The following is a 56,649-nucleotide window of genomic DNA, read 5'->3' as shown; positions in this document are numbered from 1 at the left end:
ATCACCGGCTCCCCGCGCATCGGCCCGCGCCGCGAACTCAAGCGCGCCACCGAAGGCTACTGGGCCGGACGTACCAGCCGATCCGAGCTGGAGGCCGTCGCCGCCACGTTACGCCGCGACACCTGGTCGGCCCTGGCCGCGGCCGGTCTGGACTCGGTGCCGGTGAACACCTTCTCCTACTACGACCAAATGCTCGATACCGCGGTGCTGCTCGGCGCGCTGCCGCCCCGAGTGAGCCCGGTTTCCGACGGGCTGGACCGCTATTTCGCCGCGGCGCGGGGCACCGACCAGATCGCGCCGCTGGAGATGACGAAGTGGTTCGACACCAACTACCACTACCTGGTACCCGAGATCGGGCCGTCGACCACGTTCACGCTGCACCCCGGCAAGGTGCTCGCCGAACTCAAAGAGGCGTTAGGGCAAGGCATTCCCGCACGTCCGGTGATCATCGGGCCGATCACCTTCCTGCTGCTGAGCAAGGCCGTCGACGGCGCGGGGGCGCCGATCGAACGCCTCGAAGAGTTGGTTCCGGTCTATTCGGAGCTGCTGTCGCTGCTTGCCGACGGCGGCGCCCAGTGGGTGCAGTTCGACGAGCCGGCGCTGGTGACCGACCTCTCCCCCGACGCGCCCGCCCTGGCTGAAGCGGTGTACACCGCGCTGTGCTCGGTGAGCAACCGGCCTGCGATCTATGTCGCCACCTACTTCGGGGACCCGGGCGCGGCCCTACCGGCGCTGGCTCGCACCCCGGTCGAAGCCATCGGCGTCGACCTGGTGGCCGGTGCCGACACCTCGGTGGCCGGGGTACCCGAGCTGGCCGGCAAGACGCTGGTGGCCGGGGTCGTCGACGGGCGCAACGTCTGGCGCACCGACCTGGAGGCGGCGTTGGGCACGTTGGCGACCCTGCTGGGTTCGGCGGCTACCGTGGCCGTCTCGACGTCGTGCTCGACACTGCACGTGCCGTACTCGCTGGAACCGGAAACCGACCTGGATGACGCGTTGCGGAGCTGGCTGGCGTTCGGTGCCGAAAAGGTGCGCGAAGTCGTCGTTCTCGCGCGTGCCCTGCGCGACGGACACGACGCGGTCGCCGACGAGATCGCGTCGTCCCGCGCCGCCATCGCGTCCCGCAAGCGCGACCCGCGGTTACACAATGGGCAAATCCGGGCGCGCATCGAGGCGATCGTCGCGTCCGGAGCCCACCGCGGCAATGCCGCCCAGCGCCGCGCCAGCCAAGACGCGCGACTGCACCTGCCGCCGCTGCCGACCACGACGATCGGCTCCTACCCGCAGACCTCGGCGATCCGCGTTGCGCGTGCGGCGCTGCGGGCCGGTGAGATCGACGAGGCCGAGTACGTGCGCCGGATGCGGCAAGAGATCACCGAGGTGATCGCGCTACAGGAGCGGCTCGGGCTCGACGTGCTGGTGCACGGCGAACCGGAGCGCAACGACATGGTGCAGTACTTCGCCGAGCAATTGGCGGGTTTCTTCGCTACCCAGAACGGCTGGGTGCAGTCCTACGGCAGCCGCTGTGTGCGTCCGCCGATCCTGTACGGCGACGTGTCCCGGCCGCGGGCGATGACGGTCGAGTGGATCACCTACGCGCAGTCGCTGACCGACAAACCGGTGAAGGGCATGTTGACCGGGCCGGTGACGATTCTGGCGTGGTCGTTCGTGCGTGACGACCAGCCGTTGGCCGATACCGCCAACCAGGTGGCGCTGGCGATTCGCGACGAGACCGTGGATTTGCAGTCCGCCGGCATCGCGGTCATCCAGGTCGACGAGCCTGCGCTGCGTGAACTGCTGCCGCTGCGTCGCGCCGACCAGGCCGAGTACTTGCGTTGGGCGGTAGGGGCTTTCCGGTTGGCCACCTCCGGCGTCTCGGACGCCACCCAGATCCACACGCATCTGTGCTACTCGGAGTTCGGCGAGGTGATCGGCGCGATCGCCGATCTGGACGCGGACGTCACGTCCATCGAGGCGGCCCGGTCACACATGGAGGTGCTCGACGACCTGAACGCGATCGGCTTCGCCAACGGTGTGGGCCCGGGCGTCTATGACATTCACTCGCCACGGGTGCCCTCCGCTGAGGAGATGGCCGACTCGTTGCGGGCCGCGTTGCGCGCGGTGCCGGCCGAGCGGCTGTGGGTCAACCCCGACTGCGGACTGAAGACCCGCAATGTCGACGAGGTGACCGCGTCGCTGCACAACATGGTCGCCGCCGCCCGGGAGGTGCGCGCGGGCTAGCTGACGAGCAGCTAGCCCGGCAGCACGTGGACCGGCACGTCGTCGTCCCAGGGCTGCCGGTTCACCATGTCGGCCACCCGGACATAGCCGCGCTCGAACTCCCCGGTCGCCGCGTCTACCAACCGGTACTCCTGGGTTTGCCGATGGATGGGCTGCGCGTCGAGCAGCACCACCCGCACCTCACCGGGTTGGAAGCCGCACCGCTGTTGCATCGCCGCGATCAGTTGCTCGTTGTGCAGGTGGCCGTCGCCGAAGTTCCAGCCGACGGCAGTGCTGCAGACCCGTTCGCCGTCGGTGATGACGTAGTCGTCTTCGTCATGGCCGGCCATCGCCCGATGCGCCAGCGTAAATAGCGCCCTGCCATGGGAGTTCATCGCACGAAACGCGTATCCCAGATACATCGGGATCTGGGCTCGGTCCTTGCCGTAGAAGCGCTCCAGCTGAGCGGCCGGCATGCTGGCGATCGCGACGATGCCCCGGTTGATCTTGTCCTCCGCGGAGGGCTTGATGCACCACAGCGTGGTATCCCAGTTGCCGGCGTAATAGCGCATGGCGGCTAGAAACGAGATCTTGCGGGGAAACACGTTGCCCGCAATGACGATTCCCGCGACAACGGCGATCAGGATCGCCAGCGGCACCGGGTTTTTCACGTCCGCTAACCCGAGGCAGGCGTGGCCGACGAACAGCGACAGGACGCCGAAGATCATGAACACGTTCCACTCCAGCGGCACCCCCATCGGGATGGCCGTCAGAATCCCCAGGTGAAAGCAGACCATGATCGTCGCGGCCACCACCGTCGGCCAGCCGCCGTGCGCAACGAACAACACCACGGGCACACACATCTCGATAACAGTGCTGACGTGGGCGACAATCCGCGACAACAGCCCGGGCCGCAGGTCGCCGGGGAACTTCTTGAAAAACATCCGCTTGATGAACCGCGGCCGAAACAGCGGGTTGTTGGACATCATCGTGGAGATCACAAAAGGGAAGTGCCGGTTGAGTTTCGATGTCGCCGCACCGATCCAGATCACCAGGAACACCAGTTTGGCGGCCACGATCATGTCTATACCGTTCAAGCGGCCGAACAAAAACGTCACCGTCAGCGTCGCGTAGACCTCGCCGCGGGCGGCCAGGAAGATCACCTTGTCGCGCAGGCCCAGCACACCGAGAAGCAGCAGGATCAGCACGATCTGCCAGGCGGGCAGCAGCCCGACCGTGGTGCCCAGCTCCGGTATGGGGCCGGCGCCATCGGTGAACAGCGCCGACAGCAACATCATCACCAGCAGTGCGTAGAGGGCAACGTCCACCGGCTTGCGCTTGGTGCCGCGGGTCCACGGCACTCGATCCGGCCACGGCGGCAGCCGGATGGTGCCGAACCTCATCCAGTACAGGATCGAGCCCATCGGCGGGAAGAATCGGTTGTTCAGCGGCCCAAAGCCGCAGCCCAGCCCTATCACCTCGAACAGCATGGTGTAGAGCACGACCTTCTCGAACACGATCGGCTCGGCGTACCACGCTGCCGCATCGGTGAATCCATCAATCCCCTTGGTGGTCAACACGATCAGCCAGCCGACAAGGACGTACAACAGGATCTTGGCGACGTAAAACAGGTGCAGCAGCACCGGAGTGCCAAAACCCACCTCGGCCCAATGCTGGGCCATCGGCCGGATCTTCTGGCTGCGGGAGCCCTGGCTCCATTCGGCCAGGTCGATGTCGGGAAGTCGGGGCTGGAGAAATCCCATGGCCCATAAGACTAGAAGGTGCCCGGTAACACCCGCTGCTCGTGCCCGCAATATGCGCTCAGCGGCCGGATCAGCGCGTTGGCCGTGGCCTGTTCCATGATGTGTGCGGTCCAGCCGGTGATCCTACTCATCACGAAGATCGGGGTGAAGCTGGCGATGTCGAATCCCATCAGGTAGTACGCGGGCCCGGTCGGAAAATCGAGGTTGGGCAAGATCCCGGTGGCCGACGCCATCTCGGCCGCTAACACCTGGTAGATGTCCAGCCATCGCTGGCCGTCGCGAACGGTCCCCACGCGCTCCAGCGCCCGTTTCATGGTCGGCACCCGGGAGTCGCCGTGCCGGTACACCCGATGCCCGAAGCCCATGATCTTTTCCTTGCGGGCGAGCTTGGCGCGCAACCACTCCCGCGCGTTGGCCGGATCGCCGATCTCGATCATGTCGTGCATGACGGCTTCGTTGGCGCCGCCGTGTAGCCGCCCCTTGAGGGCGCCGATCGCGCCGGTCACCGCGCTGTAGATGTCGGATTGGGTCGAGGTCACCACCCGGGCGGCGAACGTCGACGCGTTGAATCCGTGCTCGGCGTAGAGGATCATCGACTGCTCGAACGCCGACACGACGGCGGTTTCGGGTACCTCCCCGAAGCACATGTGCAGGAAGTTCTGCGCATAACCGAGCCCGCTGTGCGGTGCGATCGGGGGCAACCCGCGTCGGCGCCGCATGTCGATCGCCACGATCGTCGGCAACACCGCCATCATGCGCATCGCCTTGGCCCGGTTGGCCGCGGCGTCGTCCTCGTCCGGGTCCTCGGCACCGAGATAGCTGATCGCGGTGCGCACCACGTCCATCGGGTGGCAGTTGTCCGGCAGCTTGGCCAGCAATGACAGCATCGAGCGGTCCACCCGACGGCTGGCTCGTTCGCGCTGGCTGAACAACGCCAGCTCGGCATCGGTGGGCAACTCACCACGCCACAGCAGGAAGGCGACCTGCTCGAAACTGCAGCGGGCTGCCAGATCCTGGACCGGATATCCCCGGTAGGTCAACGAATTGGTCTGCGGCACCACCTTGGAGATGGCGGTGGTGTCCACCACCACGCCGGCGAGGCCCTTTTTGATGTCGGGCCGCTCATCAACGGTGGGCGCGGTCATCGATTTCGTGGCAGCGACGGACCTGGCCGCCGCGAGCGGCCCGGTCATCGAAAGATTCCTGGTGGAATCACCGGCGCTTTGTCCAGCACCCGCGGATCGACCAACACGTTCAGCCCACCCACGGCACCGCTCTCGAGATCGGCGAGACTCTCTACTACGGCCAGGAACCGTTGCTGTTCAACGGGTTCCACTACACCATCGGCGAGCTCGGTGAACTTCTCTACGTACTGCTTGCGCTCGAACGGCCGGGTGCCCAGCGGATGGGCGTCGGCCACCGCCAGTTCGTCCACGATCACTTCACCGCTGTGCAGCGTCACCTCCGCGCGCGCCCCGAACGCCTTTTTGGCCGGATCGGCGCAGTGATAGCGGCGGGTCCACTCGGGATCCTCGACGGTGGAAATCTTGTGCCACAGTGCCACCGTGTCGGAACGGCGCGCCCGCTCGGGCGCGTAGGAGCGCTCGTGGTGCCAGCAGCCGTCCTGCAGTGCCACGGCGAAGATGTAGGGCAGCGAGTGGTCGAGGGTTTCGCGTGACGCGTCCGGGTCGAACTTCTGCGGATCGCCGGATCCCGTTCCGATCACTACATGGGTGTGGTGGCTGGTGTGCAGCACGATCGACGCGATCTGGTCGAGATCGCCGATACGCTCACGTAGCCGGCAGGCCAGGTCGATCGGCGCCTGGCTCTGGTACTCCGCGGAGTGTTGCTTGGTGTAGCTGTCCAGAATGGCGCGCTTGGGTTCACCAGGTGCGGGCAACGGCACCCGGTAGGTGTGCTCGGGTCCGGCCAGCAGCCAGGCGATCACCCCGTCCTCGCCCTCCCAGATCGGAGCCGGTGAGCCCTCGCCGCGCATCGCCCGATCGACCGCCTCGATGCCGACCTTGCCGGCATGCGCCGGCGCGAACGCCTTCCAGCTGGAGATGGCGCCCTTGCGGGATTGACGGGTGCTGGTGGTCAGATGCAGGGCCTGGCCGATCGCGTGGTAGATGGTCTCTTGGTCGAGCCGCAGCATGGTCCCGATGCCGGCGGCCACCGCCGGGCCCAGGTGGGCGACATGGTCGATCTTGTGCTCGTGCAAGCAGATTCCGCGGGTTAGGTCGATGTGGATCTCATAGGCGGTTACCAGACCGCGGATCAGCTCCGCGCCGCACACGCCGAGCTGCTGGGCGACCGCCACCAGTGGGGGTATGTTGTCCGCCGGGTGCGAATAGTCGGCGGCCAGAAACGTGTCGTGAAAGTCAAGTTCACGCGCGGCGACGCCGTTGGCCCAGGCCGCCCAGTCCGCCGAGTAGCTGCCCTCGACGCCAAATACCTTCGCCCCGTGTCGCACCGGATGCGCCAGTGCCTGGTGGCGGGCCACGGTGACCGGTCTGCGCACCATTGATGCGGCGCTCACCGCAGCGTTGTCGATGATGCGGTTGCACACCATGTCCGCTACCTCCGGGTCGACGTCAACCGGATCGGCAGCCACCTGGGCGATCTTGTAGGCCATGTGCTCGGTGCACGGGAAATCGTCGGCGCTGCGCCACGCCCGGACCGCATGCATCAACATAATCCGCACCATACGCAGCACAGGACACCAACAAAAGACCCTGAAAAAGCGTACTTTTGTGTCCTGACCCGGCACATTTTGCAAATTTTGCGAACATGACGCGGAGTAATGTCTTACCGGTGGCTAGGACGTATTCGAGGACGTTTTCCGGTGCCCGCCTGCGGCGGTTACGTCAAGAGCGCGGGCTCACCCAGGTGGCGCTGGCCAAGGCCCTGGACTTATCCACAAGCTATGTCAACCAGTTGGAGAATGACCAGCGGCCCATCACCGTGCCCGTGCTGCTTCTGCTTACCGAGCGGTTTGACCTGTCGGCGCAGTATTTCTCCTCGGATTCCGACGCACGGTTGGTGGCCGACCTGTCCGACGTCTTCACCGACATCGGCGTCGAGCACGCGGTCAGCGGCGCCCAGATCGAAGAATTCGTCGCCCGGATGCCCGAGGTCGGCCACAGCCTGGTTGCCGTGCACCGCCGGTTGCGCGCCGCCACCGAGGAACTAGAGGGCTACCGATCTCGTGCGACCGCCGAAACCGAGCTACCGCCCGCGCGGCCGATGCCGTTCGAGGAGGTCCGCGACTTCTTCTACGACCGCAACAACTACATCCACGACCTGGACATGGCGGCGGAGCGGATGTTTACCGAAAGCGGGATGCGGACCGGCGGATTGGACATCCAGCTGGCCGAGCTGATGCGGGACCGGTTCGGCATCTCGGTGGTGATCGATGACAATCTGCCCGACACCGCCAAGCGCCGCTACCACCCCGACACCAAGGTCCTTCGGGTCGCCCACTGGCTGATGCCCGGACAGCGCGCCTTCCAGATCGCCACCCAACTGGCGCTGGTGGGCCAGTCAGACCTGATCTCGTCGATCGTGGCCACCGATGACCAGCTCAGCACCGAAGCCCGCGGCGTCGCGCGCATCGGACTGGCCAACTACTTCGCCGGCGCCTTCCTGCTCCCCTACCGCGAATTCCACCGTGCCGCAGAGCAGTTACGCTATGACATCGACCTGCTGGGCCGCCGGTTCGGAGTGGGCTTCGAAACCGTCTGCCACCGGCTCTCCACACTGCAGCGCCCGCGGCAGCGAGGGATACCGTTCATCTTCGTCCGCACCGACAAGGCCGGAAACATCTCAAAGCGACAGTCCGCGACGGCGTTTCACTTCAGCCGGGTCGGCGGCAGCTGCCCGCTGTGGGTGGTCCACGACGCGTTCGCCCAGCCAGAGAGGATCGTCCGCCAGGTGGCGCAAATGCCCGACGGCAGGTCGTACTTCTGGGTGGCCAAGACCACCGCTGCCGACGGGCTCGGGTATCTGGGCCCGCACAAGAACTTCGCGGTCGGGCTGGGCTGCGACCTCGCGCACGCCCATAAACTCGTCTACTCCACCGGTGTCGTCCTGGACGACCCGAGCACGGAGGTCCCGATCGGGGCGGGCTGCAAGATCTGCAACCGAACGTCGTGCGCCCAACGTGCGTTCCCCTATCTCGGTGGTCGCGTCGCGGTCGACGAGAACGCGGGCAGCAGCTTGCCTTATTCGTCGACCGAGCAATCGGTTTGACCGCCCGACGCCACAGCAGACAACGAAACCCCTTATATTACTGTGGTTTCAGCAGGCTCTGGGCAAGCATTGTTGTCGGTGCCTGCACATAGCATTCAGTCATGTGTTCCACTCGGGAGGAGATCACGGAGGCCTTCGCGTCATTGGCTACCGCGCTGTCCCGCGTGCTGGGGCTGACCTTTGACGCATTGACCACCCCGGAGCGCCTGGCGCTGCTGGAGCACTGCGAGACCGCGCGACGCCAGCTGCCCAGCGTCGAACACACGTTGATCAATCAGATCGGCGAACAATCCACCGAGGAGGAGCTGGGCGGCAAGCTGGGATTGACGCTGGCCGACCGGTTGCGCATCACCCGCAGCGAGGCCAAGCGGCGAGTGGCCGAGGCCGCCGACCTTGGCCAGCGCCGTGCGCTGACCGGCGAGCCGCTGCCACCGCTACTCACCGCCACCGCAAAGGCACAGCGCCACGGGTTAATTGGTGACGGCCATGTTGAAGTAATCCGTGCTTTCGTGCACCGCCTACCATCCTGGGTAGACCTCAAGACCCTGGAGAAGGCCGAACGGGACTTGGCTAAGCAGGCCACCCAGTACCGTCCCGACCAGCTGGCCAAATTGGCCGCGCGGATCATGGACTGCCTCAACCCCGATGGCGACTACACCGACGAGGACCGCGCCCGCCGCCGCGGCTTGACGTTAGGAAAGCAAGATGTCGATGGGATGTCGCGGCTCAGCGGATATGTGACCCCCGAGCTGCGCGCCACTATCGAGGCGGTGTGGGCCAAGCTGGCCGCCCCGGGTATGTGCAACCCCGAGCAGAAGGCACCGTGTGTGAACGGCGCGCCCTCGAAGGAGCAGGCGCGGCGAGACACCCGCAGCTGCCCACAGCGGAACCACGACGCGCTCAACGCCGGATTACGTAGTTTGTTGACAAGTGGCAATCTGGGCCAGCACAACGGATTACCGGCCAGCATCATCGTGACCACCACGCTGAAGGACTTGGAGGCCGCGGCCGGCGCGGGCCTCACCGGCGGGGGTACGATCTTGCCCATATCGGATGTGATCCGGCTGGCCCGCCACGCAAACCACTACCTCGCGATATTCGATCGAGGCAAGGCCCTGGCGCTCTACCACACCAAGCGCCTGGCCTCCCCGGCGCAGCGAATTATGTTGTACGCCAAGGACAGTGGCTGCAGCGCACCTGGTTGCGACGTGCCCGGCTATTACTGTGAAGTCCATCATGTCACGCCGTACGCCCAGTGCCGCAACACCGACGTCAATGACCTGACACTCGGCTGCGGTGGCCATCATCCGTTAGCCGAACGTGGCTGGACGACCCGCAAGAACGCCCACGGCGACACCGAGTGGCTACCGCCGCCACATCTCGACCACGGCCAACCTCGAGTCAATACGTTCCATCACCCGGAAAAGCTCCTGGCAGACGACGAAGGCGACCCGTAGCGTTAGGCGGGGGAGCCGGTCGAACCAAGCCGTTGGGCCGGTGCGCTGTCCACGCCGCCAGCCACCATCACCGGCAGCCGGCGTTGTCTCGCAGCATGGGTAAGGCCCAACACCAGACACAAGCTGAGTAGTCCGACCGCTGACCAAGGCGCCCCCTGTGGGCCCACAGTGGGCGGTCTGGCGTTGCCCATAAGTAGCATCAAGGGGTGCCCATGACTCGTATCACCCGAGCCAATGGTTGCCCCGACGGAACTCTCGAAAACGCCGTTGTGGCGCTGGACGGCGGCGCGAACTACCCACGCGAGATCCTGGGCAACAAAGGCCACGGCATCGACATGATGCGCCGGCACCATCTGCCGGTGCCGCCTGCATTCTGCATTACCACCGAGGTGGGCGTGCGCTATCTCGCCGCGCCCGAATCCACGATCGCCGCGATCTGGGATGACGTGCTGGATCGGATGAGCTGGCTGGAAACAGAAACCTCGTGCACGTTCGGCCGTGGCCCGAATCCGCTGCTGGTCAGCGTGCGCTCGGGAGCCACCCAGTCGATGCCCGGCATGATGGACACGATTCTGGACGTGGGCATGACCGACGCGGTCGAACGAGTACTTGCCAGGCCGGGTGCCGCCGACTTCGCCCACGACACCAGACGGCGATTCACCAGCATGTATCGGCGCATCGTCGGCAGCGCCGGTCCCATTACCGACGACCCGTATGCCCAGTTGCGCGCGAGCATCGAGGCGGTATTCGCCTCCTGGAACTCACCTCGCGCCGTTGCCTATCGCGACCATCACGGCCTCGACGACCAAGGCGGTACGGCGGTGGTGGTGCAGGCGATGGTATTCGGCAACCTCACCGCGAACTCGGGCGCCGGGGTGCTGTCCTCACGCAACCCGATCACCGGAGCCAACGAACCGTTCGGCGAATGGCTACCCGGCGGCCAAGGCGACGACGTGGTGTCCGGATTGGTCGCCGTCGCACCGATCACCGCCCTGCGCGACCAGCAGCCGGCCGTCTACGACCAACTGATGGCGGCCGCCCGCAGTTTGGAGCGCATGGCAGGCGACGTCCAGGAGATCGAATTCACCGTGGAGGACAGCCAGCTGTGGCTGCTGCAGACCCGCGGGGCGGAACGCTCGGCGCAGGCCGCCGTGCGACTGGCGCTGCAACTGCATCACGAGGGACTCATCGACGACACCGAGACACTGCGCCGGGTGACTCCGACGCACATCGAGACTTTGCTACGGCCGTCGCTGCAGCCGGAAACACGGTTGGCCGCACCGCTTTTGGCCAAGGGCCTGCCCGCTTGCCCGGGCGTGGTATCCGGGACCGCCTACACCGAGGTGGACGAGGCGCTGGACGCTGCGGACCGGGGCGAGCCGGTCATCTTGGTGCGAGATCACACCAGACCGGAGGACGTCATGGGCATGCTTGCCGCGCAAGGCATTGTCACCGAGGTGGGGGGTGCCGCCAGTCATGCGGCGGTGGTTAGCCGCGAGCTCGGTCGAGTGGCCGTGGTGGGTTGCGGTCCCGGGGTCGCGGCGGCACTGGCCGGCAAGGAGATCACCGTCGACGGCTATGAAGGCGAAGTGCGCCAAGGCGTTCTGGCATTGTCTGCCTGGTCGGAAAGTGACACGCCGGAGTTGCGCGAGCTGGCCGACATCGCGCAACGGATCAGTTCATGAGCGAGTTGACGGTACTGCAGGCCGTGCGGCTCAAGGGCCGGGTGATCACCACCGACCTGGCGCAGACCTTGGGTGAAGACCTTGCCGACGTCGCCGCGACCGTCGACAGGCTGACCGCGGCCGGCCTCCTGGTCGACGCCACGCCGTTGCGGATCAGTCCCAGCGGCCGGATGAGGCTCGACGACTTGCTTGCCGAGGAGCGCAACCGGGCCGATTCGACCGTGCTGGCTGCCGCTTACCGCGATTTCCGTTCCGTCAACGCCGATTTCAAGAGGCTGGTCACCGACTGGCAGCTCAAGGGCGAAAAGCCTAACACACACGACGACGCCGAATACGACGCCGCGGTGCTGTCCCGCCTCGATGGCGTACACCGGCGGGTGGGCCCGATCATCGGTACGGTGGCCATGCAGCTGCCGCGGTTGAGCAGGTACCCGGTGAAATTGCGTGCGGCGCTGGACAAGGTCAAAGCGGGCGACATCGCCTGGCTGACGCGCCCACTCATCGACTCCTACCACACCGTGTGGTTCGAACTACACGAGGAGCTGATCCAGGCCGTCGGGCTGACACGAGACGAAGCGGCTAAATCCGGTGATGCCCAGTAGTTTTCACTGCAGAGCCGCGTCCAGCAGCCGCATGTAGGCGTCGATGTCAGACACCGCAGACTCGGCCGCGTGCACACTGATCGCGACGGTATCACCGATGCCGTGCACGCCATGGGTTAGACCCATCGCCGGCGACAGCGCCGGATACCCGGCCGTCAGCACCACCGGAGCGTCCCCGAAGCTCAGATCGGCAGCCCCGCGATAAACACTGGACACCACGGTATTGCCGGCCACCCGCACCGGCCGCACCTCAGCGTCGAACTGCGATACGCCCCAACGCAGCAGCGCCGCCGGTACCGCCGCAAAGGCCCGGTCAGCGGAGAGCATCGCCGGATGTTCAAAGCGACGGCGGGCGTTGGCCAAATCGGTTGCGATCCGCCGCACCCGCTCATCGGGCTCCAGCCGCGGGTACAGCCCAACGACAACGTTGCCGAAGTGGTTATATGACCGTGGCACACCCGGTTTGGCCATGGGTACTTCGGCGCCTAGCGTGTCCACATCCCCGCCAAGCAGACCCAACAGCCCGGTGGACACCGCGGCGAGCACCGTGACGGTCACCGTGGGACCGGCTAGTTGCGAGCGCCGCCGCAGCAGGGTGCGCACCGCGCGGACACCTTCGGGGCGGGCATTCGTGGACAGCGGCGGCCGGGATCCGACACCTGGCGCTACCAGCCCGGCATTGGTATCACGAACCAGTCGGAGATGAGCGCGGGCCGCATGGGCGGCCCGCCACGGCAGGAAACCCGCACGCGACCTGGCTATTTCGGGAACCGCGGCCGGCCGGCCGAACAGCCACGCGGCCATCGCCGAAGCCCGCGCGCCGTCGCCCAGCGCATGCGCGAACTGCATGACGGCGACGGTGCCGAGGCCGCTGACGCCCGGAACGTCGTGCACCGGGGTGAACACGTGCAGCCGCCAGGGCATCCGGCGCATATCCAGCTGCTTGCCGGCGAGGCCGACAACGGCCGCCAGACAACCTTGCCAGCTGCGATCGGCCAGGTCGTGGCAGACCAGTTGGTCACGTTGCACGGGTGTGGGCACCCACTGCGGGTAGGCCAGAGCACCACGGTCCTGAACTCGCATCCCTAAGCCCGGACACCCACGGGCTCGACGGTAGACCTGCGCGACGGCACGTTCCAGATCGGTGGGTTCACCATCGAACGCATACAGCAGGAACTGGTCGTTGGGGACTTTGGCCGACATCCAGTAGAACTGCGCGTCGACGGCCGCCATCCGGTGCCCGGCCACGACTTCAGCCGGGTGAGCCAATGAACGCCACGATCAACTCTGCAATCTTGTCCGGCTGCTCGAGCTGCAAGAAGTGCCCGGCGTGTTCCACTACGGCCACCTCACTGCCGGCGGGCAACACCCTTGCCGTCCAATGAGTGAATGCCGATGTGGCACAGCCATCGTCGTGGCCATGCAGGTACAGAACCGGCAGCTTCGGCGCCTCGGTCCACAGCCGATTCAAGTCGGCATAGTCCGCCGGGGCCCGGGTGTTGCGCATGGTGGCGCGATACGGTCCCAAGGCCGCCCGCCGGCCCTCCGGCGTCCCGATCGCGGCGTCGACATGCCGCAGGTCTTCCTCGGCGTGATAGCCCGGCGACCAACGCCGCCACAGCAGCGGCACCACCCAGGAGGCGGATCGCTCCGGCAGCCAGGGCAACTGGAAGTACAGGATGTACCAGCTGCGCAGCAGCTGATGCGGCAACTCACGCAGCAACCGGCCACGCTCGGGCACCCGGCCCAGCGGGCGAAATGCCGCCGACGGCGGCACCGACATGATCACCGCCTTGGCAAACGGGCTGTCGGGCATGGCGGCCAGGCCGGTAGCGGCGATCGCGCCCCAGTCGTGGCCGATGATCACATCGCGCTCGGTGCCACCGGCAGCCGAGCGCACCCGCAGGGCGTCGTGCATCAACGCACCGACGTGATAGCTGCCGTCGGCCGGAATCGAAGACGGCGCATAACCACGCATGAACGGCGCCACGACGTGCCAGCCGGACTCGGCCAGCCGGGGTGCGACCTTGCGCCACCCGTAGGCGGTATCCGGAAAGCCGTGCAAGCACAACGCAACTGGCGCGCCGGCCGGCCCCCAGGTCAAGGCTTTCAGGTCGCCGTTGGGACCCTTCACGTCAATCCAGTGTGGTTCAGCCATTGTCGTCCGCCATGTTGACTCCCGTTCGCCGCGTCCAGCCCGCATGGTCCAACGTAACCGGCGGAACCCAAGAGGCCAGTAGCTAGGGCACCTTGATCACCGCATCCTCCAGGTCGGCGATGACGATTTGGCGCGTGCCCAGCAAGGTAACGTCAGGACCCGTGAGCGCCGTGAGCAGCAGTCCCCAAGCGGTCGCGTTTTCCGGTGCTCGTGGGATTACCCTGGTCGCCGACGAGTGGAATCGGGGCGCCGCAGCGGCCGATCGGCCGACGATCCTGATGTTGCACGGTGGCGGCCAAAACCGGTTTTCCTGGAAAAACACCGGCCAGATCCTGGCCGACGAGGGGCACCACGTCGTTGCGCTGGACACCCGCGGACCCGGTGACAGCGACCGCGCTCCCGGCGCCGACTATGCCGTGGAGACCCCGACCACCGATGTGCTACACGTCGTCGAGGCGATCGGCCGCCGTGTGGTGGTGGTCGAGGCCAGCATGGGCGGACTGACTGGCATCCTGGTCGCCGAGCGCGCCGGTCCGCAGACGGTGAACGGACTGGTATTGGTCGACGTGGTGCCGCGTTACGAGAAGGAGGGCAACGCCCGTATCCGGGACTTCATGCTGGGCAACATCGACGGCTTCGGTTCGCTCGAGGAAGCCGCCGACGCAGTCGCCGAGTATCTGCCGCACCGCGACAAGCCGCGCAGTCCCGAGGGCCTGAAGAGGAATCTGCGCCTGCGAGACGGACGCTGGCACTGGCACTGGGATCCGGCCATGATGACCGCGCCGGGGCACGACCCGCAGCTGCGCACCGAGAACTTCGAACGGGCTGCCATGGGCCTGACGATCCCGGTCCTGTTGATTCGCGGAAAGCTGTCCGACGTGGTCAGTTCCGACGGTGCCCGGGACTTCCTGGCCAAGGTGCCCAACGCGGAGTTCGTCGAATTGTCCAACGCGGGGCGCACCGCCGCCGGCGACGACAACGACGCGTTCACCGACGTCGTGGTGGACTTCGTCAGGCGACTTAGTTAGCCGGTTTCTCGGCGTGTCCGCCGAACTGCTTGCGCATCGCCGACAGCGCCTTGTTGGCGAAGTCGTCGAGGTCACGCGAGGCGAAGCGGGACTGCAGCGCGGTGGTCAGCACCGGCGCGGGCACGCCCTCGTCGATCGCCGCGATGGCGGTCCACCGGCCCTCGCCAGAGTCGGAGACCCGTCCGGAGAATTCCGCTAGGTCAGGTGATTCGCGCAGCGCGATCGCGGTCAAATCCAGCAGCCAGGAGCCGATCACGCTGCCCCGCCGCCATACCTCGGCGACCTCCGGGATGTCGAAGTCGTACTGGTAGCACTCGGGATTCGGCAGCGGCGCGGTTTCGGCGTCACCGTGTTGCACGCGGGTGCCGACGTCGGCATTGCGCAGGATGTTCAATCCCTCCGCCAAGGAGGCCATCATCCCGTATTCGATGCCGTTGTGGACCATCTTCACGAAGTGACCCGAACCGCAAGGCCCACAATGCAAATAGCCTTGTTCCGATGGCGCGACCTCACCGTCTCGGCCCGGGGTGCGCGGGGCGGCCGCCACCCCCGGCGCGACGGTGGCGAAGATCGGCTCCGCGCGCGCGAACGCGTCGCCATCCCCGCCGATCATCAGGCAGTAGCCACGTTCCCGACCCCACACACCGCCGCTGGTGCCACAGTCGAGTAGGTGAATTCCCTTCTTGAACAACAGCTTTTCGTGCCGCAGATCGTCGCGATAATAGGTGTTGCCACCGTCGATCACAATGTCGCCGGCCTCGAGCGTGTTGGCCAGCTCTTCGATCACCGCGGTGGTGATGTTCCCCGCGGGCACCATCACCCAGACAACTCGCGGGGCGGAGAGCCGCTGAGACAACTCACGCAACGAGGCCACCCCGGTGGTCCGGTCCTCCCCGGCCATCGCCTTGACCGCGTCGGGGTCGTGGTCGTAGACCACGCAGTCGTGTCCACCTTTGGCCAAGCGGCGGACGATATTCGCACCCATCCGGCCCAGACCGATCATTCCTAGTTGCATCGCCTTTTCGTCTCCTTGAACTCATGCGTCCGTGCCGCGGGGCAGCCACGGCGACTGCCAACCGCGGTGACCGCGCAGCAACGACTGCGCGGCTTCCGGACCCCAGGAACCGCGATCGTACCGATGGATTTCACCCGGGTTGTCGAGCAGCGGCTGCACGATCCGCCACGTCTGCTCGATGCTGTCCTCGCGGGCGAACAACTGGTGATCGCCGACCAATCCGGCATACAGCAGCCGCTCATAGGGTCGTATCGGTTCACCGAGGTCCACCGCGAACGAGGAGTCCAGGTGGATATCTCGCCACGAGTCGTCGGTGTGGGCCGAAATCTGCAGTCGCATACCCGGATCGGGGTCGATACGCAGCACAATCTGGTTGGGCTCGGCCGGTCGGCGGTTGGGCAGAAAGGCCAATGCCGGAACTCGGCGTAGAAATAGCCGTACTTCGGTGACCTTCGCGGGCAGCTCTTTTCCGGCCCGCACGAAGATCGGCACCCCGGCCCAGCGCCAGTTGTCGATCTCGGTTCGCAGCGCGACATACGTTTCGGTCGCCGAATCGCTTGCTACGCCCGCAACTTCGGTGTAGCCGAGGTACTGCCCACGCACGCACCGATCGGGATCCAGCGGCGCCATCGCCCGGAAGACCTCGGCCTTCTTGTCGTTGAGGTCATCGGCGCTGGAACCGACCGGCGGTTCCATCGTCACCAGCGCCAGCACCTGCAGCAGATGGTTTTGCACGACGTCACGCAGGGCACCGACGGCGTCGTAAAACTTGCCGCGGTCCTCCACCCCGAAGTCCTCGGCCATGGTGATGTGGATCTCGGAGATGCTGTTGCGATCCCAGAGCTCGGCTAACGCCTGATTGGCGAACCTCAGGTACTCCAGCTCGACGACGGGCTGCTTGCCCAGAAAGTGGTCCACACGCAGGATTTGGTCTTCGCCCAACACCGCTCGCAGCCGGGCGTTGAGTTCGAGCGCGGAGGCCAGGTCGTGGCCGAACGGCTTTTCCACGGCAACGCGTGCGCGCTCCAACAGCCGCACGTTCGCGAGATTTTCGACAATCGGCGCGAACAGCGCCGGCGGCATTTCCAGGTAATACAGCGGCCGACAGGCCGAGCCAATCAGTTCGGCCAGCGAATCGTAGAGCTGGCTGTCGGTGACGTCACCGTGCAGGTAGGACAACCGGCCCGCCAACCGGTCGAACACCGCATCGTCGATCTTTTCGGTACGACCGATGGACTCGCGAGCCCACTTGACCAACTGCCCGACGGACATGTCGTCACTGGCCACACCCAGGATGGGGCAGTCCAGCAACTGGTGGCGCTCGAGCCGATACAACGCGCGGAAGGTCATCTTGCGGGCCAGGTCACCGGTAATTCCGAAGATCACCAACAGATCTGACGCGCCACCTCCGCCGTCAACCAAACCCGCACCTCCAGACTTGCTTTCCCGCGGCGGCCGAACTCAACCCTAGCCCATTGGCCCGACAACCCGACGCTGCAGATCGCGGTCTACATCCTGGCCGGGATCGCCACGATCGAGGCCGGCGGACTCGTCCCGATGCGCATCCGGCTGAGGCGGATACGCCAGGAAACCGAGCAACCGCGGGAGCGGCTCGACGCCCGCAATGCTGTCGGGTGGTCGTGAAGCGGTAAAGACGGTCTGGCAGACCGCGAACCTGGTGCGCAAAGAAGGGTTCGGAGCGGCCGTGCGCAGCTCGATCGAGGACCCCGCCGACTGGGCCGAGGTAGAGCGTCCCGACCTGGCTCGGGTAACCCCGGACGGCCGGGTGGTGATCCTGTTCTCCGACATCGAGGAGTCCACCGCGCTCGACGAACGAATCGGGGATCGCACATGGGTCAAGTTGATTGGCGCGCATGACAAGCTGGTTCATGAGCTGGTGCGGCGCTGGTCCGGGCACATGGTCACGAGTCAGGGTGACGGGTTCATGATCGCGTTCGCCCGCGCCGAACAGGCGGTGCGGTGCGGCATCGACATCCAGGACGCGCTGCGCAACAGCGCAAAGCGTAAGCGGAACCAGGGAATTCGGGTGCGGATCGGCACCACATGGGGCGCTCGGTGCGGCACGGTGACGATCTGTTCGGCCGCAACGTCGCAATGACCGCTCGGGTTGCGGGGCAAGCGGTCGGCGGCCAGATCCTGGTAGGCGAACCGGTGCACGACGCCGTCAGCGACTGTGCCGATATCCGTTTCGGCAGCTATCGCCTGTTCTCGCTCGACGCGGCACCCGGGCCGGACCTGGACTGATAACCGTCGACGTCGGATTCGTCCAGCCTCTGGTGCAATCGGGCCCGCACCTCGTCGGGCGTGTAGGCACGTCGTTTCCGTTGATCGCGCGCCACCAGGGCGCCACCCGCGACGACGCCGGCGACACCGGCCAGCCCGACCCACTTCCACACGTTGCGCACCCCGACAGGCTATATCCGCCTATGGTGCATGGGGTGGACCCGAGCACGCTAGCGCTGGATCGAGCGCTGAACGAAACCCGCACCGGCGACCTCTGGCTGTTTCGCGGCCGTTCCCGACCCGACCGGGCGATCCAGACCTTGACGAACGCCCCGGTGAACCACGTCGGCATGACGGTGGCCATCGACGACTTGCCGCCGCTGATCTGGCATGCCGAACTGGGCGACAAGCTGCTCGACGTATGGACCGGCACCAACCACCGCGGCGTGCAGCTCAACGACGCCCGCCAAGTCGTGCAGCAGTGGGCCGGCCGTTATCGGCAGCGGTGCTGGCTGCGTCAACTGACACCGCACGCCAATCGCGACCAGGAGGACAAACTGCTGCGGGTCATCGCGCGGATGAACGGCACGCCTTTCCCAACCACCGCCCGGTTGACCGGCCGGTGGCTGCGCGGCCGGCTTCCGACCCTCAACGATTGGCTGCGCGGCATACCGGTGCTGGACCGCAAGGTGCGCGAACAAACCCAGCGACGTAAGCAACAGCAGCGCACGATGGGCCTGGCGACGGCATATTGCGCGGAGACGGTGGCCATCACCTATGAGGAAATGGGATTGCTGGTCACCGACAAGGACGCGCACTGGTTCGACCCCGGCAAGTTCTGGAGCGGTGACTCGCTGCCCCTGGCGCCGGGTTATCGGCTGGGTCACGAAATCGCGGTCGACGTGGGCGGCTGATCGGGCCTCGCCGGTTACCCGACCGTCATCTCCCCCATCGCCGACCAACCCGTCGCATCGATGGTTTGGCTGATGATCTTGGGGGTGGACGCCAGTGCCTTCGGCAGTTCCCGCATGGCCTGCCTGAAGTGATCGCTGTTGACGTGTACGCCGCCGGCCTCGCCGTCACGGAAGGATTCGACCAGGACGTACTCGGCCGGGTCGTCGAGGCTGCGGGACCACTCGAACCATAGGTTGCCCTCTTCGGCACGCGTGGCCGCGGTGAACGATGCGACCAAATCCGGCCAGCGCTCGGTCCACTCGGGTTTGGTCTCGAACTTGACGACGATGAAGATCATTGCCGCTCAGGGTACCCGGGCCGGGCACGTACACTCCATACTCCCACTTTGCGCTCACGATAAACGGTGACAACGTGCGTTGTCCACGGTTTGGGCACATGCCTGACGGGGCGACATCGCCGTGCGCATGGTGCGCTCCCGGGGCCGAGAAGTGGGTAACCGGTGCTGGCCTTGAGGCCCCAGCGTCATTTCACCCAGAGCCGGAGCGCCCGGCGGCTACGCTGTGTGCTCGACGATGACGTATGGGTGCCCTGGGCACGGTCAGGGGGTTGCAGGACAGCAACACGGCATTTGTCGGTGCGCTGCATAGCGGGAACCTGTTGGGGGCCACCGGTGCGGTTCTGCAGGCTCCGGGCAACGCCGTCAACGGTTTCTTGTTCGGCCAGACGTCGATATCGCAGTCGATTGACGTGTCACCGGAGTACGGATACGAGTTGGTCGCTGTCAGCGACCCGGTTGGCGGAACTGCTGGCTCCGCTCGAGCCGGTCACGGTTACGTTCACGCCGACCTTCGGTGAACCGGACATGGTCCATCTGAGTGGCACGAAGTTCGGGGGCCTTGTCCCGGCCCTCTTCGAAGGGGTGCGCGCCGGCTTCTAAGCGCGGTTCGTCGGCCATTCGACTACACATCCGTATGGCAGCGCCGTGCTTGCATAAGTGAAATCGTTCCGTGGACAACGATTTGGCGAAGGCGTTGGAGAAGCGCCAAGAATATTTCCGCCACGGAAGGATTGGTTTGGGTACACTCTATTTCCCGACGATTACTGGGTGATTTCTTTTTGCTAAGAGGGACGTGCTGAACCCGCGGCAGCCGCTTATAGGGGCCGGCCAGACCGGCGCCGCCGCGGCCAGCGCGGCCGAGAGCGCCCCTGGCATAGTCCGGAGTTTGTTGCACAGGTTATGTCTCGGGGTCACCGGCGGGCGCTGGGTCGGGCACGGTGCAGGCATTTCCGGTTCCACGTCGTCGACCGCGGTGACCGGCTCATCTGGCGCCGGCGGCTGGTCTTCTCCCGCGTCCACATCCATCGGCAGATACATGTGGTGGGTGAATTTGGGCTGGTAGGCGCCACCGCCACCGACCCGCACGCCACCGCCTTCACCACTGGATACGGGCGTGCCATCGGGCAGCGTCACCGCCGTGTGGTGGCCATTCCAACCGATCACCAAGGCATTGGGGGCGGTTCCCTGTTGAAAGCCCCGAGCCGCCAAGGCGGCTTCCTCGTTGCCGGTGTTGAACCTATCTCCGAAAACCGGCCTGGCCGTCGCCGCATTCGATACCCACGAAGCCAGCTCCGAGCAGTCGGTCCCGGCGGGAGAATCGCCACCGGGAATATACGGAGTGCCGACGACTTGATTGATAAGCGTCAACAGCGTTGCAAGAGCAATCATGGACGCGAACGCTACCGACAATATCCATAGGAAATCAATTCTTGTGGTGCTTATCACGCATTATCCAAATAATGGCCCGTCCCACGCGTACAGCGGATATGTCACGCAACAATATAAAAATAGATACGGAAGGGTTCAGTGCGAATGTAACAAATCAACATAAATCACGCTATCGCGCCAAATCGGGCAATGAACATGGCCGAACATGCGCCACGCGGCACCGGGTCGATTACTCCCAGCAACGCTGACGGTATACAACTCAGGACACTTCCTCAGCCAGCGCAACACCGCTTTCCGCGCACGCCGCCTTCAACCGCTTGTCCCGCGTCCATAGTCGCGCGCCGCCAACCAGAGCCACCGAACCAAGAAGGTTGGCATCGACGGCACCGAGTCCCCGACCCCACAACCGCCGCCGACCGACAAGCCGCAACACTTCGTCGTGGGTCACCACCGGAAACTGGTAGAGGTTGGCCAACAGATCGAGAACAACGTCTCGCTGCTTGATCGAGCCAAGCGCCAGCTCCTCGATGACGAGCGGATGGCAACCGGCCTCGTCATCGCCCAGCAGCTCGACGAGTCGCGCGTCGGCGGCGCGCAGGTGCTCAATCCATACCGAAGTGTCGACCAGGATCACCGGGGCGACGTCCGGCGTCTCGGCGCCGCGGTAGCTTGCGGGTCGGTGCCGCCGAGAGCCGCCAACCGCCGGGCGCTCTCCACCCGGACCAGTGTCTGCAACCCCTCGCGCAGGAGCGTCGACTTCTCTTTCACCCCAGTCAATTCGGCCGCTTTGGCTAACAAGGCGTCGTCAACGGTCACCGTCGTCCTCATTCACCAACTCCCATCAATACATGCATCACTCGATGCAAGCAATGATGCCATGGGATCTGGGCTCTGGCTGCGTCCCGGCTTTCCCGCCTACACGTTGAATCGGAACTCCACTACGTCACCGTCGGCCATCACGTAGTCCTTGCCTTCGATCCGGACCTTGCCGGCCGCCTTGGCCGCCGCCATCGAACCCGCGGCCACCAGGTCGTCGTAGGACACGATCTCGGCCTTGATGAAACCCTTCTCGAAGTCGCTGTGGATCACCCCGGCCGCCTTCGGCGCGGTGTCGCCTTGATGGATGGTCCACGCCCGCGCTTCCTTGGGGCCCGCGGTCAAAAAGGTCTGCAACTTCAGGGTGTGAAAACCCGCCCGGGCCAGCGCGTCCAGCCCGCGCTCGCTCTGCCCGATGGACTCCAGCAGCTCCGCGGCCGACTCGTCGTCCAGTTCGGTCAACTCCGACTCGATGGCGGCGTCCAGGAACACCGCATCGGCGGGCGCCACCAACGCGCGCAGCTCACCGACTCGCGCCGGGTCGGTGAGCACCGCCTCGTCGGCGTTGAACACATACAGGAAGGGCTTGGTGGTCAGCAGGTTCAGCTCGCGCAACGCGGCGGCATCCACCCCCGCGGCGAACAGCGTCTTGCCGGCGTCGAGCACCTGCTGGGCACGCAGTGCCGCGTCGTAGACCGGCTTGCGCGCCTTGTTGGTGCGCGCTTCCTTCTCCAGCCGGCCCGTGGCCCGCTCCAGGGTTTGCAGATCTGCCAGGATCAGCTCGGTCTCGACGACCTCAATGTCGGACTGGGGATCGACCCGTCCGGTGACATGAGTCACGTCGTCGTCGACGAACACCCGCACCACCTGACAAATGGCGTCGCATTCGCGGATATGAGCCAGGAACTTGTTACCCAGCCCGGCTCCCTCGGACGCCCCCTTGACCAGGCCGGCGATATCCACGAAGGTGACCGGCGCGGGTACGACTCGCTGCGATCCGAAAAGCTCAGCAAGCTTGTCCAGGCGGGGATCGGGCAGGGAGACGACACCTTCGTTCGGTTCGATCGTCGCGAACGGGTAGTTGGCCGCGACCACGTTGTTTCGGGTCAGCGCGTTGAAAAGTGTCGACTTGCCGACGTTGGGCAGGCCCACGATCCCCAGGCTCAAGCTCACAGAGAGCCAAGTTTAAGGCGAGGCGGTGCCGCCTTCGGCGCCATTGCCGGTACGGTCGACGTGTGTCAGCGCAGCGGGCGAGGTCGGCGGTACAGGCAAGTCACCGCTCGATTCACCCCCACATCCCAGGTGTGCCGTGGTGGGCTGCCATCCTGATCGCCGTCACCGCGACGGCGATCGGGTATGCAATCGACGCCGGATCGGGCCACAAGGCGCTAACCCTCGTCTTTACCGGCTGCTATATCGCCGGCTGCGTGGGGGCGGTCCTGGCCGTCCGGCAGTCGGACCTGTTCACCGCGCTCGTCCAGCCGCCACTGATACTTTTCTGCGCCGTGCCCGGGGCCTACTGGCTGTTCCACGGGGGCACGATCGGCAAGTTCAAAGACCTCTTGATCAACTGCGGCTACTCGCTCATCGAACGTTTCCCGCTGATGCTGGGCACGGCTGCCGGCGTGCTGCTGATCGGACTGGTCAGGTGGTATCTCGGGACGGCTCTGTTCGACAGCATCGCCAGGAAGCTCAGCTCGCTGATGACCGGCGATTCGGACGACGACGGCGGCCGGCGGTCGGCCCAGCGGCCTGCCCGTACTCGTTCCCGACACGCCCGACCCCCGTCGGAGGACAACCGCGAACCCATAGCCGAGCGTCGATCGCGCCGCCGCCCTAGGCCGCAGAATGATCCGCACCCGCGCCGCAATGCCCACGAACGGCCGGCACCGCGCAGCAGCCGCTTCGATTCTTACCGCAGCTACCAGCCGTCCGAACCCTCCGGGCCTGCCGAGCCCGTCAACCGGTACGAACGTCGGGGTGCTCGATACCAGCCCTATGCGCGCTACGAGCCCACCTACGAGTCCCAACGCCGACGCGCCCGTCCCAGCGAGCCAACCAACCCGACACACCATCCGATCTCGCAGGTCCGCTACCGCGGGTCAGCTACTCGCGACGCGCGGCGGGACAACTACCGCGAGGAGCAGCGGTTCGATCGGCGGGATCGTTCGCGGGCACCGCGCAGACCACCGGCTGAATCCTGGGAATACGACGTCTAACCGTGAGCGGATGTGCTCAGCGAGGTGAGCGGAGCTCCCGGGGCAATGCGAACACCAACGTCTCGTTGGCCGTTGTCACCGGTTGCACGATGTCGTAGCCGCATTCGGCCAGCCGCTCCAGCACACCGCGCACCAGCACCTCGGGGACCGATGCCCCCGACGTAACGCCGACCGTGGTAACGCCGTCCAGCCAGGCCGAGTCGATATCGTCGGCCCAGTCCACCAGGTGGGCGGCCCGCGCCCCGGCACCCAGCGCCACCTCGACCAGCCGAACCGAATTCGACGAATTGCGCGAGCCGACCACGATGACCAGCTCGCACTCGGGCGCCATCGCCTTGACCGCGACCTGCCGATTCTGGGTCGCATAGCAGATGTCGTCGCTGGGCGGATCCTGCAGCTTGGGGAAACGCCGACGCAACCGCCCGACAATCTCCATGGTCTCATCGACGGACAGGGTGGTCTGCGACAGCCAAACCACTTTGTCCTCGTCACGGACGGTCACCTGGTCGACGGCGTCCACCCCGTCGACCAGCTGCACATGATCGGGAGCTTCCCCAGCAGTACCGACGACTTCCTCGTGGCCCTCATGACCGATCAGCAAGATGTCGTAGTCGTCCCGGGCGAACCGCCTGGCCTCGTTGTGCACCTTGGTGACCAGCGGGCAGGTGGCGTCAATGACCTGCAGGTTGCGCTCGCTGGCGCTGACGTGCACCGTAGGCGCGACCCCGTGCGCGGAGAACACCACAATCGCTCCCTCGGGAACCTGCTCGGTCTCTTCGACGAAAACCGCACCGGCCTTAGCCAGGGTGTCAACCACGTGGCGGTTATGCACGATCTCGTGACGCACGTAGACAGGCGGGCCGTGTTTTTGAAGCGCGCGTTCGACCGTTTCGACGGCCCGATCCACGCCAGCGCAGTAGCCACGCGGCTCGGCCAGCAGCACCCGCTTACGGTTGGGACGGTCGGCCACCGATCGCGACGATACCGAAGCCCCGGGAATCCCCATGTCGACCGTCGGAACCATGGCATTCAGGGTACTTTGGGCCGACACGAACCCGCCAGCTCACGGCCACCGGCTTGGAGTTAGCCGCTGCTTGAGGCAGTCTTGGATCCATGGCTACTGCACCGTATGGGGTTCGGCTATTGGTCGGCGCGGCGACAGTCGCCGTTGAGGAGACGATGAAGCTGCCACGAACCATCCTGATGTACCCAATGACCCTGGCCAGCCAGGCGGCGCACGTGGTGATGCGATTCCAACAGGGCCTGGCCGAACTGGTGATCAAGGGCGACAACACCCTGGAGACGCTGTTTCCGCCCAAGGACGAGAAGCCGGAGTGGGCAACATTCGACGAGGACTTGCCCGACGCGCTCGAAGGGACTTCGATTCCATTGCTCGGCTTGTCGGATGCCAGCGAAGCCAAGAACGACGATCGCCGGTCCGACGGGCGGTTCGCGTTGTACTCGGTATCCGATACGCCGGAAACGACGACAGCATCCAGGAGTGCGGATCGCTCGACCAATCCCAAAACCGCCAAGCACCCCAAGTCGGCGGCCAAGCCGACAGTTCCGACGCCTGCGGTGGCAGCCGAACTCGACTATCCGGCGCTGACGCTGGCCCAGCTGCGGGCCAGGCTGCACACGCTCGATGTCCCCGAGCTCGAGGCCCTGCTGGCCTACGAGCAGGCCACCAAGGCCCGTGCCCCGTTCCAGACGCTGCTCGCCAACAGGATCACCCGCGCGACTGCGAAGTGACCCAGAATTCGGCGGAGAATCCGTTCCCGGTTCGCGCGGTGGCAATCCGGGTCGCGGGCTGGATCGACAAGCTGGGCGCGGTCTGGGTGGAGGGGCAATTGGCCCAGATCACAATGCGCCCAGACGCCAAGACGGTGTTCATGGTATTGCGCGATCCTGCGGCCGACATGTCGCTGACCGTGACGTGTTCCCGCGACCTGGTGCTGTCCGCGCCGGTGAAGCTGGCCGAAGGCGTTCAGGTAGTGGTCTGCGGCAAGCCCTCGTTCTACACCGGACGTGGCACATTCTCCTTGCGGCTCAGCGAGATTCGCGCTGTCGGCATCGGCGAGCTGCTGGCACGCATCGACCGGCTGCGCCGGCTGCTGGACGCCGAGGGGCTCTTCGACCCCCGCCTCAAGCGGCCGATCCCGTACCTGCCCAACATGATCGGTCTGATCACCGGCCGTGCGAGTGCCGCCGAACGTGACGTTACGACGGTGGCCTCGGCGCGCTGGCCAGCGGCACGTTTCGCCGTCCGCAACGTCGCCGTGCAGGGCCCCAACGCCGTCGGCCAGATCGTCGAGGCGCTGCGCGAGCTCGATCGAGACCCGGACGTCGACGTGATCGTGCTGGCCCGGGGCGGCGGCTCCGTCGAGGACCTGCTGCCGTTTTCTGACGAGACGTTGTGCCGCGCGATCGCGGCCTGCCGTACGCCCGTGGTCAGCGCCGTCGGTCACGAACCCGACAATCCGCTGTGCGATCTGGTCGTCGACCTGCGCGCCGCCACCCCCACCGACGCCGCCAAGAAAGTGGTTCCCGACACCGCAGCCGAGCAGCGGCTGATCGACGATCTGCGCCGGCGCAGCGCCCAGGCGTTGCGCAACTGGGTTTCCCGCGAGCAACGGGCAGTCGCGCAGTTGCGTAGCCGCCCGGTGCTGGCCGATCCGATGACGATGGTCAGCGTGCGCGCCGAGGAGGTCCACCGAGCCCGCTCGACGCTTCGTCGCAACCTCACCCTGATGGTCGCCGCCGAGACCGAACGCATCGGTCATCTGGCCGCACGCCTGGCCACGCTGGGTCCGGCCGCCACGCTCGCCCGCGGCTATGCCATAGTGCAGACCGTTGCTCAGACGGGACCCGAGGGCGGATCCGAACCACAGGTGCTGCGGTCGGTCCACGACGCACCGGAAGGCACCAAGCTGCGCGTGCGGGTTGCCGACGGAGCCCTAGCGGCGGTCAGTGAAGGACAAACCAATGGTCTGTGACCCCAACGGCGATGACACGGGCAGAACCCACGCAACTGTGCCTGTCAGTCAGCTTGGCTATGAAGCCTGCCGGGACGAGCTGATGGAAGTCGTGCGGCTTCTGGAGCAGGGCGGATTGGACCTCGATGCGTCGCTGCGACTGTGGGAAAGAGGGGAGCAACTCGCCAAAAGGTGCGAGGAGCACTTAGCTGGTGCACGCCAGCGGGTGTCCGATGTGCTGGCCGGCGACGAGGCCCAAAACGGCTAAGGCAAGGTTATGCTTCGCCGCATGGGTGATGCATCGCTGACAACCGAGCTCGGCCGCGTTCTGGTCACCGGCGGCGCGGGCTTCGTGGGCGCCAACCTGGTGACCACCTTGCTGGACCGCGGGCACTGGGTGCGTTCCTTCGACCGCGCGCCGTCGCTGTTGCCTGCGCATCCGCAACTGGAGGTGCTGCAAGGGGACATCACCGACGCGGACGTCTGCGCCGCGGCCGTGGACGGCATCGACACGATCTTCCACACCGCAGCGATCATCGAGCTGATGGGCGGCGCGTCGGTCACCGACGAGTACCGCCAACGTAGCTTTGCGGTCAACGTCGGCGGCACCGAGAACCTGCTGCACGCCGGCCAGCGGGCCGGGGTGCAGCGGTTCGTCTACACGTCATCCAACAGTGTGGTGATGGGCGGCCAGAACATCGCCGGCGGTGACGAGACGCTGCCCTATACCGACCGGTTCAACGACCTCTACACCGAGACCAAGGTGGTTGCCGAGCGATTCGTGTTGGCCCAGAACGGTGTCGACGGCATGCTGACGTGCGCGATCCGGCCCAGCGGCATCTGGGGAAACGGCGATCAGACGATGTTCCGCAAGCTGTTCGAAAGTGTGCTCAAGGGCCACGTCAAGGTGCTGGTCGGGCGCAAGTCGGCCCGGCTGGATAACTCTTACGTGCACAACCTGATTCACGGTTTCATCTTGGCCGCTGCCCATCTGGTGCCGGACGGCACAGCGCCCGGGCAGGCTTACTTCATCAACGACGCAGAGCCGATCAATATGTTCGAGTTCGCTCGGCCGGTGCTCGAGGCGTGCGGGCAGCGCTGGCCGAAGATGCGGATTTCCGGCCCCGCGGTCCGCTGGGTAATGACGGGGTGGCAGCGGCTGCACTTCCGGTTCGGATTCCCCGCGCCGCTGCTCGAGCCGCTGGCCGTCGAACGACTGTACCTGGACAACTACTTTTCGATCGCTAAGGCACGCCGCGACCTGGGCTATGAGCCGCTGTTCACCACCCAGCAGGCGCTGACCGAATGCCTGCCGTACTACGTGAGTCTGTTTGAGCAGATGAAGAACGAGGCCCGGGCGGAAAAAACGGCCGCCACAGTCAAGCCGTAGCCAGAATTATCTGAAACTCACCACTTGCTGCCCCAGGTCGCTCGGATGTGTGCGTCGACGTCGTGCACGACGGCGTCTCGCCTGCCGATAATCAGGCAGGCACGATGGGCCTCCTCGTAACATGGCCAGTCTGGCTCGCCATCGGGACCCGTGGGTTTGCCCCGCGTCGCGAAATTGATCCACCGCGTCCGTACCCTCCGGGACACCGCTATGGCGGCTTTGGCGTCGCCCAACTTCAATGCAGGGTCCTGGGATCCTCCGAGATTGCCCCAGACGTAAGGCAATTCGGTGGCATGGGCGGCCCGGACCAGCAGCAGCTTCAGCAGCGGAGTCGAGTAGTCAAACCGATACAGATACACCGGCGCCACCCCGCTGTGCCCTTCAGCGAGCCACACCGACGGCATCCGGAAGCCGACGTCGGTAGCCATACTCAATGAGCGTGCTTTGCGCCGCCATCGCGAGTACGCGGAGCCGATCTGCTCCTCGGTTGGCACTTGCAGATCGGGCTGTTCGGCGGCAATCTGGGTGAACATCGACGTGATCGCGCGGGGTGATCGGCATCAGCGGCGAGCGCATCAACCGAAAGAGCGCCGACTCGTGCTTGTTGGTGCCGATGATCAAGGGAACCGGGTGTGAGCGGCCCTCCTGCGCCAGCTTGACCGGGTAGTCGGGCAGCAGATCGCCGTCGACGATCGGGACGAACGCCAGCGTGCCGGGGTTACGAACCGGCACTTCGTTGAACACTTCGCTGGACGCGGAAAGGATTGCCGCGGTCGGCACTTCATGAACCTGTGCACATCGGACGGGTCGATTCCCAGCTTGTCGAGGACGCAAACCGCGACGCGCCGAGCCCTCACCTGGTCGTAGACCGATGTCGCCGGTGAGCTCTGGGCGATCGCCGCCGCGAACAGACCCGCGGCCGCCGGGGTGGCGAGCAGGGTCGTGACGATTCCCGCGCGGATTCACCGAACAGCGTGACCTTCTCGGGATCGCCGCCAAACACCGCGATGTTGTCTGCTACCCAGCGCAGCACGGCCAGCACGTCACGCAGGCCGATATTCGAGTCGAACCGTCGCCGTGACGTGTTGAACGACGACAAGTCCAGGAAGCCAAGCGCTCCGAGCCGGTAGTTGACCGTCACCACGACCACGTCGCCGCTGGCGGCCAACCTGCGGCCGTTATAGAGCGGCTGGCTGCCCGATCCCAGGATGTAGGCGCCCCCGTGCAGCCACACCATCACGGGTTTTCCGTCACCGGGCTCGGTGTCCGCCGGCGCCCAAATGTTCAGGCTCCAACAGTCCTCGCTCTGCGACGCCCCTAAATCGAGCGGCATGTTGGGGATGGCCGGCTGCGGGCAGGCCGGACCGAAGGTTGTGGCGTCGGCGACCTCGGTCCACCGTTCGGGAGGTTCGGGCGTCCGGAACCTCAGGTCACCTAGTGGTGGCGCGGCATACCGGATGCCTTTCCACACTTTGACGCGGCCATCATCGGCGCCCCGGACCGGACCATAGCGGGATTCGGCCACGCAGCTGTCGACGACCATACTTCTGGAATGTACCTACCCTGGGGGGTCGTCCTCGCCGGCGGCGCGAACGGTTTTGGGGCGGGTGCATACCAAACTGGTACCATCTGTGAAGTGAGTACACAGATTGCGGTTCGCTTGCCCGATGAGATTGTCGCGTTCATCGACGACGAAGTCCGGGGACAGCATGCCCGTAGCCGTGCGGCTGTCGTGCTGCGGGCGCTGGAACGGGAACGCCGCCGTCGTCTCGCCGAACGCGACGCGGAGATCCTCGCCACCAACACGTCAGCCACGGGTGATCTGGATACGCTGGCCGGCCACTGCGCTCGTACCGCCCTCGACATCGACTGATGCGACCTATCCACATCGCACAGCTTGACAAGGCTAGACCCGTCCTGATCCTTACCCGCGAGGTCGTACGTCCGCACCTCACGAACGTCACCGTCGCCCCGATCACGACAACCGTGCGTGGGCTAGCCACCGAAGTCCCGGTAGACGCGGTGAACGGGCTGAATCAACCGTCAGTCGTCAGCTGCGACAACATCCAAACGATCCCGGTGTGTGACCTTGGTCGTCAAATCGGCTACCTGCTCGCGTCGCAGGAGCCGGCTCTAGCCGAGGCCATCGGCAACGCGTTCGACCTCGATTGGGTGGTGGCATAGGTCTACAGCACTGCACCGACATCCGTTGACTCTGCATCCACCACGCAATAGTGCGAGTAACCCGCCTGCTGGACGCAGAGTCAGCACCAAGAAGCGAAGGGCGGACCCGCTTTGAACACCGAATTCACGCTCACTCAGAAGCGCGCCCTGGCGATCCTCACGTTGATCGCTTTGCTGTTCGGTGCGTACTTCCTGCGTAACTATTTCGTTCTGATCGTGGTGGCAGCCGTCGGCGCCTATTTGTTCACGCCACTTTTCAAGTGGTTCACCAAGCGCTTCAATACCGGCCTGTCGGCCGCCTGCACGTTGTTGTCGGCGCTGGCCGCCGTCGTCGTGCCGGTGGGAGCCTTGGTGGGGCTGGCGATCGTGCAGATCGCTCGCATGGTCGACTCCGTCGCCGACTGGGTGCGGACGACCGATCTGAGCACCCTCGGCGACAAGATCCTGCAATTCGTCAACGGCTTGTTTGACCGGGTGCCGTTCCTGCACATCACGGTTACCGCGGACGCACTGCGCAAAGCGATGATTTCGGTAGCACAGAACGTCGGCGAATGGCTGCTGCACTTCCTGCGCGACGCCGCCGGAAGCCTCGCCGGTGTCATCACGTCGGCCATCATCTTTGTGTACGTGTTCGTCGCGCTCTTGGTGAACCGCGAGAAGCTAAGGACACTGATCGGCCAGCTCAACCCGCTCGGCGAAGACGTCACGGATCTGTACCTGCAGAAGATGGGCTCGATGGTCCGCGGCACGGTGAACGGCCAGTTCGTCATCGCGGCGTGCCAGGGAGTCGCCGGCGCCGCATCGATCTACATCGCCGGATTTCACCACGGCTTCTTCATCTTCGCCATCGTGCTCACCGCGTTGTCGATCATCCCGCTGGGCGGCGGCATCGTGACGATTCCGTTCGGCATCGGGATGATCTTCTACGGCAATATCGCCGGGGGAATCTTCGTGCTGCTGTGGCATCTGCTGGTGGTTACCAACATCGACAACGTCCTGCGGCCGATCCTGGTGCCGCGCGACGCGCGGCTGAACTCGGCGCTGATGTTGCTGTCGGTGTTCGCCGGTATCACCATGTTCGGCCCCTGGGGTATCATCATCGGCCCGGTGCTGATGATCCTCATCGTCACCACCATCGACGTCTACCTCGCGGTGTACAAAGGCGTCGAACTGGAACAGTTCGAAGCACCACCCGTCCGCCGCAGGTGGCTGCCGCGTCGAGGCCCGGCCACGTCAAGAAACGCCCCGCCTCCGTCAACCGCTGAGTGAGACCCGCTATCGTGCGGGCAACGGGGGCTGCGATTGCGTCGCCGACGCCAGCGTGCGGAACTGATCGATGCTGCCGGCACCGGTGATTGCCAGCTGGGTGGCCCCGCCCGGTCCGGTGAGCCGTGTCGTCCATACCGGCTCGACGGCACCGTTTTCGTCCGAACCCTCGTAAACGACCCAACGGGTGCCGCCCACGTCGACCGTCCCCGTCGGGTACATCGACGGGTGGATGGAGCCGACCAGCTTGTCCTCGTCGGCGTTGCTCTGGGTCAAGCTCAGATATCTCCCGGTCGGGCTGATGAATCCCACGATTGAGGTCGCCGCGTTGCGGCGTTGACCGGTTGCCGGGTCCGCTCGCCCGTTCTCGATGCCGCCGCGACCCCCGGAGTTGGGCGTCCAGCCGCCTGGCAATTGCGGCAACCGTATCGGGAATCCCAGCGTCTTGGCGTCTGCCCGCAGCGCCTGGGCCGCATCGTAGGACGGGATCGGTCCCCGCTTGGTCCCGCCCAGTTGAAACGAGCACATCCCAACCAGGCCCGCCAACAGGATGCACCCCACGACCAGCGGCGCGAGCGACCAGAACATGTCGCGGCCGTCCTGCAGCAACCGCGGTTTAGCCGGCCTAGGGGTCGGCTGCGGCTCGGCGGTCACATGGCCAGTATCCCAGCTCCAGCGCACGGTTCGGCTTCTGGGACAATCACCAACCATGACAGCTGAGGGATCCGGTTCGTCGACGGCCGCGGTGGCCAGCCACGACCCGTCGCACACCAGGCCATCGCGCCGGGAAGCCCCGGACCGCAACCTGGCCATGGAGCTGGTCCGGGTGACCGAGGCCGGAGCCATGGCCGCGGGCCGCTGGGTAGGCCGCGGCGACAAGGAGGGCGGCGACGGCGCGGCGGTCGACGCGATGCGCGAACTGGTCAACTCGGTTTCCATGCGCGGGGTGGTGGTCATCGGCGAAGGCGAAAAGGACCACGCACCAATGCTCTACAACGGCGAAGAAGTGGGCAACGGCGACGGACCGGAATGCGACTTTGCCGTCGACCCCATTGACGGCACCACGCTGATGAGCAAGGGCATGACCAACGCCATCTCGGTGCTGGCGGTAGCCGATCGCGGCACCATGTTCGACCCGTCGGCGGTGTTCTACATGAACAAAATCGCCGTCGGCCCCGATGCCGCACACGTGCTGGATATCACCGCGCCGATCTCGGAAAACATCCGAGCGGTCGCCAAGGTCAAGGACCTGTCGGTGCGAGACATGACGGTGTGCACCCTGGACAGGCCGCGGCACGCGCAACTCATCCACGACGTCCGCGCCACCGGGGCCCGGATCCGGCTGATCACCGATGGCGACGTCGCCGGCGCGATCTCGGCGTGCCGACCGCACTCCGGCACCGACCTGCTAGCTGGGATCGGCGGCACCCCGGAGGGAATCATCGCCGCCGCGGCGATCCGCTGCATGGGCGGGGCGATCCAGGCGCAGCTCGCCCCGCGCGACGACGCGGAACGCCGCAAGGCCCTAGAAGCCGGTTACGACCTGAACCAGGTCTTGACCACCGAAGATCTGGTGTCCGGGGAAAACGTCTTCTTCTGCGCCACTGGGGTCACCGACGGCGACCTGCTCAAGGGAGTGCGTTACTACCCCGGCGGCTGCACCACCCATTCGATCGTGATGCGCTCGAAGTCCGGCACCGTCCGGATGATCGAGGCCTACCACCGGCTTTCAAAGCTCAACGAATACTCCGCGATCGACTTCACCGGCGACAGCAGCGCCGTGTACCCATTGCCCTAACACACCCACGACACACAAGGAACCCGATCAATGGCCGTTGACGCCGACAGCGCCAATTACCGCATCGAGCACGACACCATGGGCGAAGTCCGGGTGCCGGCAAAAGCGTTGTGGCGCGCGCAAACCCAGCGCGCGGTGGAGAACTTCCCGATATCCGGCCGCGGGTTGGAGCGCACCCAGATCCGCGCGCTAGGCCTGCTGAAAGGCGCCTGCGCGCAGGTGAACTCCGACCTCGGGTTGCTGGCGCCGGAGAAAGCCGACGCCATCATCGCCGCGGCCGCCGAGATCGCCGACGGTCAACACGACGACCAGTTTCCCATCGACGTCTTCCAGACCGGCTCGGGCACCAGCTCCAACATGAACACCAACGAGGTGATTGCGTCCATCGCGGCCAAGGGCGGGGTCACGTTGCATCCCAACGACGACGTGAACATGTCGCAGTCGTCCAACGACACCTTCCCGACGGCCACCCACATCGCGGCCACCGAGGCCGCGGTCGCTCATCTCATCCCAGCGCTGCAGCAGCTGCACGACGCATTGGCCGCCAAGGCTCTTGATTGGCACACGGTGGTGAAGTCGGGCCGAACGCATCTGATGGACGCCGTTCCGGTGACACTCGGCCAGGAGTTCAGCGGATATGCCCGCCAGATCGAGGCCGGCATCGAGCGGGTGCGCGCGTGTCTGCCCAGGCTGGGCGAGCTGGCGATCGGCGGCACCGCGGTGGGTACCGGCCTCAACGCTCCCGACGACTTCGGCGTCAGAGTGGTCGCGGTGCTGGTCGCGCAGACCGGTCTGTCGGAATTGCGTACGGCGGCTAATTCTTTCGAAGCTCAGGCTGCCCGCGACGGGCTGGTGGAGGCGTCCGGGGCGCTGCGCACGATCGCGGTATCGCTGACCAAGATCGCCAACGACATCCGCTGGATGGGATCGGGCCCATTGACCGGCCTGGCCGAGATCCAACTGCCAGATCTGCAGCCGGGCAGCTCGATCATGCCGGGAAAGGTGAATCCGGTTCTGCCGGAGGCGGTTACGCAGGTCGCCGCGCAGGTGATCGGAAACGACGCCGCCATCGCCTGGGGTGGGGCCAACGGCGCATTCGAACTCAACGTCTACATCCCGATGATGGCCCGCAACATCCTCGAGTCCTTCAAGCTGCTGACCAATGTGTCACGGCTGTTCGCCCAGCGCTGCATAGCAGGGCTGACCGCCAACGTCGAGCACCTGCGGCGGCTGGCCGAGTCCTCACCGTCGATCGTGACACCGTTGAATTCGGCCATCGGCTACGAGGAGGCGGCCGCCGTCGCCAAGCAAGCACTCAAGGAACGCAAAACGATTCGCCAAACCGTGATCGACCGTGGCCTGATCGGCGACAGGCTGTCGATCGAGGATCTGGACCGCCGTCTGGACGTGCTGGCAATGGCCAAGGCCGAGCAGCTCGACAGCGATCGGCTATGACGGTTCCTCCCGCTGGCCCCTACGGCAACTACCCCTACGGCCCGAATACGTATGGGCAGGACCCGTATTGGGGAGGCCAACCGCAGGGCGGCTCCTATCCGCCGGCCTACCCACCCCAGCAGTATCCGCCCGGCTGGCCGGCGGGGCCCTATCCGCCAGGACCACCTCCGCCCGGGCCAGGATCGAAGACACCGTGGCTGATCCTCGCCGGCCTCGCGGTGCTGGGTGTCATCCTACTGGTGGTGATCCTGGTGATCGGCCTCCGCGGCGACAACAAGTCGACCACGGCAACCTCTCCGGCGACGAGTGCTCCCACGTCGCAACCGTTTTCCCAGCAAACCGCAACCGGTTGTACCCCAAATGTGTCCGGCGGTGTGCAGCCCATCGGCGATTCGATCAGTGCGGGTAAGCTGTCGTTCCCGACCAGCGCGGCACCCGGGTGGTCGGCGTTCTCCGACGACCAGAACCCGAACCTCATCGACGCGGTGGGCGTCGGCCACGAGGTGGCCGGTGCCGACCAGTGGATGATGCAAGCCGAGGTTGCGATAACCAACTTCGTCACCACCATGGACGTCGCCGCGCAAGCATCGAAGTTGATGCAATGCGTGGCCGACGGCCCCGGCTACGCAGGCTCGTCGCCCACCCTGGGCCCGACCAAGACGTCGTCGATCACCGTCGACGGGGTCAGGGCCGCCCGGGTAGACGCCGATATCACAATCGCCGACAGTTCACGCAACGTCAAAGGTGATTCGGTCACGATCATCGCGGTCGACACCAAGCCGGTCACCGTCTTCCTGGGCGCCACCCCCATCGGTGATGCAACCTCGCGCGCCACCGTCGAGAGGGTCATTGAGGCGCTGAAGGTCAACAAGTCCTGAGGTTACGCACCGTTATTTGGCCCGCCCGAATTCTGACCCGCAATATCGGTGATCGGGAAGTTGGGCATCGGCTTGGGCGATGAGGTGTTGGGCAACGGCGGGATCTCGCTGGCCGGAATGTCACGCAGTTCGTTGACGGGTGGACCGTTTTCCCGGCTGCCGTAACTGCTTCCTGGCGCCCTCGGCCCGAGCAGCTCGCTGACGGTCACCAGGCGATAGCCGTTGGCTTTGAGCACCGGGATGAACTGGTACACCACGTCGACGGTGCTGGAGTAGGTGTCGTGGAACAACACCACCGAACCCGGCTTGATCTGCGTCATCAGCATGTGCCGGGTTGCTGCCGTGTTGGAGTCGTTGATCCAGTCGAAAGGTATAACGTCCCAAAGGATTTCGGCTTGCCCAACCTTGGCCGCGGCCTGGCGTACCGCATCGTTGGACAGTCCGCCGGCCGGGCGATACAACGTCGGCGTGCGGCCGGTCGCCGCGGCGATCACATCGTTGGCCCTGGAGAATTGGCCGGGGATATCCTCGGGCGGAATCGTGGTCATATTGGGGTGTTCCCAGGTATGGCTACCGATCTCCATGCCCGCGTCCGCGATGCGCCGGGCGCCGGCGGGGTTGGCGGCCACTTTGTTGCCGATCAGGAAGAAGGTGGCTTTGGCGTCGTTGTCGGTCAGGATGTGCAGCAGCCGGTCGGTATAGGGCCCCGGACCGTCGTCGAAGGTCAACGCGACACACTTGATGACCGAACAGCTCAGGTTCTCCGCCCGTGTGACCCGGCCGCTAAGCCCGCCCACCACCAGCACCGCACCGGCGACCACGACACCGGTAACCGTGCGCCAGTAGCGCCAGGTCTGGTTGTCGGGTCGCTTCGGCACCCAGGAAGTCTACCGGCGAGCAGACACAGAATCGCACGCGCCGGGCCGGCGCAGTGCGATTCTGTGTCTGCTCGCGGGAGGCGCACTCAGCGCGGCCCGGTGATCTCCTCGAGCATCTCGGTGACCAGCGCGGCGATCGGCGAGCGCTCACTGCGCAGCAAGGTGATGTGGGCGAACAACGGATGACCTTTGAGCTTCTCGATCACCGCGGCGACCCCGTCGTGGCGGCCGACCCGCAGGTTGTCGCGCTGGGCGATGTCGTGGGTCAACACCACCCGGGAACCGGTCCCCAACCGGGACAGCACGGTCAGCAACACATTGCGCTCCAGCGACTGTGCCTCGTCGACGATGACGAACGAGTCATGCAACGAGCGGCCCCGGATGTGGGTCAGCGGCAGCACCTCGAGCATGCCACGGGACAGCACTTCCTCGAGCACCGCCGGGCTGGCCAGCCCCTCGAGGGTGTCGAAGACCGCCTGCGCCCACGGGCCCATCTTCTCGCTCTCGCTACCGGGCAGGTAGCCCAGCTCCTGGCCGCCGACCGCGTACAGCGGGCGGAAGACCACCACCTTGCGGTGGGTGCGTCGCTCCAGCACGGCTTCCAGACCCGCACACAACGCCAAAGCGGACTTGCCCGTGCCGGCTTTGCCGCCCAGCGACACGATGCCCACCGACTCATCGAGCAGCAAATCCAGCGCCACCCGCTGCTCGGCGGAGCGGCCACGCAGACCGAACGCCTCACGGTCACCTCGCACCAGCTGAACACGTTTATGCGCATTGACCCGGCCCAGCGCGTGGGAACCGCCGCCCAGCAACCGAATCCCGGTGTGACACGGTAGGTCCCGGGCTTCGACCAGGTCGATCTCGCCATCGGCGAACAACGCATCGATATCCGCGGAAGCGGTCTCGAGCTCGTGCATCCCCGACCATCCGGACACAACGACGTCCTGCGCGTGGTACTCGTCGGCGGCCAGCCCCACCGCGGCGGCCTTAACGCGCAGCGGAATGTCCTTGCTGACCAACGTGACCCGCTTGCCCTCGGCGGCGAGGTTGGCGGCGCAACTCAAGATCCTCGAGTCGTTGCTGTCGGTGCGAAAGCCTGCGGGCAGCACCGCCGGGTCGGTGTGATTGAGTTCGACGTGCAGCATACCGCCTTGGGTGCCAACCGGAATCGGCTGATCCAACCGCCCGTGTTCTAGGCGCAGATCGTCGAACAGACGCAACGCCTGGCGGGCGAACCATCCCAGCTCGTGGTGGTGGCGCTTGGCTTCTAGCTCGCTGATCACCACCAACGGAACCACCACATCGTGTTCGGCGAACCGGCTGCACGCCCACGGATCGGACAGCAGCACAGAGGTGTCGAGCACGTACGTGCGGGTATCGGTCACGGAGCGCTCCTCGAGCTAACGGCGCTCGAGCGGACCCACCCGAGCATGTCGGCGGGGGCAGCGACACCAGGACCGGGGCCGGTCCTGCCCTTGTCATGACAGCCGTCGTGACGGAAGGTGCCGCCCTGGCAGCAGAGCATGTCGCTAGCCATCGAGTGCGACGCTACTCCGCCGGCCGTACCCCCGCAGGGCAGGCGCGCCGACGGGTGTCTAGCCCGTGACGAATTGCTTGAGGGAGGGCTCCCCAGCCAGGCCCCATGCCGTGATGCGGTCCGAGATCAGCTGCCGTAGCTGCGGCTTGCCGAAAATGCCAGCGTCGGCCACGTTCTGCAGCTTGTCTCGGTAGGCCTCGATGTCGGCCCCGAGGACGTCGAGGTCGGCGGCACGGGCGGCGATCGCCGCGATCGTCTCGTCACGCGTGTAGTCCAGGCAGTGCGTAACGAGGTTGGCGAAGAACTCCTCGTGTCGCACTTCGTCTCGGGCGATGCGGTCGATGAGTCCGGCCAGGATGGGCTCTTCGATCTGCGCGGCCAGATTACGACAGAACACCGCGCCGCAGCGCTCGTAGAACGCCATGTACACCAGGGTCTCGACCTGCGTGTACTTCTCGGCTCGGTAGCCCTTCATCACGTGTTGGACTCGAACGTCCTCGTTGGCGACCGGGTCGACTTCCCGGGTCACCACCAGGTATTCGCGCAGTGCGATGGCGTGCAGGTGCTCCTCTGCGGTCCACCGGCCGAGCCAGCGGCCCCACCAATCCTCGAGTATGAAGTGCTCGACGAGCTCACGGTGATGACCGGCCAGGTTGTCCTTGAGGATCAGCAGGATCTCGCATGCGTCGGTGATCGTTCTGGGCAGCGTCGACTGGGATGGATCCCAATCGCGTCCGCCGAGGAATGCGAAGTTCTCCCCCTGATCGAACGGGACGTAGTCGTGGGCGAACCAGATGTCCTCGGTGTCGAGGTGGCGGGTCATGTTCGCTTCGACCACCGGCTCGAGCTCAAGGGTCAGCGCATCAGCGACAGGTTTCTGTGCCATGCGGTAACTGTAACTCGCATACACAGATTTCGTGAAATCGGGCGCCGCCGTGTCGCGCGGTGATCGGCGCTCTCGCGCTTATGCGCGCCAACGACAGGCCCGCGTCAGCGGCCGACCAGACTCCACTCCTCGAGCCCGTCGTAGAGCGGAAACGCCCTGGCCAGCCGGGTCGCCCGATCCTTAAGCGCCGACACATCAACGGAACTGCCGGTCGCCAGCGCGGTCGCAATAATGTCGGCGACCTCGGTGAACTCGGTGTCGCCGAAGCCGCGGGTCGCCAGCGCGGGCGTGCCTATCCGCAGGCCCGAGGTCACCATCGGCGGTCGGGGATCATTGGGGACGGCGTTGCGGTTGACCGTGATGCCGACCTCGTGCAGCAGGTCCTCGGCGGCCTGGCCATCCAGTGGGGAATCACGCAGATCGACCAGCACCAGGTGGACGTCGGTGCCGCCGCTGACCACCGACACACCGGCCTTGGCGACATCGGGAGCCATCAGTCGATCGGCAATGATCCGGGCCCCGGACAGCGTGCGCCGCTGCCGGTCGGCAAATTTGGGTGTGGCGGCGATCTTCAACGCGACCGCCTTGCCGGCAATGACGTGCATGAGCGGACCGCCCTGCTGCCCGGGAAACACCGCCGAGTTGATCGCCTTGGCGTACTGCTGCTTACCGACGATCAGGCCGGAGCGGCCGCCGCCGAGCGTCTTGTGCACGGTGGTGGACACCACATCCGCGTGCGGCACCGGCGACGGGTGCAACCCCGCGGCGACCAGACCCGCGAAATGCGCCATGTCCACGAGCAACTTGGCCCCGACCTCGTCGGCGATCGACCGGAACGCCGCGAAGTCGAGCACCCGCGGGTAGGCCGACCAGCCGGCGATGATCACCTTCGGGCGGAATTCGAGTGCGGTGGCCCGCACCGCATCCATGTCGATCAGATGTGTCGCCGGGTCGACGCCGTAGAAGCCATTCTCGTAGAGCTTGCCGGAGAAGTTCAGCCGCATGCCATGGGTCAGGTGACCACCGTTGGCCAGGTCCAGACCCAACAGCCGCTCGCCGGGTGACATCAGCGCATGCAGCACCGCGGCGTTGGCCTGAGCGCCCGAATGCGGTTGCACATTGGCGAATTCGGCACCGAACAACGCCTTGGCTCGGTCGCGGGCGAGGTTTTCCACCACGTCGACGTGCTCACAACCGCCGTAGTAGCGCCGCCCGGGCAGTCCCTCGGCGTACTTGTTGGTCAGCACACTGCCCTGGGCCTGCAGCACAGCGCGCGGTGCGAAGTTCTCCGAGGCGATCATCTCCAGGGTGTCTCGTTGCCGACCAAGCTCCTTGGCCAGCAACTCGGCGATATCGGGGTCAACCTCAGCGAGCGGGGCAGACATTACAGCGGTAGTGCGAGCGTCAGGTGCAGCAGTCACGGGCGCCAGTGTATCCAGCGAGCCGCTCCCGGGCTGATTACCCTTAATGCAGCACACGCCATCCACCGTTGCACGTCTGCACCGCAAACGGCAGCCACTAGTGCCCCAGCTGCCACGTAGGTCACGAGTAGCGGTGGGCGGTTTGTGCCCGACTCACAGCATCAACCGGCGTCAGCGTGCGAAATTCACAGGGCCACAGCTGAATTCCATCGAAACACCGCGCCCTGGCCCCAGTGCCCAGCTAAGCCCAGGGGGTACCCCCGGCCCTCGGCACCGACACGGAGTCTGCCAGCACCGCACTTCGCCAGCCCAGCCATCAGGCCCCGCACCCGTCCCTGCAAGACTGACACCATGTCGCGGCTTAGCGAGCCGAGCCCATATGTCGAGTTCGACCGAAGGCAGTGGCGCGCGCTCCGTATGTCGACTCCGCTAGCCCTCACCGAAGAAGAACTGGTTGGCCTGCGCGGTCTCGGTGAGCAGATCGACCTGTTGGAGGTCGAAGAGGTCTACCTACCGCTGGCCCGGCTGATTCACCTGCAAGTCGCCGCCCGCCAACGGCTGTTCGCGGCCACCGCGGAATTTCTCGGCGAGCCCCAACAAAACCCGGACCGGCCGGTGCCGTTCATCATCGGTGTGGCCGGCAGTGTGGCGGTCGGCAAGTCCACCACCGCCCGCGTGCTGCAGGCGCTGCTGGCTCGCTGGGATCACCACCCCCGGGTAGATCTGGTGACCACCGACGGCTTTCTCTACCCCAACGCCGAGCTGCAGCGGCGAAACCTCATGCATCGCAAAGGTTTTCCGGAAAGCTATAACCGCCGGGCACTGATGCGGTTTGTCACCTCGGTGAAGTCCGGCTCCGACTACGCATGTGCGCCGGTGTATTCGCATTTGCACTACGACATCATCCCGGGGGCAGAACAAGTGGTCCGCCATCCCGACATCCTGATCCTGGAGGGGCTCAACGTCTTGCAGACCGGCCCCACGCTCATGGTGTCGGATCTGTTCGATTTTTCGTTGTATGTAGACGCCCGGATCGAGGACATCGAGCAGTGGTACGTATCACGGTTTTTGGCCATGCGCACCACGGCGTTCGCCGACCCGGAATCACACTTCCACCACTACGCGGCTTTTTCTGACTCGCAGGCCGTCGTCGCCGCGCGCGAGATCTGGCGGACCATCAACCGGCCCAACCTCGTGGAGAACATTCTGCCGACCCGTCCCCGGGCCACCCTGGTGCTGCGCAAGGACGCCGATCATTCCATTAACCGGCTGCGGCTGCGCAAGCTGTAATTGGCGGTCCAATCGCCGGGTGCAGGCGAGTTAGGCCGCCAGCCGGCGCACTCCCGGATATTGCCATCCCTCGAAAACCGTGGTGTACCCGCCTCGGGCCGGCGTAGCGGCGATACCGGTTGCGGTCATCGGCGCCAATTCAGCGGCAACGATCGACACCAGGGCGTGCGCGAAGTTTGCGACGACGCCAATGCCGCGGAGGCGGCCAGCCTACCGGCTACGGCGACACGCCAGCCGTGCCGGTTTGGCCGAACAGCAGGCCTCCAAGCCCGCCGGACCCGCCGGGTCCGCCGGGCCCCGGGGTGCCCCCGGTGCCGCCCGCGCCTCCGTTGCCCCCATTGCCGCCGTCGCCGATCAGCTGCGCATCGCCACCATCACCGCCTTTGCCGCCGGCACCGCCGGTGGCGCCGGGGCCGCCGATGCCACCGCTTGACCCCTGGCCGCCGGCGCCGCCATTGCCATACAGCACCCCGCCGGGGGCACCGTTACCGCCGTCGCCACCGTCGCCGCCGCTGCCGTTCAGGCCGGGGAGGCCGAATGAACCGCCGCCAAGCCCGCCGCCGGCACCGTTGCCGCCTTTTCCGCCGCCCCCGCCGGCGCCGCCATTGCCGAACAGCCACGCACCGTTGCCGCCAGCCCCGCCGCCGTCACCGCCGCTGCCGGCGCCGCCGCCGGACCCGCCATTACCGCCGTTCCCGTCGGTGCCCCCGCCGTTACCGGCGCCGCCGTTGCCGCCAATATCGGCGGCACCGCCAGACCCGCCGGGGCCACCATTGCCGCCGGCACCGAACAACAGCCCACCGGTGCCGCCGGCCCCGCCGGACCCGCCGTTGCCGCCATCACCGCCATCACCGCCAGCACCGCCGTCACTGCTTATGAACCCGGTACCGCCAGCGCCGCCCCTATCGCCGGCGCCGCCGGAGGCGCCGTGCCCGCCGGCGCCGCCCACGCCCAACAGCCCGGCGTTGCCACCGGCCCCGCCGGACCCACCGGTCCCGCCGATCCCCCCGTTGCCGCCGGTGCCGCCGCCATTGGTGCTGCTGACGCCGTTAGCGCCGGCTCCGCCGGCTCCGGCGGTGGCGCCCTGGCCGCCGGCCCCGCCGTTGCCGTACAGCCACCCCCCGGTGGCGCCGTTGCCGCCATTGCCGCCATTGCCGCCGTTGCCGCCATTGCCGCCGTTCCCGCCGCCACCGTCGGCTTGGCCGCCGGCGCCGCCGGCGGCCGCGGCCCCGCCGTTCCCGCCAGCCCCGCCATCGCCGAACAGCCACCCGGCGGGGCCGGCGGCCCCGCCCCCGCCGTCACCACCGCTGCCACCGCTGCCGCCCGCGCCGCCACGGCCGCCAGCGCCGGCGATGCCCGTGCCGGCGGCGGCCCCGCCGTCACCGCCCTTGACGGCGGCGCCGCCGGCCCCGCCGTCACCGCCGTGCCCGCCGGTGCCCACCAGCAGCCCGGCGGCGCCGCCCTCGCCGCCGGCGCCGCCCGTGCCGCCACGGCCGCTGTCGCCGCCGGCCCCGCCGTTGGCGTTACCGCTGAGGCCAGAGCCGCCTTTGCCGCCGGCCCCGCCGGCGCCACCGTCCCCGCCGGCCCCGCCGGCGCCACCGACGCCCCACAGCCTGGCGTTGCCTCCGGCCCCGCCGGCGCCACCGTCCCCACCGGCCCCGCCGGTCCCACCGGCACCGCCGCCGCCGCTGCTGCTGACGCCATTACCCGCGGCTAAGCCGTTTCCGGCGGCGGCGCCGTGCCCGCCGGCACCGCCGTTGCCGAAGAGCAACCCACCGGTTCCGCCGCCACCCCCGGCCCCGCCGTTGCCGCCAGCGCCAGCGGTGCTGCCGCCGGCACCCCCCGTGCCGCCGGATCCGCCGTTACCCCCGGCTCCGCCGGCGCCCCACAGCAATGCGTGGCCGCCGGACCCACCGGCACCTCCCGCACCGCCATCGCCTGCGGTGAAGTTAATGCTAAAGGCGGCGCCGCCAGCACCGCCCTTGCCGCCGTTGCCACCGGCCCCGGCGTCACCGAATAACCCGGCGGCGCCACCAGCGCCACCGTTGCCGCCCGCGCTGCCGGCGACGTTGACTGGCCCCGACCGGCCGTTGCCGCCGTCGCCACCGGCCCCGCCGGTACCCCACAGTCCCGCGGACCCGCCAGCCCCGCCATTGCCGCCGGCGACACCGGGTATCACCGATGTCCCACCGGCCCCGCCGGCGCCGCCGTTGCCATACAGCCACCCGCCCGCACCGCCATTGCCGCCGGCCGCGCCGGCCCCGCCGCCGCCCCCGGCCCCGCCGTTGCCGATCAGCCCGGCGGCGCCACCGTTGCCGCCGGCCACCCCGGCGGTGGTACTAGTGCCGCCGTTGCCGCCGTTGCCGTACAGCAACCCCCCGGGCCCGCCGTCTTGCCCCGGCCCGCCGTTGGCGCCATCACCGATCAGTGGACGCCCCAACAACGCCTGGGTGGGCCCATTGATCAGATCGAGCAGCCGCTGGTCGGTGCTCTGCGCCGCCGAGACGTTGGCGGCCTCGGCAGCCGCATACGCCCCGCCGCCGCCAGTCAACGCCTGCACAAACTGGGCATGAAACGCCGACGCCTGGGCGCTAACCGTCTGATACGCCTGCCCGTGCGCGCCAAACAGCGCCGCGATCGCCGCCGACACCTCATTGGCACCCGCGGCCAACAACGCCGTCGTCGGGGCCAACGCCGCGGCGTTGGCCTCCGCCAGCGCCGACCCAATGCCCGCCAGATCCGAAGCGACCGCGACCAACGCCTCCGGCGCAGCAATCACAAACGACATCGTTTACCTCCGATCAATCATGCATCGGCCATGTCGTCAGGGTGCACAGATCGTATCGCTGACGCGCCCACCATCAACCCGGTTTCCCATGGACAGAATGCACACCATCCCGCTGGCGGCATATGCACTTTGCATGACGCAAAGCATGCGCCTCAGCAAATGGCTCTAAGACGAGCCAGCGGTTGCCGTACATGCCGCCAGCATCTCGTCGTCACGATGGCCGACCGCGTCCGCGCAGCTGACCGCCGAGCCGCGCCGACACCCAAAGCCTGGCGTTACCACCGGCTCCACCCGATGTTCAAGCAAGCGTGTGCGATCTGCATGGGCCGCAGCAGCGAACGTTTCGCGCCGCGGTCAAAGCTTCTACGCCGCGACGGCCCATGCCGGGCCGCCGGTTGGGTGTCAACGTGGTCTTTAGTTGACTTTCGCCGAGAACGAATCGACCCCCAGACCCACACCGTCGCTCCAGGGCTCCAAGCCGGCCCGGATGCTCGTGAGGTACCACGAGTCGGTGATCGGCTCCATGGTGGCGGTGTGGTCGACGAAACTCATCACGTCGAAGCTCCAGACCTCGATCGGCTCGGTCGCGACATAGGCCATCGCGTTGTTCATGCCGTTGCTGCCATCCCACACCACGAAGTTCTTGCCCTCGATGGTGGTGTTGCCCACCGGGGAGCCGACCGGCTGAATGGAGCCCTGGTGGTTGAACCAGATCATGATCTCCTGCTGGTTGACCCCGGTCGTCTTGGGTGTGGAATCCAGGCAGATGTCGTAGGAGGCGTCCCATACCCCGGTCGTCGGGTAGTTGTAGTCGATGCTGGTCGGCGCCGACAAAATCTGGCCCACCTCAGTAGGCAGGTTGGTGCCCACCGACGAGGTGGCCCCAGTGCACGCCCTCGCAGATCGAGGGGTAACTCAGCGGGGCGCCGTTGGTTGGGGCAGCACCGTTCATCTCGGTGATGGTGAACCCGGTTTGGCTGACGTTGACGGTCTGCCCGGCGGGGGTTGTTCCACGCGTTGTTCTGCACCACGTAGCCTCCGGTGACCGTAGTCGTCCCGAACTAGGTGGAGATCACCGTTCCACCGGTCGGGATCTCGGGTGGTGTGGTGGGTGGCGGAGTCGTTGGCGACGAGGTGATGGGGGTCTGGTCGATGGTGACGGCTTGACCGTTGATCAGCAGATTTGTCGGTGGCGAGTAGCCGCCGGTTTGCGCTGCTTGGTAGCCGACGGTGATCGAGTCCACGGGGGGTGCCGTTATAGCTCTCGGGCGTCAAGAGTGTACTGCGTGCCCGACTGGGCAAGTTGAGCGCAGCACGCGTTCGAAATAGAGGCATTTTCAGGCAAAGTGAATTGCAACCGCCAATCGGTCATCGAAGTCGCGCCCGAATTGGGTGATCGTGTAATTGGCCACGTAGCCACCATCCCATTGCGAGGCGACCGCATACGTCGCCGCTATTCCGCCATCGACGCCCGTGGAAGACGCGGTCGCGCTTGCCGTGGTCATGATGGCGCTTGTGCCCCTATCGGCGATGCTCGCTGTGTTGTCGGAATTCGGGTTGGCCGCCGCAGCCGAAGTGCCGCTGTTGCCGGAGCCGCCATTGCCCGTCACCTGACCGGCGACGGCGTTGACGGCGCCCCGCACCTGCCGCGCGATGCTCTGCAGCTGTGACGCATTGGCGGCCTCGGCGCCGGCGAAAGACTCCGCACCCCCCAGTCAAGGTGCGCACAAACAGGGTTTGAAACGCCGCCACCTGCGCGCTGAGGGCGTGATATTCCTCGGCGTTTGCGTTGAACAGCCTAGCGATGGCCGCCAACACTTCATCGCCACCGGCGGCCAGCACTCCGGTTGTCGCGGCGACCGCCGCGGCGTTCGCAACGCTAACCGCCGAGCCAATCCCGTCGATATCCGTTGCCGCCGCCGTCAACGCCGCTGGTGTGGCAATCATGTATGACATCCGCAATCCTTTACCCACATATAACGGTTTTATATATAAATCATCATAAGCACTTCAGACCGATGAATCACGTTCCTATCACGTGATTATCATTGTTTGACAACGGACCCTATAACGGTTTTATCACTGTACAACTAATTTCCATAAAGTCTTTAGAGTTCGACGCGCCCAGCCAATGCATCGAAAACCGATTCAACCGCCAGCCGGGAAGCGTGGATCCCGTCGCTTCGATAGGGCGGCGGAACGTAGGGGATCGACGCGTGTGGCGTACTGTAGTCACGCAGCGCGCGCAGAAGTCGACGTCGCGAAACTCCGCCAGTGGGCCCTCGGTGGCCGGACAAGCGTTGTTCCCCCGAGGTGCGGATCACCAGGTCGGGATCGGGTTGCCCCGAGGTATTCAGGTTTTCGCAGATGGCTTCTACGGCCACCGCGTCGACGAATTCGCGACGGTCGCCGTAGCCCACGCACGGCAAGCTCGTCGGGATCGCACACAGGTTTTCTGTGGACAGCAGGCAGACGGTAACCAGTCCGATGCCATCAAGCGGCTACGGCTGCGCAAGCTGTAGTAGACGCACTCAGACCGGACTGGATTCGCCCGCACGGACGCGGACACCGACGCCTCGCCGCGATCACGGCAGCGGCGCCGAACCTACCCGTTCGCCCCCGGCTCGCCGAACAGCAGCCCGCTGAGGCCGCCGGCACCACCTGACCCGTTCGGCACCCCGGTGCCGCCGGCCCCGCCGTGGCCGCCGTTGCCGATCAGCTGGGCGTCGCCGCCGTGACCACCGGCCGCACCGGCACCGGTGCTGCCTGGGGTGGGGCCGCCGTCGCCGCCGATGCCGCCGGCCCCGCCGCCGCCACCGGCGCCGCCGTCGCCGAACAGCCAGGGTCCGGTGGCGCCGTTGCCGCCGACACCACCACCACCACCGGCGCCGTTGAGACCGAAGTTGGTCGGCCCAGGGCTAAAACCGGCTTTTCCGCCATTGCCGCCGTTACCACCGGCACCACCGGCACCACCGGTCCCCAACAGCCACCCGCCGGCGCCGCTGGCGCCGCCGCCGCCATTGCCGCCGGCCCCGCCGGCGCCACCGTCCCCAGCGTCACCGCCCTGACCGCCGGGGGTTGCGACTCCGCCGCGGCCTCCGTCGCCGCCGGCCCCGCCGCCGCCGCCGGCGCCGCCGACGCCGTACAGCAACCCTGCGGTGCCGCCGGTGCCCCCGGCACCACCGCCACCGCCGCCGGCACCGGAACCGGCGTCGACATTGTTTATGGCGGTGCCCAAGCCGCCGAGGCCGCCGACCCCGCCGCCGCCGCCGACTCCACCGGCGCCACCAGTGCCCAACAGCCTGGCGTTGCCGCCAACACCACCGGCCCCACCCATGGCGCCCTCACTGCCCGCCGAGGGGGTGGCGGCGCTGATGCCGCCGAAGCCGCCGGCGGCGCCGGCACCACCGGCCCCACCAGCCCCACCGTCGCCGAACAGCCCGGCGGTGCCGCCGGCACCACCGGCACCGCCGATGCCGACCGAGCCGCTGCCGGGGTTACCGGCGGGGGCGTTGATACCCCCGGCCGAGCCCAAGTTGCCGGCACCGCCACGGCCGGCGGCGCCGCCGTCGCCACCGGAGCCGCCGGCACCACCATTGCCGAACAACCACCCACCGTTGCCTCCGGCCCCACCGGCGCCGCCGGCTGCGGCGTCGCCGCCGATCCCGCCGACGCCGCCGTTGCCGGGGTTGCCGAACAGCCCGCCGGCGAGCCCCGGCCCGCCGAAGCCGCCTTCGCCGGAGTCACCGGCGTCGCCACCCGCGCCGCCGAGGCCCCCGACGCCGAACAAGCCGGCACGCCCGCCAGCACCGCCGACACCGCCGACGCCGCCGACGCCGCCGTTGCCGCCGGGGCCGCCACCGGATCCGAATAGGCTAAATACACCGGCGCCGCCGGCGCCGCCCTGACCGCCGGTACCACCGTCCCCGCCGGATCCGGCGGCACCACCGCCGCCATACAGCCACCCACCGGTGCCACCGGCGCCACCGGCGCCACCGGCCCCGCCGTCGCCACCGGAAAGGCCACTTAAGCTACTACTGAAGGTGACGCTCTGAGCACCGAGGCCGGCGCCGCCGCCGGTCCCACCCACCCCGCCGGCACCACCGCCGCCCCACAGCCCGGCGGCACCCCCGGCGCCGCCGACACCACCGGCGCCCCCGGCGCCACCGGCGCCGCCACGGTTGCCTAACCCGCCGGTGCCGCCGGCACCGCCGACACCACCATCCCCACCGGCACCGGCGTCGCCGTACAGCCACCCGCCGGCACCGCCGGCACCGCCGACACCGCCGGCACCGCCGACACCGCCGGCACCGCCGGCACCGATCGTCCCCTCGAAGCCGCCGGCGCCAGCCACGCCGGCACCACCCGCCCCGCCGGCACCCCCGTGGCCCCACAACCCGGCGGGTCCGCCGACACCGCCGGCGCCGCCGGCACCGCCGGCGCCGCCGGGCACGCCGGGCGCTACGCCGAGGCCGCCGGCACCGCCGGCGCCGCCGTTGCCGAATAGCCACCCGCCGGCGCCGCCGTTGCCGCCGGCCGCGCCGGGCCCGCCGCCGCCCCCGAACCCACCGTTGCCGATCAGCCCGGCGGCACCACCGTTGCCGCCGGCCATCCCCACGGTCGTGCTGGTGCCGCCGTTGCCACCGTTGCCGTACAGCAACCCGCCGGGCCCGCCGTCTTGTCCCGGCCCGCCGTTGGCGCCATCACCGATCAGCGGGCGCCCAAAAATCCGCTCGAAGCGAGCGTTGATCGCGGCCAACAGGTCTTGTTCCACGCTCTGCGCCGCCGAGACGTTGACCGCCTCCGCAGCCGCATAAGCCCCGCCGGCACCCGTCAACGCCTGCATGAACTGGGCGTGAAACGCCGACATTTGGGCGCTCACCGCCTGATACGCCTGACCATGCGCCCCAAACAGCGACGCGATTGCCGCGGAAACCTCATCAGCACCCGCGGCCAACACCGCGGTGGTCGGCGCCAACGCCGCGGCGTTGGCCTGCGCCAGTGTCGACCCGATGCCCGCTAGATCCGAAGCGGCCGCCGCCAACACCTCCGGCGCCACGACTACAAACGACATCGCCTTACTCCGATCAGTCCAGCATCGGATGTCCCGCATGGATCAGTCGATGGTATCGCTATCCAGGATCCCAAACACCGGGTTTCACCTGGGCAGATTGCACAGCATGACGAGCCGGCTAATGTGCACTCTGCGCAGGCAGCCGAACAGCGCAACATAGGCGTCCTGCGCCGGATTCACCTGCCGTAGCGGCGATGCCTCGCACTGTAGTCACGCAGCGCGCGTAGAAAATCGACGTGGCGAAACGCCGGCCAGTGCGCCTCGGTGAACCACATCTCCGAGTAGGCGCTTTGCCACAGCAAGAACCCGGACAAGCGTTGCTCGCCGGAGGTGCGTATCACCAAATCGGGGTCGGGTTGGCCTGAGGTGTACAGGTTTTCCGAGATACCCTCGACGGTCACCGCGTCGACGAGTTCCTCCGCGGTGGCCCCGTTGGCGAGTTCCTTGCTCAACAACGCGCGCACAGCGTCGACGATCTCGCGGCGCCCGCCGTAGCCAACAGCAACGTTGACATGAAACGAGGCCACCTCCGGGGTGGATTCCACCGCACCGCGCAGCCGCCGGGCCGGTTCCTCGCCGATCAACCCCAGATCCCCGACCGTCCGCACACTCCAGTGGTTGGCCGGTGCGCAGATCTCTTCCACGACATCGGTGATGATCTCGATGAGTGCTGCAAGCTCGTCGGGATCGCGCTGCAGGTTTTCGGTGGACAGCAGATAGACGGTGGCCAGTTCGATGCCGGCTTCGTGGCACCACCGCAGCATTTCGGCGATCTTGGCCGCACCCATCCGGTAGCCGTAGCTGACGTCGTCGTAGCCCGCGCTGCGCGCCCATCGCCGGTTGCCGTCGCACAGCACGGCTATGTGCCGGGGCAGGTCGGATTTCGAGGCGGCCAAGCCCTGCCGCAGGCGCAGCTCGTAGAGCCGGTACAACGGCTCTTTGAGCCGCGGCGGGATGATCTCCACAGATACCCAGACTACTGTGACCCAGACGTCGAGTCAGATGTCCGCTACCTGGCCCGACTACTGTGTTCGACGACACCCACCGGCAAGCACAAGACGAGGCAACAGGCGAAATGAGCGGCCAGGCCGACACCGCCACCACCGCGGAAGCAAGGACGCCGGCCCACGCTGCCCACCACCTCGTCGAAGGTGTCGCCCGTGTCCTGACCAAACCGCGCTTCCGCGGCTGGATCCACGTGTATTCCGCCGGCACCGCGGTGTTGGCCGGTGCGTCGCTGGTCGCGGTGTCGTGGGCGGTGGGTTCCGCCAAGGCGGGCCTGACGACGCTGGCCTACACCGCGGCCACGATCACCATGTTCACCGTCAGCGCCACTTATCACCGGGTCAATTGGAAATCCGCGACGGCCCGCAACTGGATGAAGCGGGCCGACCACTCGATGATCTTCGTGTTCATCGCCGGCAGCTACACGCCGTTCGCGCTGCTGGCCTTGCCGGCCCACGACGGGCGCGTGGTGTTGTCGATTGTTTGGGGCGGTGCGATCGCCGGAATCTTGCTGAAGATGTGTTGGCCGGCGGCGCCGCGCTCGGTCGGGGTTCCGCTGTACCTGTTGCTGGGTTGGGTGGCGGTCTGGTACACCGCGACGATCCTGCACAACGCCGGGGTGACCGCGTTGGTGTTGCTGTTTGTTGGCGGCGCGTTGTACAGCATCGGCGGCATTCTCTACGCGGTACGCTGGCCCGACCCGTGGCCGACGACGTTCGGCTACCACGAGTTCTTCCACGCCTGCACCGCGGTGGCGGCGATCTGCCACTACATCGCGATGTGGTTCGTGGTGTTCTGACCCGGCACGCCCAGGGCGGTCGCGAGCGTGAAAATTGCGACGCGACACGCCGACACCGCGTCGCGGATTTCACGGTGGACGGGTGCCACCCGAGTCCGCTAGCCGGGTACGCCCAAAGCGGTGGCGAGTTCGGCCGCGCTGGTCACCGGCAGATCGCAGACCCGGCCCCGGCATACGTAGGCGGCGTCGGCGCCGGCCACCCGATCCCGGCCGACCAGCAGCGCCGACGAACCCGCCGCGCCGCCCACGACGATCGCCCCGCCCGGGGCCAGCCGGCGCGCGTCGGCCAGCAGGGACGACCGCGGCAGGTCGCACGCGACGGCGATCTGCAGCGGTCCGCGCACCACCGCCTCGGCGACCGCCAGCCAATGCCCGGCCGACCGCGGCGCCCGAGCCAGCAGCACCGCATGCGCCCGCAGCGTGTCGGCCGCCAGCTGCCAATACCGCTCGGCGCGAGCACCGTCGACCACATGGCCCGCCGTCAGCAGCGCCTCGGCGATCGACGAAGCGCCCGACGGTGTCGCCCCGTCCAGCGGATCGGAGGGCCGCAGCATCAGCCGCTCGGCGTCGTCGGCGGTGTCGAACCAGCGACCGGGGCGCTGCGGGTCGCCGAAATGCGCCACCGCGGTGTCCAGCAATCCGGTAGCCGCCGTCAGCCACGCGCCCTCGGAGGTCAGCTGGTAGAGCGCCAGCAGCCCGGTGGCCAGCATCGCGTGGTCCTCCAGGATGGCGGCGCTGTCGCCGACCACCCCGCCCAGGCTGGCCCGGCGCAGGCGGCCGTCGACGACGTGCAGGTCCAGCAGCCTGGTCGCGCAGCGCCGCGCGGCGTGCGCCAACGCGGGGTCGTCCAGGGCCACGCTGGCTTCGGCCAGCGCGGTGATCGCCAACCCGTTCCAGGACGTGACGACCTTGTCGTCGCGGGCGGGCTGGGCCCGGGCCAGGCGGGCCACCAGCAACGCGGCGCGGACCCGGTCCAGACGCGCCGCGTCGTCGGGGTCGGCGGGCAACTGCAGCACAGACGTCCCGTGCTCGAAGGTGCCGGCCTCGGTCACCCCGAAAACCTCTGCCGCCCAACGGCCGTCGTCGCCGCCGAGCACCTCGGTCAGTTGCACCGGCGTCCAAACGTAGGTCGAACCCTCGCGGCCGTCGGCGTCGGCATCCAGCGACGAGGTGAACATGTCGGCCGGTGCTTTGCTGCCCAACTCGTCGAGCAGAAATCGCGCGGTCTGGGCGGCGACCCGGCGGGCCAACGGATCCCCGGTACGGCGGGCCCAGTGCGCGTAGGCGCGCAGCAGCAGCGCGTTGTCGTACAGCATCTTCTCGAAATGCGGTACCACCCAGGCACCGTCGACGCTGTATCGGGCGAAACCGCCGCCGAGTTGGTCATAGATGCCGCCACGGGCCATGGCGTTTCCAGTGCGTGCGACCGCCTCCAGCGCCGCCGGTGATCGGGTGCGCTCGTAGTGCCGCATTAGCGCTTCCAGCAGTGCCGACGGCGGGAATTTCGGCGCACCGCCAAATCCGCCGTGCGCCGTGTCCTGCTCACGCAGCACTCCTGCCACCGCGTCGTCACACAGCTCCGGCGCCACCTCCGGGCCACCCCCGGGCAGCCCCGAAGCCATCGAGCGCAACTCGGCAGCGATATGGTCAGATGCCTGCTCCACCTCAGCGCGGCGTTCCCGCCAGGTTTCGGATATGGCCGAAAGAAGTTGCAGGAAAGCCGCTTTCGGGTAGTAGGTGCCGCAGAAGAACGGCCGGCCGTTGGGGGTGAGAAAGCATGTCATCGGCCAGCCGCCCTGCCCGGTGAGCGCGACGGTGGCGTTCATGTAGACCGCGTCGATGTCGGGCCGCTCCTCCCGGTCGACCTTGATACAGACGAAGCCCGCGTTCATGGCCGCGGCCACCTCGTCGTCGTCGAATGACTCGTGGGCCATGACGTGACACCAGTGGCAGGGGGCGTAGCCGACGGACAGCAGGATCGGCACCGCGCGCGCGGCCGCCTCCGCCAGTGCCTGCGGCGTCCACTGCTGCCAGTGCACCGGGTTATCAGCGTGCTGGCGCAGGTACGGGCTGGTGGCCAGCGCGAGGGTATTCGTCCCGGACGGATTAGCCGGACTCATGCGGGGGTCCCGGTGGTCGGGCCGGTCCGTCGCGGTCGGTGCCCTCGTCGGCTGCCTGGTCGAGCTCGGGGTGATCCCGGTCGAACGACTTGGGAACTTTCTTCAGTTGCTGGTTCATCGAACGCACCAGAAACAACGTGGCGATCACCAATAGCACGATCACCAGCAACCCCACCGGGCTAGCCTTCCCGAAATCGGGTCCGGTGTTACCGGGCCCGCCCTCAGCAATCACGCTGAGCAGAATCTGGTTCACGGCTCGATCCCGGCGAACAATTCGGTCTCCGGTGGGCGCGCGGGGATACGCGAGCGAGCCAACTCGAATTCCTCGGTCGGCCACAGCCGCTCCTGCCAGGCAAGCGGGGCGGCGAAGAATTCGGCGTTCGGGTCGATCTGGGTGGCATGCGCGCGCAACGCATCGTCGCGTTGGCTGAAGTATTTCGAGCACTCGACCCGGGTGGTCACTCGGCTGGTGAGAAAGTCATGGTCGGGGTCCCAGTACGCCAGCCATTGTTCGAATGGGCCGCGTTGGCCGTGCCGGGCGAACTCATCCTGCAACATCTGCATCCGCTCCCGCAGGAAGCCGTGGACGTAGTACAGCTTGGACACCGTCCACGGCTCACCCGCGTCGGGAAACCGGCAAAAGTCACCGGCCGCCTCGTAGGCAGCCACCGAAACCTGATGGCAGCGAATGTGGTCGGGATGTGGGTAGCCGCCGTTCTCGTCGTAGGTGGTCATCACGTGCGGCCGAAACTCGCGAACCACCCGCACCAGCGCCTCGGTGGACACCTCCAGCGGTACCCGCGCGAAGCAGTCATCAGGCAGCGGTGGCGGTAAATCACCCTTAGGTAGCCCGGAGTCGACGAAGCCCAGCCAGGTGTGCTCGACACCGAGGATCTCGGCCGCCTTGGTCATCTCGTCACGCCGGATCTCGGCGATGCGCCCATGCACGTCCGGCAGGTCCATCGCCGGGTTGAGGATCTCGCCGCGCTCACCACCGGTCAACGTCACCACCAGCACGCGATGACCCTCGTCGGCGTAGCGCGCCAGGGTGGCCGCGCCCTTGCTGGACTCGTCATCGGGGTGGGCGTGCACCGCCATCAACCGCAGTTCGCTCACGTGCCCCCTTGTCCGTCCGCCTGGCTGCCCCCTTAAGCCTATAAGTGACCCTATAATTCCGGTTTGTCGAAGCGTTGCATCCCGCCGGCGTGAACCCAGGCATGACCCACACCCCCATTCCGCGACCAGACGCCCGCTACGGACGCCCGCGACTGTCCCGCCGAGCGCGGCGCCGTGTCGCGATCGCCCTGGGGGTGCTGGTCGCCGCGGCCGGCATCGTCATTGCCGTCATCGGCTACCAACGGATCAGCACCAGCGCCGTCACCGGTTCGCTGGTGGGCTATCGACTGGTCGACGACGAGACGGCATCGGTCACCATCAGCGTGACACGTTCGGACCCGTCCCGACCGGTGGCCTGCATCGTGCGAGTTCGGGCAACAAACGGCAGCGAGACCGGCAGACGTGAGCTGCTAGTCCCACCGTCCGAGGCAACCACCGTGCAGGTGACGACGACCGTGAAATCCTCCCAGCCGCCGGTGATGGCGGACGTATACGGTTGTGGCACCGAAGTGCCCAGCTACCTGCGCCTCCCCTGACCGTGGTGGTAGCATGGATCGATGCACGGTCCTGCCGGGGCCGTGTATTGCTGCATTAACGGCCGTACGCAGAACGGAGCGGCGGCAACCCGGGGTGAGACCCCAAATATTCCCGACAGTGCTGCTGGCAGGGATCCGAAACTTGCCCGACTACGCGGGAACGACAACACGAGGAGCGCGACGAGATGACGGATACTCAAGTCACCTGGTTGACCCAAGAGTCACATGACCGACTCAAAGCAGAGCTCGACCAGCTGATTGCGAATCGCCCGGTCATCGCCGCCGAAATCAACGACCGCCGCGAAGAAGGCGACCTGCGCGAGAACGGCGGATACCACGCCGCCCGCGAGGAGCAGGGCCAGCAGGAGGCCCGCATTCGCCAGCTGCAGGACTTGCTCAGCAACGCAAAGGTTGGCGAGGCACCCAAGCAATCCGGCGTCGCATTACCCGGTTCTGTGGTCAAGGTGTACTACAACGGCGACAAGTCGGACAGCGAAACGTTCCTCATCGCCACCCGCCAGGAGGGCGTCAGCGACGGCAAGCTCGAGGTCTACTCGCCGAATTCACCGCTCGGTGGGGCCCTGATCGACGCCAAGGTCGGCGAGACCCGCAGCTACACGGTGCCCAACGGCAGCACCGTGTCGGTGACCCTAGTCAGCGCCGAGCCGTACCACTCCTAGGTACCCGCGAGCAGACGCAGAAGCCCCCAAACCGGCGGTTTTGGGGTGCTTTCGCGTCTGCTCGCGGTAGTTAACCCAGGGCCTGTTCGAGATCGCCGAGCAGGTCGGCAATGTCTTCGATACCGACCGAAAGCCGCACCAGATCGTCGGGCACCTCCAATTGCGAACCGGCCGTCGACGCATGGGTCATGGCGCTGGGATGTTCGATCAGCGACTCCACCCCACCCAGCGACTCGGCCAGGATGAAGACGCGGGTCTTGGCACACAGGTCCTGCGCCGCACGCCGACCGGCCCGCATCCGCACCGAAACCATGCCGCCGAAGCCGCGCATCTGTCGCGCGGCAATCTCATGCCCGGGATGACTGGGCAAACCCGGATACAACACAGAACTCACCGACGGATGATCAGCGAGGAATTCCGCTACCGCACAGGCATTTTCACTGTGCCGCTGCATCCGCAGCACCAAGGTCT

56 protein-coding genes and 3 pseudogenes (2 of these 59 cut by a window edge) are annotated in these 56,649 nt (G+C 66.7%); 24 read left to right on the top strand and 35 right to left on the bottom strand.

Features of this window, described 5'->3' with window-relative positions:
• Positions 1-2,241, top strand: partial view of a 5-methyltetrahydropteroyltriglutamate--homocysteine S-methyltransferase gene (gene metE, locus FF952_RS06040; RefSeq protein WP_003405914.1) — the 3' portion only. Its footprint begins 39 nt before the window's first position; the window shows 2,241 of its 2,280 coding nt (coding positions 40-2,280); the start codon falls outside the window, past its left edge; its stop codon occupies positions 2,239-2,241.
• 11 nt (positions 2,242-2,252) lie between these two features.
• Here metE and FF952_RS06035 read toward each other — a convergent pair whose 3' ends face one another.
• Genes FF952_RS06035 through prpD form a run of 3 tightly spaced genes read right to left on the bottom strand, consistent with a single transcriptional unit; the run spans position 2,253 to position 6,678 of the window.
• Positions 2,253-3,983 (bottom strand): DUF3556 domain-containing protein, encoded by a 1,731-nt coding sequence (locus tag FF952_RS06035; protein WP_003405912.1) that lies wholly within the window; start codon positions 3,981-3,983, stop codon positions 2,253-2,255.
• Positions 3,984-3,994: 11 nt separating this feature from the next.
• Positions 3,995-5,176, bottom strand: a complete 1,182-nt coding sequence (locus tag FF952_RS06030) for a bifunctional 2-methylcitrate synthase/citrate synthase (protein WP_003405909.1) — start codon at positions 5,174-5,176, stop codon at positions 3,995-3,997.
• On the bottom strand, positions 5,173-6,678 hold the full coding sequence (gene prpD / locus FF952_RS06025; RefSeq protein ID WP_003405907.1) for a 2-methylcitrate dehydratase PrpD: 1,506 nt from the start codon (positions 6,676-6,678) through the stop codon (positions 5,173-5,175). The genes FF952_RS06030 and prpD overlap by 4 nt, the downstream gene beginning before the upstream one ends.
• Positions 6,679-6,773: 95 nt before the next feature.
• Between prpD and FF952_RS06020 the strand changes: the two genes are divergently transcribed.
• The 4 genes from FF952_RS06020 to FF952_RS06005 all read left to right on the top strand — a co-directional run bounded on the left by FF952_RS06020 (position 6,774) and on the right by FF952_RS06005 (position 11,978).
• Positions 6,774-8,234, top strand: a complete 1,461-nt coding sequence (locus FF952_RS06020) for a short-chain fatty acyl-CoA regulator family protein (RefSeq protein WP_003405904.1) — start codon at positions 6,774-6,776, stop codon at positions 8,232-8,234.
• A 101-nt stretch (positions 8,235-8,335) separates the two neighbouring features.
• Positions 8,336-9,691, top strand: a complete 1,356-nt coding sequence (locus FF952_RS06015) for an HNH endonuclease signature motif containing protein (protein ID WP_003405897.1) — start codon at positions 8,336-8,338, stop codon at positions 9,689-9,691.
• A 212-nt stretch (positions 9,692-9,903) separates the two neighbouring features.
• Positions 9,904-11,376, top strand: a complete 1,473-nt coding sequence (locus FF952_RS06010; RefSeq protein ID WP_003903329.1) for a pyruvate, phosphate dikinase — start codon at positions 9,904-9,906, stop codon at positions 11,374-11,376.
• Positions 11,373-11,978: a hypothetical protein gene (locus tag FF952_RS06005; RefSeq protein ID WP_003405892.1), complete on the top strand. Its 606-nt coding sequence runs from the start codon at positions 11,373-11,375 to the stop codon at positions 11,976-11,978. The genes FF952_RS06010 and FF952_RS06005 overlap by 4 nt, the downstream gene beginning before the upstream one ends.
• A gap of 3 nt (positions 11,979-11,981) precedes the next feature.
• Here the strand turns inward: FF952_RS06005 and FF952_RS06000 are convergent, their stop codons facing one another.
• Together FF952_RS06000 and FF952_RS05995 are read right to left on the bottom strand one after the other, a co-directional pair.
• A complete protein-coding gene (locus FF952_RS06000; protein WP_003901095.1) occupies positions 11,982-13,226 on the bottom strand; it encodes a WS/DGAT domain-containing protein in 1,245 nt (414 codons plus the stop codon).
• Positions 13,227-13,230: 4 nt separating this feature from the next.
• Positions 13,231-14,136: an alpha/beta fold hydrolase gene (locus tag FF952_RS05995; RefSeq protein ID WP_003911402.1), complete on the bottom strand. Its 906-nt coding sequence runs from the start codon at positions 14,134-14,136 to the stop codon at positions 13,231-13,233.
• A 161-nt stretch (positions 14,137-14,297) separates the two neighbouring features.
• Between FF952_RS05995 and FF952_RS05990 the strand changes: the two genes are divergently transcribed.
• Entirely contained in the window at positions 14,298-15,164 is an 867-nt protein-coding gene (locus FF952_RS05990) for an alpha/beta fold hydrolase (RefSeq protein WP_003898736.1), read from the top strand.
• Here FF952_RS05990 and gnd read toward each other — a convergent pair.
• Together gnd and FF952_RS05980 are read right to left on the bottom strand one after the other, a co-directional pair.
• A complete protein-coding gene (gene gnd, locus FF952_RS05985) occupies positions 15,157-16,179 on the bottom strand; it encodes a phosphogluconate dehydrogenase (NAD(+)-dependent, decarboxylating) (protein ID WP_003405880.1) in 1,023 nt (340 codons plus the stop codon). The two genes, FF952_RS05990 and gnd, sit on opposite strands and share 8 nt — an antisense overlap.
• 21 nt (positions 16,180-16,200) lie before the next feature.
• A complete protein-coding gene (locus tag FF952_RS05980; protein ID WP_003898735.1) occupies positions 16,201-17,601 on the bottom strand; it encodes a glucose-6-phosphate dehydrogenase in 1,401 nt (466 codons plus the stop codon).
• A 72-nt stretch (positions 17,602-17,673) separates the two neighbouring features.
• On the opposite strand from FF952_RS05980, the pseudogene FF952_RS05975 reads away from it, so the two are divergent.
• Positions 17,674-18,444 (top strand): annotated as a pseudogene (locus FF952_RS05975) (adenylate/guanylate cyclase domain-containing protein).
• Here the strand turns inward: FF952_RS05975 and FF952_RS05970 are convergent.
• Complete coding sequence (locus tag FF952_RS05970; RefSeq protein ID WP_003911400.1) at positions 18,396-18,605, bottom strand: hypothetical protein; 210 nt, start codon at positions 18,603-18,605, stop codon at positions 18,396-18,398. The pseudogene FF952_RS05975 and the gene FF952_RS05970 overlap by 49 nt on opposite strands.
• Before the next feature lie 21 nt (positions 18,606-18,626).
• On the opposite strand from FF952_RS05970, the gene FF952_RS05965 reads away from it, so the two are divergent.
• Positions 18,627-19,337 carry a hypothetical protein gene (locus tag FF952_RS05965; protein ID WP_003911399.1) on the top strand — a complete coding sequence of 237 codons (711 nt, stop codon included), beginning with the start codon at positions 18,627-18,629 and terminating at the stop codon, positions 19,335-19,337.
• Between the two features lie 14 nt (positions 19,338-19,351).
• Here FF952_RS05965 and FF952_RS05960 read toward each other — a convergent pair whose 3' ends face one another.
• Positions 19,352-19,675 carry a putative quinol monooxygenase gene (locus tag FF952_RS05960; RefSeq protein ID WP_003405871.1) on the bottom strand — a complete coding sequence of 108 codons (324 nt, stop codon included), beginning with the start codon at positions 19,673-19,675 and terminating at the stop codon, positions 19,352-19,354.
• A gap of 242 nt (positions 19,676-19,917) precedes the next feature.
• On the opposite strand from FF952_RS05960, the gene FF952_RS05955 reads away from it, so the two are divergent.
• Positions 19,918-20,193 carry a hypothetical protein gene (locus FF952_RS05955; RefSeq protein ID WP_003405867.1) on the top strand — a complete coding sequence of 92 codons (276 nt, stop codon included), beginning with the start codon at positions 19,918-19,920 and terminating at the stop codon, positions 20,191-20,193.
• On the opposite strand, the gene FF952_RS05950 is transcribed toward FF952_RS05955, so the two are convergent.
• From FF952_RS05950 to ychF, 5 genes are all read right to left on the bottom strand, one after another.
• The gene (locus FF952_RS05950; RefSeq protein ID WP_003901093.1) at positions 20,120-20,305 is read right to left on the bottom strand and encodes a hypothetical protein; all 186 of its coding nucleotides are present in this window, start codon (positions 20,303-20,305) and stop codon (positions 20,120-20,122) included. The two genes, FF952_RS05955 and FF952_RS05950, sit on opposite strands and share 74 nt — an antisense overlap.
• Positions 20,306-20,422: 117 nt before the next feature.
• Positions 20,423-21,121, bottom strand: coding sequence for a hypothetical protein (locus tag FF952_RS05945; RefSeq protein WP_003898733.1), 699 nt, complete (start codon positions 21,119-21,121; stop codon positions 20,423-20,425).
• 202 nt (positions 21,122-21,323) lie between these two features.
• A complete protein-coding gene (locus FF952_RS05940; RefSeq protein WP_003405865.1) occupies positions 21,324-21,698 on the bottom strand; it encodes a type II toxin-antitoxin system VapC family toxin in 375 nt (124 codons plus the stop codon).
• Positions 21,695-21,892 (bottom strand): type II toxin-antitoxin system VapB family antitoxin, encoded by a 198-nt coding sequence (locus FF952_RS05935; RefSeq protein WP_003405863.1) that lies wholly within the window; start codon positions 21,890-21,892, stop codon positions 21,695-21,697. Before FF952_RS05935 ends, FF952_RS05940 begins: the two co-directional genes overlap by 4 nt.
• Before the next feature lie 87 nt (positions 21,893-21,979).
• Positions 21,980-23,053 (bottom strand): redox-regulated ATPase YchF, encoded by a 1,074-nt coding sequence (gene ychF, locus FF952_RS05930; protein WP_003898732.1) that lies wholly within the window; start codon positions 23,051-23,053, stop codon positions 21,980-21,982.
• Between the two features lie 62 nt (positions 23,054-23,115).
• Between ychF and FF952_RS05925 the strand changes: the two genes are divergently transcribed.
• Complete coding sequence (locus FF952_RS05925; protein ID WP_003903326.1) at positions 23,116-24,099, top strand: DUF6542 domain-containing protein; 984 nt, start codon at positions 23,116-23,118, stop codon at positions 24,097-24,099.
• Positions 24,100-24,115: 16 nt separating this feature from the next.
• Here the strand turns inward: FF952_RS05925 and FF952_RS05920 are convergent, their stop codons facing one another.
• A complete protein-coding gene (locus tag FF952_RS05920; protein ID WP_003405853.1) occupies positions 24,116-25,123 on the bottom strand; it encodes a 4-hydroxy-3-methylbut-2-enyl diphosphate reductase in 1,008 nt (335 codons plus the stop codon).
• A gap of 89 nt (positions 25,124-25,212) precedes the next feature.
• Here FF952_RS05920 and FF952_RS05915 point away from each other — a divergent pair, with 89 nt between their 5' ends.
• From FF952_RS05915 to FF952_RS05900, 4 genes are read left to right on the top strand one after another with little or no spacing between them, the layout of a single operon-like run.
• Positions 25,213-25,851 carry a lipid droplet-associated protein gene (locus FF952_RS05915; protein ID WP_003898730.1) on the top strand — a complete coding sequence of 213 codons (639 nt, stop codon included), beginning with the start codon at positions 25,213-25,215 and terminating at the stop codon, positions 25,849-25,851.
• Positions 25,848-27,095 carry an exodeoxyribonuclease VII large subunit gene (xseA, locus tag FF952_RS05910; RefSeq protein WP_003405846.1) on the top strand — a complete coding sequence of 416 codons (1,248 nt, stop codon included), beginning with the start codon at positions 25,848-25,850 and terminating at the stop codon, positions 27,093-27,095. Before FF952_RS05915 ends, xseA begins: the two co-directional genes overlap by 4 nt.
• A complete protein-coding gene (locus FF952_RS05905) occupies positions 27,085-27,342 on the top strand; it encodes an exodeoxyribonuclease VII small subunit (protein WP_003405844.1) in 258 nt (85 codons plus the stop codon). Before xseA ends, FF952_RS05905 begins: the two co-directional genes overlap by 11 nt.
• 9 nt (positions 27,343-27,351) lie before the next feature.
• Entirely contained in the window at positions 27,352-28,464 is a 1,113-nt protein-coding gene (locus FF952_RS05900; protein WP_003405840.1) for a 3 beta-hydroxysteroid dehydrogenase/delta 5-->4-isomerase, read from the top strand.
• A gap of 6 nt (positions 28,465-28,470) precedes the next feature.
• Here FF952_RS05900 and FF952_RS05895 read toward each other — a convergent pair.
• A pseudogene (locus FF952_RS05895) lies at positions 28,471-30,007 on the bottom strand (carboxylesterase/lipase family protein).
• A 9-nt stretch (positions 30,008-30,016) separates the two neighbouring features.
• Between FF952_RS05895 and mazE3 the strand changes: the two are divergent.
• The 3 genes from mazE3 (at position 30,017) to FF952_RS05880 (ending at position 31,917) form a co-directional block, all read left to right on the top strand.
• Positions 30,017-30,337, top strand: coding sequence for a type II toxin-antitoxin system antitoxin MazE3 (mazE3, locus tag FF952_RS05890; RefSeq protein ID WP_003405836.1), 321 nt, complete (start codon positions 30,017-30,019; stop codon positions 30,335-30,337).
• Entirely contained in the window at positions 30,337-30,648 is a 312-nt protein-coding gene (mazF3, locus tag FF952_RS05885) for a type II toxin-antitoxin system toxin endoribonuclease MazF3 (protein WP_003405820.1), read from the top strand. The genes mazE3 and mazF3 overlap by 1 nt, the downstream gene beginning before the upstream one ends.
• Positions 30,649-30,759: 111 nt before the next feature.
• The gene (locus FF952_RS05880) at positions 30,760-31,917 is read left to right on the top strand and encodes an AI-2E family transporter (RefSeq protein WP_003898727.1); all 1,158 of its coding nucleotides are present in this window, start codon (positions 30,760-30,762) and stop codon (positions 31,915-31,917) included.
• A 6-nt stretch (positions 31,918-31,923) separates the two neighbouring features.
• Here the strand turns inward: FF952_RS05880 and FF952_RS05875 are convergent, their stop codons facing one another.
• Complete coding sequence (locus FF952_RS05875) at positions 31,924-32,568, bottom strand: DUF4245 domain-containing protein (protein ID WP_003915494.1); 645 nt, start codon at positions 32,566-32,568, stop codon at positions 31,924-31,926.
• A 55-nt stretch (positions 32,569-32,623) separates the two neighbouring features.
• On the opposite strand from FF952_RS05875, the gene glpX reads away from it, so the two are divergent.
• Genes glpX through FF952_RS05860 form a run of 3 tightly spaced genes read left to right on the top strand, consistent with a single transcriptional unit; the run spans position 32,624 to position 36,045 of the window.
• Positions 32,624-33,712 (top strand): class II fructose-bisphosphatase, encoded by a 1,089-nt coding sequence (glpX, locus tag FF952_RS05870; protein WP_017351234.1) that lies wholly within the window; start codon positions 32,624-32,626, stop codon positions 33,710-33,712.
• A gap of 30 nt (positions 33,713-33,742) precedes the next feature.
• Positions 33,743-35,167 (top strand): class II fumarate hydratase, encoded by a 1,425-nt coding sequence (locus FF952_RS05865; RefSeq protein ID WP_003405805.1) that lies wholly within the window; start codon positions 33,743-33,745, stop codon positions 35,165-35,167.
• Positions 35,164-36,045, top strand: coding sequence for a hypothetical protein (locus tag FF952_RS05860; protein ID WP_003405804.1), 882 nt, complete (start codon positions 35,164-35,166; stop codon positions 36,043-36,045). The genes FF952_RS05865 and FF952_RS05860 overlap by 4 nt, the downstream gene beginning before the upstream one ends.
• Before the next feature lie 2 nt (positions 36,046-36,047).
• On the opposite strand, the gene FF952_RS05855 is transcribed toward FF952_RS05860, so the two are convergent.
• From FF952_RS05855 to glyA, 4 genes are all read right to left on the bottom strand, one after another.
• Entirely contained in the window at positions 36,048-36,923 is an 876-nt protein-coding gene (locus tag FF952_RS05855) for a polysaccharide deacetylase family protein (RefSeq protein WP_003898725.1), read from the bottom strand.
• Positions 36,924-37,009: 86 nt separating this feature from the next.
• Positions 37,010-38,311 carry an RNA 5'-3' helicase PhoH2 gene (phoH2, locus tag FF952_RS05850; protein ID WP_023642022.1) on the bottom strand — a complete coding sequence of 434 codons (1,302 nt, stop codon included), beginning with the start codon at positions 38,309-38,311 and terminating at the stop codon, positions 37,010-37,012.
• Positions 38,312-38,521: 210 nt separating this feature from the next.
• Complete coding sequence (locus FF952_RS05845; protein WP_003405801.1) at positions 38,522-39,349, bottom strand: acyl-ACP desaturase; 828 nt, start codon at positions 39,347-39,349, stop codon at positions 38,522-38,524.
• A gap of 104 nt (positions 39,350-39,453) precedes the next feature.
• Positions 39,454-40,734, bottom strand: coding sequence for a serine hydroxymethyltransferase (gene glyA, locus FF952_RS05840; RefSeq protein ID WP_031656786.1), 1,281 nt, complete (start codon positions 40,732-40,734; stop codon positions 39,454-39,456).
• Positions 40,735-41,121: 387 nt separating this feature from the next.
• On the opposite strand from glyA, the gene coaA reads away from it, so the two are divergent.
• Positions 41,122-42,060 carry a type I pantothenate kinase gene (gene coaA, locus FF952_RS05835; RefSeq protein WP_003405790.1) on the top strand — a complete coding sequence of 313 codons (939 nt, stop codon included), beginning with the start codon at positions 41,122-41,124 and terminating at the stop codon, positions 42,058-42,060.
• A 217-nt stretch (positions 42,061-42,277) separates the two neighbouring features.
• Here the strand turns inward: coaA and FF952_RS05830 are convergent, their stop codons facing one another.
• The 10 genes and pseudogenes from FF952_RS05830 to FF952_RS05790 form a co-directional block, all read right to left on the bottom strand.
• Complete coding sequence (locus tag FF952_RS05830) at positions 42,278-44,848, bottom strand: PE family protein (RefSeq protein ID WP_031679025.1); 2,571 nt, start codon at positions 44,846-44,848, stop codon at positions 42,278-42,280.
• Positions 44,849-45,262: 414 nt separating this feature from the next.
• The gene (locus tag FF952_RS05825) at positions 45,263-45,718 is read right to left on the bottom strand and encodes a GH12 family glycosyl hydrolase domain-containing protein (RefSeq protein ID WP_003900273.1); all 456 of its coding nucleotides are present in this window, start codon (positions 45,716-45,718) and stop codon (positions 45,263-45,265) included.
• Positions 45,696-45,800 (bottom strand): endo-1,4-beta-glucanase, encoded by a 105-nt coding sequence (locus FF952_RS05820; protein ID WP_003405770.1) that lies wholly within the window; start codon positions 45,798-45,800, stop codon positions 45,696-45,698. Before FF952_RS05820 ends, FF952_RS05825 begins: the two co-directional genes overlap by 23 nt.
• A gap of 109 nt (positions 45,801-45,909) precedes the next feature.
• Positions 45,910-46,092, bottom strand: coding sequence for a hypothetical protein (locus FF952_RS05815; protein ID WP_003898724.1), 183 nt, complete (start codon positions 46,090-46,092; stop codon positions 45,910-45,912).
• 11 nt (positions 46,093-46,103) lie between these two features.
• Positions 46,104-46,220 (bottom strand): hypothetical protein, encoded by a 117-nt coding sequence (locus FF952_RS20715; RefSeq protein ID WP_349839371.1) that lies wholly within the window; start codon positions 46,218-46,220, stop codon positions 46,104-46,106.
• Positions 46,186-46,353: a PE family protein gene (locus FF952_RS05810; RefSeq protein WP_003917409.1), complete on the bottom strand. Its 168-nt coding sequence runs from the start codon at positions 46,351-46,353 to the stop codon at positions 46,186-46,188. Before FF952_RS05810 ends, FF952_RS20715 begins: the two co-directional genes overlap by 35 nt.
• 16 nt (positions 46,354-46,369) lie before the next feature.
• Positions 46,370-46,804, bottom strand: coding sequence for a PE family protein (locus FF952_RS20930; RefSeq protein ID WP_003900271.1), 435 nt, complete (start codon positions 46,802-46,804; stop codon positions 46,370-46,372).
• Positions 46,805-46,956: 152 nt separating this feature from the next.
• Positions 46,957-47,247: pseudogene (locus tag FF952_RS20925) on the bottom strand (undecaprenyl diphosphate synthase family protein); the annotation flags it as partial.
• Positions 47,248-47,453: 206 nt separating this feature from the next.
• Positions 47,454-49,922, bottom strand: a complete 2,469-nt coding sequence (locus tag FF952_RS05795) for a PE family protein (RefSeq protein WP_031656782.1) — start codon at positions 49,920-49,922, stop codon at positions 47,454-47,456.
• Between the two features lie 176 nt (positions 49,923-50,098).
• Positions 50,099-50,887, bottom strand: a complete 789-nt coding sequence (locus FF952_RS05790) for a (2Z,6E)-farnesyl diphosphate synthase (protein ID WP_003903314.1) — start codon at positions 50,885-50,887, stop codon at positions 50,099-50,101.
• A 110-nt stretch (positions 50,888-50,997) separates the two neighbouring features.
• Here FF952_RS05790 and trhA point away from each other — a divergent pair, with 110 nt between their 5' ends.
• Entirely contained in the window at positions 50,998-51,726 is a 729-nt protein-coding gene (gene trhA, locus FF952_RS05785; RefSeq protein WP_003901993.1) for a PAQR family membrane homeostasis protein TrhA, read from the top strand.
• A 98-nt stretch (positions 51,727-51,824) separates the two neighbouring features.
• Here the strand turns inward: trhA and FF952_RS05780 are convergent, their stop codons facing one another.
• Genes FF952_RS05780 through mca form a run of 3 tightly spaced genes read right to left on the bottom strand, consistent with a single transcriptional unit; the run spans position 51,825 to position 54,962 of the window.
• The gene (locus FF952_RS05780; RefSeq protein ID WP_055377885.1) at positions 51,825-53,846 is read right to left on the bottom strand and encodes a thioredoxin domain-containing protein; all 2,022 of its coding nucleotides are present in this window, start codon (positions 53,844-53,846) and stop codon (positions 51,825-51,827) included.
• Entirely contained in the window at positions 53,833-54,099 is a 267-nt protein-coding gene (locus FF952_RS05775) for a hypothetical protein (protein ID WP_003405749.1), read from the bottom strand. The genes FF952_RS05780 and FF952_RS05775 overlap by 14 nt, the downstream gene beginning before the upstream one ends.
• The gene (gene mca / locus FF952_RS05770) at positions 54,096-54,962 is read right to left on the bottom strand and encodes a mycothiol conjugate amidase Mca (RefSeq protein ID WP_003405746.1); all 867 of its coding nucleotides are present in this window, start codon (positions 54,960-54,962) and stop codon (positions 54,096-54,098) included. Before mca ends, FF952_RS05775 begins: the two co-directional genes overlap by 4 nt.
• A 101-nt stretch (positions 54,963-55,063) precedes the next feature.
• Here mca and FF952_RS05765 point away from each other — a divergent pair, with 101 nt between their 5' ends.
• A complete protein-coding gene (locus FF952_RS05765) occupies positions 55,064-55,498 on the top strand; it encodes a DUF4307 domain-containing protein (RefSeq protein WP_003405744.1) in 435 nt (144 codons plus the stop codon).
• Positions 55,499-55,683: 185 nt separating this feature from the next.
• Complete coding sequence (gene greA / locus FF952_RS05760) at positions 55,684-56,178, top strand: transcription elongation factor GreA (RefSeq protein ID WP_003405742.1); 495 nt, start codon at positions 55,684-55,686, stop codon at positions 56,176-56,178.
• 70 nt (positions 56,179-56,248) lie between these two features.
• Here the strand turns inward: greA and FF952_RS05755 are convergent, their stop codons facing one another.
• A protein-coding gene (locus FF952_RS05755; RefSeq protein ID WP_003405736.1) for a cystathionine gamma-synthase crosses the window boundary here: on the bottom strand, positions 56,249-56,649 show its 3' end. It continues 766 nt past the right edge of the window; only the last 401 of its 1,167 coding nucleotides appear in the window; its start codon lies beyond the right edge, outside the window; the stop codon is at positions 56,249-56,251.

Source organism: Mycobacterium tuberculosis complex sp. N0072 (assembly GCF_030323725.1).
Classification (GTDB): domain Bacteria; phylum Actinomycetota; class Actinomycetes; order Mycobacteriales; family Mycobacteriaceae; genus Mycobacterium; species Mycobacterium tuberculosis.
This window is presented reverse-complemented; position numbering and strand designations above follow the sequence as displayed.

Coding starts and splice junctions, on each gene's coding strand:
- FF952_RS06015 (WP_003405897.1), top strand. CDS start 8,336: ATGTGTTCCACTCGGGAGGAGATCACGGAGGCCTTCGCGTCATTGGCT.
- FF952_RS05795 (WP_031656782.1), bottom strand. CDS start 49,922: ATGTCGTTTGTAGTCGTGGCGCCGGAGGTGTTGGCGGCGGCCGCTTCG.
- FF952_RS06020 (WP_003405904.1), top strand. CDS start 6,774: ATGACGCGGAGTAATGTCTTACCGGTGGCTAGGACGTATTCGAGGACG.
- trhA (WP_003901993.1), top strand. CDS start 50,998: ATGAGCGGCCAGGCCGACACCGCCACCACCGCGGAAGCAAGGACGCCG.
- FF952_RS05865 (WP_003405805.1), top strand. CDS start 33,743: ATGGCCGTTGACGCCGACAGCGCCAATTACCGCATCGAGCACGACACC.
- FF952_RS05860 (WP_003405804.1), top strand. CDS start 35,164: ATGACGGTTCCTCCCGCTGGCCCCTACGGCAACTACCCCTACGGCCCG.
- FF952_RS06010 (WP_003903329.1), top strand. CDS start 9,904: ATGACTCGTATCACCCGAGCCAATGGTTGCCCCGACGGAACTCTCGAA.
- FF952_RS05915 (WP_003898730.1), top strand. CDS start 25,213: ATGGCTACTGCACCGTATGGGGTTCGGCTATTGGTCGGCGCGGCGACA.
- glyA (WP_031656786.1), bottom strand. CDS start 40,734: ATGTCTGCCCCGCTCGCTGAGGTTGACCCCGATATCGCCGAGTTGCTG.
- mazF3 (WP_003405820.1), top strand. CDS start 30,337: ATGCGACCTATCCACATCGCACAGCTTGACAAGGCTAGACCCGTCCTG.
- FF952_RS05845 (WP_003405801.1), bottom strand. CDS start 39,349: ATGGCACAGAAACCTGTCGCTGATGCGCTGACCCTTGAGCTCGAGCCG.
- glpX (WP_017351234.1), top strand. CDS start 32,624: ATGACAGCTGAGGGATCCGGTTCGTCGACGGCCGCGGTGGCCAGCCAC.
- FF952_RS05830 (WP_031679025.1), bottom strand. CDS start 44,848: ATGTCGTTTGTGATTGCTGCGCCGGAGGCGTTGGTCGCGGTCGCTTCG.
- FF952_RS20715 (WP_349839371.1), bottom strand. CDS start 46,220: ATGACCGATTGGCGGTTGCAATTCACTTTGCCTGAAAATGCCTCTATT.
- FF952_RS05820 (WP_003405770.1), bottom strand. CDS start 45,800: ATGAACGGTGCTGCCCCAACCAACGGCGCCCCGCTGAGTTACCCCTCG.
- FF952_RS05765 (WP_003405744.1), top strand. CDS start 55,064: ATGACCCACACCCCCATTCCGCGACCAGACGCCCGCTACGGACGCCCG.
- FF952_RS06005 (WP_003405892.1), top strand. CDS start 11,373: ATGAGCGAGTTGACGGTACTGCAGGCCGTGCGGCTCAAGGGCCGGGTG.
- FF952_RS05780 (WP_055377885.1), bottom strand. CDS start 53,846: ATGAGTCCGGCTAATCCGTCCGGGACGAATACCCTCGCGCTGGCCACC.
- FF952_RS06030 (WP_003405909.1), bottom strand. CDS start 5,176: ATGACCGGGCCGCTCGCGGCGGCCAGGTCCGTCGCTGCCACGAAATCG.
- gnd (WP_003405880.1), bottom strand. CDS start 16,179: ATGCAACTAGGAATGATCGGTCTGGGCCGGATGGGTGCGAATATCGTC.
- coaA (WP_003405790.1), top strand. CDS start 41,122: ATGTCGCGGCTTAGCGAGCCGAGCCCATATGTCGAGTTCGACCGAAGG.
- mazE3 (WP_003405836.1), top strand. CDS start 30,017: ATGTACCTACCCTGGGGGGTCGTCCTCGCCGGCGGCGCGAACGGTTTT.
- FF952_RS05960 (WP_003405871.1), bottom strand. CDS start 19,675: ATGATCTTCATCGTCGTCAAGTTCGAGACCAAACCCGAGTGGACCGAG.
- FF952_RS05905 (WP_003405844.1), top strand. CDS start 27,085: ATGGTCTGTGACCCCAACGGCGATGACACGGGCAGAACCCACGCAACT.
- FF952_RS05965 (WP_003911399.1), top strand. CDS start 18,627: ATGGTGCATGGGGTGGACCCGAGCACGCTAGCGCTGGATCGAGCGCTG.
- FF952_RS05810 (WP_003917409.1), bottom strand. CDS start 46,353: ATGACCACGGCAAGCGCGACCGCGTCTTCCACGGGCGTCGATGGCGGA.
- prpD (WP_003405907.1), bottom strand. CDS start 6,678: ATGTTGATGCATGCGGTCCGGGCGTGGCGCAGCGCCGACGATTTCCCG.
- greA (WP_003405742.1), top strand. CDS start 55,684: ATGACGGATACTCAAGTCACCTGGTTGACCCAAGAGTCACATGACCGA.
- FF952_RS20930 (WP_003900271.1), bottom strand. CDS start 46,804: ATGTCATACATGATTGCCACACCAGCGGCGTTGACGGCGGCGGCAACG.
- FF952_RS05955 (WP_003405867.1), top strand. CDS start 19,918: ATGGGTGCCCTGGGCACGGTCAGGGGGTTGCAGGACAGCAACACGGCA.
- FF952_RS05935 (WP_003405863.1), bottom strand. CDS start 21,892: ATGAGGACGACGGTGACCGTTGACGACGCCTTGTTAGCCAAAGCGGCC.
- FF952_RS05900 (WP_003405840.1), top strand. CDS start 27,352: ATGCTTCGCCGCATGGGTGATGCATCGCTGACAACCGAGCTCGGCCGC.
- FF952_RS05920 (WP_003405853.1), bottom strand. CDS start 25,123: ATGGTTCCGACGGTCGACATGGGGATTCCCGGGGCTTCGGTATCGTCG.
- FF952_RS05995 (WP_003911402.1), bottom strand. CDS start 14,136: ATGGCTGAACCACACTGGATTGACGTGAAGGGTCCCAACGGCGACCTG.
- FF952_RS06035 (WP_003405912.1), bottom strand. CDS start 3,983: ATGGGATTTCTCCAGCCCCGACTTCCCGACATCGACCTGGCCGAATGG.
- FF952_RS05950 (WP_003901093.1), bottom strand. CDS start 20,305: ATGTGTAGTCGAATGGCCGACGAACCGCGCTTAGAAGCCGGCGCGCAC.